50 protein-coding genes and 2 pseudogenes (2 of these 52 only partly in view) are annotated in these 57671 nt (G+C 37.5%); 44 read left to right on the top strand and 8 right to left on the bottom strand.

Features of this window, described 5'->3' with window-relative positions; all coding sequences use genetic code 11:
* Positions 1–1714, top strand: the 3' portion of a protein-coding gene (thrS, locus tag EHW89_RS06220) for a threonine--tRNA ligase (protein WP_126407453.1). The gene continues 239 nt to the left of window position 1, outside the view; only the last 1714 of its 1953 coding nucleotides appear in the window; the start codon falls outside the window, past its left edge; it ends in the stop codon at positions 1712–1714.
* 188 nt (positions 1715–1902) lie between these two features.
* On the opposite strand, the gene EHW89_RS06215 is transcribed toward thrS, so the two are convergent.
* Positions 1903–2457 (bottom strand): TetR/AcrR family transcriptional regulator, encoded by a 555-nt coding sequence (locus tag EHW89_RS06215; RefSeq protein WP_022526291.1) that lies wholly within the window; start codon positions 2455–2457, stop codon positions 1903–1905.
* Positions 2458–2590: 133 nt separating this feature from the next.
* Here EHW89_RS06215 and EHW89_RS06210 point away from each other — a divergent pair, with 133 nt between their 5' ends.
* The 4 genes from EHW89_RS06210 (at position 2591) to EHW89_RS06195 (ending at position 8102) form a co-directional block, all read left to right on the top strand.
* Positions 2591–3292 (top strand): ABC transporter ATP-binding protein, encoded by a 702-nt coding sequence (locus EHW89_RS06210; RefSeq protein WP_049507924.1) that lies wholly within the window; start codon positions 2591–2593, stop codon positions 3290–3292.
* A gap of 14 nt (positions 3293–3306) precedes the next feature.
* Entirely contained in the window at positions 3307–6672 is a 3366-nt protein-coding gene (locus tag EHW89_RS06205; protein ID WP_126467363.1) for an FtsX-like permease family protein, read from the top strand.
* A gap of 90 nt (positions 6673–6762) precedes the next feature.
* Positions 6763–7599: a metallophosphoesterase family protein gene (locus EHW89_RS06200; protein WP_126467361.1), complete on the top strand. Its 837-nt coding sequence runs from the start codon at positions 6763–6765 to the stop codon at positions 7597–7599.
* Between the two features lie 65 nt (positions 7600–7664).
* Positions 7665–8102 carry an Rrf2 family transcriptional regulator gene (locus EHW89_RS06195; protein ID WP_126467360.1) on the top strand — a complete coding sequence of 146 codons (438 nt, stop codon included), beginning with the start codon at positions 7665–7667 and terminating at the stop codon, positions 8100–8102.
* Positions 8103–8146: 44 nt separating this feature from the next.
* Here the strand turns inward: EHW89_RS06195 and EHW89_RS06190 are convergent, their stop codons facing one another.
* Complete coding sequence (locus EHW89_RS06190; protein WP_126467358.1) at positions 8147–8923, bottom strand: glycyl-radical enzyme activating protein; 777 nt, start codon at positions 8921–8923, stop codon at positions 8147–8149.
* A gap of 132 nt (positions 8924–9055) precedes the next feature.
* Here EHW89_RS06190 and EHW89_RS06185 point away from each other — a divergent pair, with 132 nt between their 5' ends.
* The 13 genes and pseudogenes from EHW89_RS06185 to EHW89_RS09630 form a co-directional block, all read left to right on the top strand.
* Positions 9056–9799 carry a DeoR/GlpR family DNA-binding transcription regulator gene (locus EHW89_RS06185; RefSeq protein WP_003028982.1) on the top strand — a complete coding sequence of 248 codons (744 nt, stop codon included), beginning with the start codon at positions 9056–9058 and terminating at the stop codon, positions 9797–9799.
* An 18-nt stretch (positions 9800–9817) separates the two neighbouring features.
* On the top strand, positions 9818–10780 hold the full coding sequence (locus EHW89_RS06180) for a sugar-binding transcriptional regulator (protein WP_126467356.1): 963 nt from the start codon (positions 9818–9820) through the stop codon (positions 10778–10780).
* A 249-nt stretch (positions 10781–11029) separates the two neighbouring features.
* A complete protein-coding gene (locus EHW89_RS06175) occupies positions 11030–11353 on the top strand; it encodes a PTS lactose/cellobiose transporter subunit IIA (protein ID WP_003023891.1) in 324 nt (107 codons plus the stop codon).
* Between the two features lie 20 nt (positions 11354–11373).
* Positions 11374–11694, top strand: a complete 321-nt coding sequence (locus tag EHW89_RS06170) for a PTS sugar transporter subunit IIB (protein ID WP_003023895.1) — start codon at positions 11374–11376, stop codon at positions 11692–11694.
* A 2-nt stretch (positions 11695–11696) separates the two neighbouring features.
* Complete coding sequence (locus tag EHW89_RS06165; protein WP_003032486.1) at positions 11697–12998, top strand: PTS sugar transporter subunit IIC; 1302 nt, start codon at positions 11697–11699, stop codon at positions 12996–12998.
* A gap of 167 nt (positions 12999–13165) precedes the next feature.
* A complete protein-coding gene (locus EHW89_RS06160; RefSeq protein ID WP_126467354.1) occupies positions 13166–15607 on the top strand; it encodes a glycyl radical protein in 2442 nt (813 codons plus the stop codon).
* Between the two features lie 14 nt (positions 15608–15621).
* The gene (locus EHW89_RS06155; protein ID WP_126467352.1) at positions 15622–16290 is read left to right on the top strand and encodes a fructose-6-phosphate aldolase; all 669 of its coding nucleotides are present in this window, start codon (positions 15622–15624) and stop codon (positions 16288–16290) included.
* Between the two features lie 30 nt (positions 16291–16320).
* Positions 16321–17409: a glycerol dehydrogenase gene (locus EHW89_RS06150; protein ID WP_126467350.1), complete on the top strand. Its 1089-nt coding sequence runs from the start codon at positions 16321–16323 to the stop codon at positions 17407–17409.
* A 154-nt stretch (positions 17410–17563) separates the two neighbouring features.
* Positions 17564–18129: pseudogene (locus tag EHW89_RS06145) on the top strand (GrpB family protein).
* 127 nt (positions 18130–18256) lie between these two features.
* Positions 18257–18415 carry a CD1845 family protein gene (locus tag EHW89_RS09635; protein WP_226997593.1) on the top strand — a complete coding sequence of 53 codons (159 nt, stop codon included), beginning with the start codon at positions 18257–18259 and terminating at the stop codon, positions 18413–18415.
* A 31-nt stretch (positions 18416–18446) separates the two neighbouring features.
* The gene (locus EHW89_RS06135) at positions 18447–18761 is read left to right on the top strand and encodes a TfoX/Sxy family protein (protein WP_126467348.1); all 315 of its coding nucleotides are present in this window, start codon (positions 18447–18449) and stop codon (positions 18759–18761) included.
* Positions 18762–18817: 56 nt separating this feature from the next.
* Positions 18818–19246 carry a VOC family protein gene (locus tag EHW89_RS06130; protein ID WP_126467346.1) on the top strand — a complete coding sequence of 143 codons (429 nt, stop codon included), beginning with the start codon at positions 18818–18820 and terminating at the stop codon, positions 19244–19246.
* Positions 19247–19297: 51 nt separating this feature from the next.
* Positions 19298–19482: pseudogene (locus tag EHW89_RS09630) on the top strand (TfoX/Sxy family protein); the annotation flags it as partial.
* Positions 19483–19606: 124 nt separating this feature from the next.
* Here the strand turns inward: EHW89_RS09630 and lysS are convergent.
* The 5 genes from lysS to EHW89_RS06100 form a co-directional block, all read right to left on the bottom strand.
* A complete protein-coding gene (gene lysS, locus EHW89_RS06120) occupies positions 19607–21094 on the bottom strand; it encodes a lysine--tRNA ligase (protein WP_022526282.1) in 1488 nt (495 codons plus the stop codon).
* 82 nt (positions 21095–21176) lie between these two features.
* Positions 21177–21818, bottom strand: a complete 642-nt coding sequence (locus EHW89_RS06115) for a histidine phosphatase family protein (protein ID WP_126467344.1) — start codon at positions 21816–21818, stop codon at positions 21177–21179.
* A 12-nt stretch (positions 21819–21830) separates the two neighbouring features.
* Positions 21831–22313: an aminoacyl-tRNA deacylase gene (locus EHW89_RS06110; RefSeq protein WP_126467342.1), complete on the bottom strand. Its 483-nt coding sequence runs from the start codon at positions 22311–22313 to the stop codon at positions 21831–21833.
* Entirely contained in the window at positions 22313–23155 is an 843-nt protein-coding gene (locus EHW89_RS06105; RefSeq protein ID WP_126467339.1) for a DUF368 domain-containing protein, read from the bottom strand. The genes EHW89_RS06110 and EHW89_RS06105 overlap by 1 nt, the downstream gene beginning before the upstream one ends.
* 126 nt (positions 23156–23281) lie before the next feature.
* Positions 23282–24118 carry a glycoside hydrolase family 25 protein gene (locus tag EHW89_RS06100; protein ID WP_126467337.1) on the bottom strand — a complete coding sequence of 279 codons (837 nt, stop codon included), beginning with the start codon at positions 24116–24118 and terminating at the stop codon, positions 23282–23284.
* Positions 24119–24398: 280 nt separating this feature from the next.
* On the opposite strand from EHW89_RS06100, the gene ftsW reads away from it, so the two are divergent.
* The 16 genes from ftsW to EHW89_RS06025 all read left to right on the top strand — a co-directional run bounded on the left by ftsW (position 24399) and on the right by EHW89_RS06025 (position 42488).
* The gene (ftsW, locus tag EHW89_RS06095) at positions 24399–25631 is read left to right on the top strand and encodes a cell division peptidoglycan polymerase FtsW (protein ID WP_126467335.1); all 1233 of its coding nucleotides are present in this window, start codon (positions 24399–24401) and stop codon (positions 25629–25631) included.
* Between the two features lie 38 nt (positions 25632–25669).
* Positions 25670–28369 (top strand): phosphoenolpyruvate carboxylase, encoded by a 2700-nt coding sequence (gene ppc, locus EHW89_RS06090; protein ID WP_126467333.1) that lies wholly within the window; start codon positions 25670–25672, stop codon positions 28367–28369.
* Between the two features lie 125 nt (positions 28370–28494).
* On the top strand, positions 28495–28965 hold the full coding sequence (locus EHW89_RS06085; RefSeq protein ID WP_126467331.1) for an RNA polymerase sigma factor: 471 nt from the start codon (positions 28495–28497) through the stop codon (positions 28963–28965).
* Positions 28952–30016, top strand: coding sequence for an anti sigma factor C-terminal domain-containing protein (locus EHW89_RS06080; protein ID WP_126467329.1), 1065 nt, complete (start codon positions 28952–28954; stop codon positions 30014–30016). The genes EHW89_RS06085 and EHW89_RS06080 overlap by 14 nt, the downstream gene beginning before the upstream one ends.
* A 113-nt stretch (positions 30017–30129) precedes the next feature.
* A complete protein-coding gene (locus tag EHW89_RS09365; protein ID WP_155589713.1) occupies positions 30130–30297 on the top strand; it encodes a hypothetical protein in 168 nt (55 codons plus the stop codon).
* A 2-nt stretch (positions 30298–30299) separates the two neighbouring features.
* Positions 30300–31235: a replication initiator protein A gene (locus EHW89_RS06075; protein WP_126467327.1), complete on the top strand. Its 936-nt coding sequence runs from the start codon at positions 30300–30302 to the stop codon at positions 31233–31235.
* Between the two features lie 13 nt (positions 31236–31248).
* On the top strand, positions 31249–32040 hold the full coding sequence (locus tag EHW89_RS06070; RefSeq protein ID WP_126467325.1) for a DNA adenine methylase: 792 nt from the start codon (positions 31249–31251) through the stop codon (positions 32038–32040).
* A gap of 82 nt (positions 32041–32122) precedes the next feature.
* Positions 32123–32389, top strand: a complete 267-nt coding sequence (locus EHW89_RS06065) for a hypothetical protein (RefSeq protein WP_059220915.1) — start codon at positions 32123–32125, stop codon at positions 32387–32389.
* A 21-nt stretch (positions 32390–32410) separates the two neighbouring features.
* Positions 32411–32734: a hypothetical protein gene (locus tag EHW89_RS06060; protein WP_126467323.1), complete on the top strand. Its 324-nt coding sequence runs from the start codon at positions 32411–32413 to the stop codon at positions 32732–32734.
* A gap of 315 nt (positions 32735–33049) precedes the next feature.
* Positions 33050–33370, top strand: a complete 321-nt coding sequence (locus EHW89_RS06055; protein WP_003042818.1) for a hypothetical protein — start codon at positions 33050–33052, stop codon at positions 33368–33370.
* Positions 33371–33517: 147 nt separating this feature from the next.
* On the top strand, positions 33518–36076 hold the full coding sequence (locus EHW89_RS06050) for an SEC10/PgrA surface exclusion domain-containing protein (protein ID WP_126467321.1): 2559 nt from the start codon (positions 33518–33520) through the stop codon (positions 36074–36076).
* Between the two features lie 115 nt (positions 36077–36191).
* Complete coding sequence (locus tag EHW89_RS06045; RefSeq protein ID WP_126467319.1) at positions 36192–40001, top strand: SspB-related isopeptide-forming adhesin; 3810 nt, start codon at positions 36192–36194, stop codon at positions 39999–40001.
* A gap of 75 nt (positions 40002–40076) precedes the next feature.
* A complete protein-coding gene (locus tag EHW89_RS06040; protein ID WP_126467317.1) occupies positions 40077–40865 on the top strand; it encodes an LPXTG cell wall anchor domain-containing protein in 789 nt (262 codons plus the stop codon).
* Positions 40866–40935: 70 nt separating this feature from the next.
* Positions 40936–41409 (top strand): hypothetical protein, encoded by a 474-nt coding sequence (locus tag EHW89_RS06035; RefSeq protein ID WP_126467315.1) that lies wholly within the window; start codon positions 40936–40938, stop codon positions 41407–41409.
* 86 nt (positions 41410–41495) lie between these two features.
* The gene (locus tag EHW89_RS06030) at positions 41496–41723 is read left to right on the top strand and encodes a hypothetical protein (RefSeq protein WP_126467313.1); all 228 of its coding nucleotides are present in this window, start codon (positions 41496–41498) and stop codon (positions 41721–41723) included.
* A gap of 18 nt (positions 41724–41741) precedes the next feature.
* The gene (locus EHW89_RS06025) at positions 41742–42488 is read left to right on the top strand and encodes a hypothetical protein (protein WP_126467311.1); all 747 of its coding nucleotides are present in this window, start codon (positions 41742–41744) and stop codon (positions 42486–42488) included.
* A gap of 298 nt (positions 42489–42786) precedes the next feature.
* Here EHW89_RS06025 and EHW89_RS06020 read toward each other — a convergent pair whose 3' ends face one another.
* On the bottom strand, positions 42787–43335 hold the full coding sequence (locus EHW89_RS06020; RefSeq protein WP_126467309.1) for a hypothetical protein: 549 nt from the start codon (positions 43333–43335) through the stop codon (positions 42787–42789).
* A 56-nt stretch (positions 43336–43391) separates the two neighbouring features.
* On the opposite strand from EHW89_RS06020, the gene EHW89_RS06015 reads away from it, so the two are divergent.
* The 10 genes in view from EHW89_RS06015 to EHW89_RS09515 are tightly spaced (at most 50 nt apart) and all read left to right on the top strand, a layout consistent with a single transcriptional unit that may run on beyond the window.
* Positions 43392–43748 carry a PrgI family mobile element protein gene (locus tag EHW89_RS06015; protein ID WP_126467307.1) on the top strand — a complete coding sequence of 119 codons (357 nt, stop codon included), beginning with the start codon at positions 43392–43394 and terminating at the stop codon, positions 43746–43748.
* A complete protein-coding gene (locus EHW89_RS06010; protein WP_126467305.1) occupies positions 43699–46062 on the top strand; it encodes a VirB4-like conjugal transfer ATPase, CD1110 family in 2364 nt (787 codons plus the stop codon). Before EHW89_RS06015 ends, EHW89_RS06010 begins: the two co-directional genes overlap by 50 nt.
* 19 nt (positions 46063–46081) lie before the next feature.
* Positions 46082–48721, top strand: a complete 2640-nt coding sequence (locus EHW89_RS06005; RefSeq protein ID WP_126467303.1) for a phage tail tip lysozyme — start codon at positions 46082–46084, stop codon at positions 48719–48721.
* Positions 48722–48746: 25 nt separating this feature from the next.
* Entirely contained in the window at positions 48747–49385 is a 639-nt protein-coding gene (locus EHW89_RS06000) for a hypothetical protein (protein WP_059220903.1), read from the top strand.
* Positions 49369–49635 carry a hypothetical protein gene (locus EHW89_RS05995; protein WP_126467301.1) on the top strand — a complete coding sequence of 89 codons (267 nt, stop codon included), beginning with the start codon at positions 49369–49371 and terminating at the stop codon, positions 49633–49635. Before EHW89_RS06000 ends, EHW89_RS05995 begins: the two co-directional genes overlap by 17 nt.
* The gene (locus tag EHW89_RS05990) at positions 49598–50428 is read left to right on the top strand and encodes a hypothetical protein (RefSeq protein ID WP_126467299.1); all 831 of its coding nucleotides are present in this window, start codon (positions 49598–49600) and stop codon (positions 50426–50428) included. Before EHW89_RS05995 ends, EHW89_RS05990 begins: the two co-directional genes overlap by 38 nt.
* A 50-nt stretch (positions 50429–50478) precedes the next feature.
* The gene (locus EHW89_RS05985) at positions 50479–50988 is read left to right on the top strand and encodes a hypothetical protein (RefSeq protein WP_059220897.1); all 510 of its coding nucleotides are present in this window, start codon (positions 50479–50481) and stop codon (positions 50986–50988) included.
* Positions 50985–52790, top strand: a complete 1806-nt coding sequence (locus EHW89_RS05980) for a VirD4-like conjugal transfer protein, CD1115 family (RefSeq protein WP_126467297.1) — start codon at positions 50985–50987, stop codon at positions 52788–52790. Before EHW89_RS05985 ends, EHW89_RS05980 begins: the two co-directional genes overlap by 4 nt.
* 21 nt (positions 52791–52811) lie before the next feature.
* Positions 52812–53084, top strand: coding sequence for a hypothetical protein (locus EHW89_RS05975; RefSeq protein WP_125442561.1), 273 nt, complete (start codon positions 52812–52814; stop codon positions 53082–53084).
* Positions 53075–57671, top strand: partial view of a PBECR4 domain-containing protein gene (locus tag EHW89_RS09515; RefSeq protein ID WP_226997561.1) — the 5' portion only. Its footprint extends 1037 nt past the window's final position; only the first 4597 of its 5634 coding nucleotides appear in the window; its start codon is at positions 53075–53077; its stop codon lies beyond the right edge, outside the window. The genes EHW89_RS05975 and EHW89_RS09515 overlap by 10 nt, the downstream gene beginning before the upstream one ends.

Genomic DNA, 57671 nt, shown 5'->3' with positions numbered 1-57671 from the left:
CCAAGCTGCTCGTCGTCTCTTCCCAGACATTCACTTGGGTGTCGGTCCAGCTATTCAGGACGGATTTTACTATGATACAGACAATACCGCAGGACAAATTTCCAACGAAGACTTGCCTCGTATCGAAGAAGAAATGAAGAAGATTGTCAAGGAGAATTTCCCGTCAATTCGTGAAGAAGTGACAAAAGATCAAGCACGAGAAATTTTCAAGAATGATCCTTACAAGTTGGAATTGATTGAGGAGCATTCAGAAGATGAAGGTGGTTTGACAATCTACCGTCAAGGTGAATATGTGGATCTCTGTCGTGGACCTCATGTACCGTCAACTGGACGTATTCAAATTTTCCATTTGTTAAATGTAGCGGGTGCTTACTGGCGTGGGAACAGTGATAATGCTATGATGCAACGGATTTATGGAACAGCTTGGTTTGATAAGAAAGACCTAAAAAACTATCTTCAAATGCGTGAAGAAGCCAAGGAACGTGATCACCGTAAGCTCGGTAAAGAGTTGGATCTTTTCATGATTTCTCCTGAGGTTGGGCAAGGTCTTCCATTCTGGCTTCCAGATGGTGCGACTATTCGTCGTATCGTAGAGCGCTATATTACAGACCGTGAGGTCAATGACGGCTACCAACACGTGTATACGCCACCGCTTGCAAGTGTGGATTTATACAAAACTTCTGGTCACTGGGAACATTACCAAGAAGATATGTTCCCGCCAATGGATATGGGAGACGGTGAACAATTTGTTCTTCGTCCAATGAATTGCCCACACCATATTGAGGTCTATAAAAACCATGTGCATTCTTATCGTGAGCTGCCAATTCGTATTGCAGAACTTGGTATGATGCACCGTTTTGAAAAATCAGGTGCGCTCTCAGGACTCCAACGTGTTCGTGAAATGACGCTGAATGATTCTCACTTATTTGTCATGCCAGAGCAAATTCAAGAAGAATTTAAACATGTGCTGGATTTGATGATTGATGTTTACAAAGACTTTAATATCACAGATTATCGTTTCCGTCTGTCTTATCGTGACCCGAATGACAAGCATAAATATTTTGATAATGATGAAATGTGGGAAAATGCTCAACGCATGCTAAAAGGAGCAATGGATGATTTAGGTTTGGACTATTTTGAGGCAGAAGGCGAAGCTGCTTTCTACGGTCCTAAGTTGGATGTTCAAGTAAAAACAGCTCTTGGAAATGAAGAAACCCTTTCCACTATTCAATTGGACTTCTTGCTACCAGAACGTTTCGACCTTCATTATATCGGAGCAGACGGTGAAGAGCATCGTCCAGTCATGATTCACCGTGGTATTGTGTCTACGATGGAGCGCTTTATTGCTTACTTGATTGAAACTTACAAAGGTGCGTTCCCAACTTGGCTGGCACCTCATCAAGTGACGGTCATTCCAATTTCTAATGAAGCGCATGCTGATTACGCTTGGAAAGTAGCGAAAGAACTGCGCAATCGTGGTGTCCGTGTGGATGTCGATGAGCGTAATGAAAAAATGCAATACAAGATTCGTCAAAGTCAAACCCATAAAGTTCCTTATCAATTGATTGTAGGGGACAAGGAACAAGCAGATGGTACGGTGAATGTCCGTCGTTATGGCAGCAAACAAACTCATACAGAAACAATTGCAGAATTTGTAGACCATATTTTGGCTGATATTGCTAGAAAATCACGCATAGATGATAAGGACAACTAAGCTAAAAAGTAGATGATAGGTTGCAATGATGACATGACTGGTTATAAAGATATGCAATAGAACATCATATCCTGTATGCTGTCGTCTCATTTTACAACCTTTCAATTTTTGAGCTTTAGAAAAAATGTATATCAAAAACTCTATTTCTAATTGAGGAAATCCCTTTTATAGAAATAGAGTTTTTTAGTTTACAATCGCCAAGCATCGTAATCAAAGGTTTGTAAAATCATATTCGTCATTTCTTCAGGCGTTTCTTTAGTACCGCTTGAAATCCAGAGTGAGATAATGCCCTCTATGCTAGATAGAAAAACTTCAAGTGCATATTTTTCAGAAATGGGGAAATTTTCTTTTAAAAAGTGTTCGGTTTGAAGTTTGTGCTGATCGTTCGTTAAAATACTAAGCATAAATTCACGGATTGTTTCACGGAAATTGAGGTAATGACTTTGAGAAACGGCATAAATCAGGTCATGGTTTTGTTGGAGATAGCTTAGATTGGCAATGAGTAGGTCGCGCGTGTTTGTCGTTTCTTCAAAATTTTTACGTAATTGGGTAATAATTTCTTCTTTTAGTGTTTCAATTAGGTCGAATTTATCAAGATAGTGAAGATAAAAAGTTCCACGGTTGATACCTGCTCGTTGACAGAGTTTACTAACGGAAATTGTTTCAAATTTTTCTTCTAACAAGAGCTGAATGAGGGCTTCTCTGATATGCTGCTTGGTTGCTGTTTGTCGATTTTGTACCATAACACTCCTTAAATGAACACTCTGTTGATAATTGATGATTGCCTTTATGTTAAGTCTATTTTATAATAAAGATAGGATCTAATCAACAGCTTGTTTATTTAATTGGACATGGAAACTGAAAGAGGAAAAGACGATGGCTTATATTGAAATGAAGCATAGTTACAAACGATATCAAATGGGAGACACAGAAATTATTGCCAACAATGATATCTCTTTTGACATCGAAAAAGGAGAATTGGTCATCATTCTTGGAGCTTCTGGTGCTGGAAAATCAACGATTCTGAATATTCTTGGTGGAATGGACAGCAATGACGAGGGAGATGTCCTGATTGATGGGCAAAATATAGCACATTACAACGCTCACCAGTTGACGGACTATCGGAGAAATGATGTTGGTTTCGTCTTTCAATTTTATAATTTAGTTCCCAATCTGACGGCGTTAGAAAATGTTGAGCTAGCTTCAGAAATTGTTCAAGATGCACAGGATGCAGCAGAGGCACTAGCAGCAGTTGGTTTGGGAAATCGACTGCATAATTTTCCTGCTCAATTATCTGGCGGCGAGCAGCAACGGGTTTCCATTGCGCGTGCCGTGGCAAAAAATCCTAAAATTTTGCTTTGTGATGAACCAACAGGTGCGCTAGATTATAAAACAGGTAAGCAAGTACTGCAAATCCTTCAAGATATGTCGCGCAAGCAAGGTGCGACAGTGATTATCGTGACTCACAATGGTGCGTTAGCTCCGATTGCAGACCGCGTGATTCGTATGCATGATGCACGGATTCAGTCCGTCACTTTGAATGAACATCCTCAAGATATCGCAAGTCTAGAGTATTAGTGAGGAGTGGTGATATGAAAAAATCCATTCTAAATAAGGATATCTGGCTCTCTTTTCGTCAGTCCAAAGGACGCTTTCTGTCCATTATGTTTTTGATGATGTTAGGTTCTTTTGCGCTAGTAGGACTGAAAGCAGCCAGTCCAGACATTGAAAATTCAGCCAATCGTTATCTTTCACAGATGAAAATGATGGATTTGGCAGTGATGTCAGACTATGGTGTTAGCAAAGCTGACCAAAAAGAACTGAATACAATCCCAAATGCACAGGTAGAATATGGTTATTTTACAGATACGGTGATTGGCGATAGTTCAACTTCTGTTCGAGTTTTTTCTCAGACAACTAATATTTCTAAGTTCAAGCTTGTCTCAGGTCATTTTCCAAGCAAGGAAAATCAAGTGGCTTTGGCTAGTTTTTATCAAGGAAAGTACAAGATTGGCGATAGCATTACTTTAAACGAGGAAGGAACCAATGATTATGCTTTGAAGCAGCATACCTTTACGGTGACAGGGTTCGTCAATTCAAGTGAATTGGCTTCGACGATTTCTCTTGGCAATTCTAACTCAGGGAGTGGGACCTTATCTGCTTATGCAGTGGTGATGCCAAAAACATTTCAAAGTTCAGTCTATACAGTTGCTCGTTTGAAGTATGACGATTTAAAAGCACTTAATTCTTTTGGAGACTCCTATCGAAAAAAGGTAAAACAGTATGAAAATGAGCTGGAAAAGCTAGTGGCTGATAATGGGAAAAATCGTTTATCAGAGATAAAAAAACAAGCACAGACAAAAATTGCGGACGGAGAAGCAAAAATTCAAACTTCTCAACAAGCATTGGCAGATGCCCAGCAGCAACTAAGGAATGCGCAGGATCAAATTGATCAAAAAAGAGCAGATTTAGAGCTTGCTCAAGGTCAACTAACTGAAAAAGAAAGCTTGCTTGCACAGGGCGCAGCTCAAATTGCACAGGCTGAACAAACTTTAGCAAGCTCAAAAGCAAAATTGGATACAGCCGCTGCTCAACTTTCTTCAGGTTGGGGACAATTGAACCAAATGAAAACCCAATTAGATCAGGCAGCTAGTCAGTTGTCTGCTGCAAAAGAAAATGTAACAAATGCTCAAGCTACATTAGCTACAGCGCAGGCAGAATTGGAAAAAGGTCAAATGCAACTTGCAGCTGCAAAAACTGATTTGCAGACCAAAATAGCTGCGCTACAAGCACAAGGAATTGATCCAGCAACAGTGCCTGAAATTGTGGCAGCACAAACTCAACTAGCACAAGAAGAAGCAAAATTAAATCTTGTCCGTACAGAACTGGAGCAAAAGCAGGCTGAATTTCAAACTGGACTGTCGCAGTACAAAAGCCAAGAAGCGCTTTATCAAACAGGACTTGCCCAATACCAATCTGCAGCTGAGGCATTGAATGCGAAACAAGCTGAATATGATGCAGGCTTGGCTCAATATCAAAGTGGTCAGGCAACCTTAAAAAATAAACAAGCTGACTACCAAGCAGGTCAAGTCCGATTAGCACAAGCAAAACAACAAATCGCAGACGGTCAGGCACAATTGGACCAAGCTCAGGCAACATTGAACGATAAAAAAACTGAATACGAAAAGCAAAAGAAAGATGCTGAAACAAAAATAAAAAATGGGCAAGCGGACATTCAAAAGGCAAAAGATGAAGTAGCTGGTTTGTCTGTACCAACCTACCGCGTGTATACACGTCGGACATTTCCAGGAGCTGACGAGTACACAACAACGGGGAATCGTGCTTATGGTATCTCAGCTGTAGGGAATGCTTTCCCGATTGTACTATATCTGGTAGCTGCCCTTGTAACGGTAACGACAATGACGCGTTTTGTCAGCGAAGAACGCACAAATGCAGGTGTTTTAAAAGCTTTGGGTTATCGGAACCAAGATGTCGTTAAGAAATTTGTCGTCTATGGCTTGGTTTCAAGTTTGTTAGGTACAGTAATGGGAAGTTTGTTAGGTACTTATTTCTTACCCTACATCTTAGGGAAAACGATTTTTAAGACATCAACTTATCCAGCTTTGCGATTAGACTTTTATTGGGAAATCAGTCTCATTGCTCTCGTGTGCTCGGTCTTGTGTGGCGTTGTACCAGCCCTTTATATTGCCCACAAAGAGTTGAAAGAAAAGCCGTCTCAATTATTGTTACCCAAGGCGCCTACCAAAGGATCAAAAATTTTGTTAGAGCGGATTGACTTCATCTGGGGTCGGCTTAGCTTTACGCAAAAAGTGACGGCTCGAAATATCTTTCGTTACAAGCAAAGAATGCTGATGACTATTTTTGGTGTGGCAGGCTCCGTCGCCCTCTTATTTGCCGGTCTGGGAATGTCTTCTTCTATGGAAGGTATGGGAAATCGGCAGTATGGAGACATTATCAAATACGATGCGGTCATTTCGCAAAAACATCATCTCAAATCAGACGAGCAAGCAGCAATTAATCATTTATTAGCAGATAAAAAAATAGCTAAAAAATGCAGTATTTATCAAGAAACATTTACCAAAAAAATCAAGGGTGCTAAAGATGAGCAGTCTCTCGCGTTATTTGTGACAACAGGCAAGGATTTTCATCATTTCATAGAGTTATATGATAGTCAAAGCAAAGCGAGCTTGAACTTGTCTTCGCATGGAGCGGTCATTTCTCAGAAATTAGCAACCATTATGCATGTTTCTGTTGGAGATACTTTTGAGGTGACATCCGATGAAGGAAAACGCTATAAAATCAAAGTTTCTGGTATCACTGAAATGTACGCAGGGCATTTTATCTTTATGAATCAGGACTATTATCAAACGGTATTTGCTCGTAAGTTCCAAGAAAATGCTTATCTGATAAAATTGAAAGATTCCTCTAGCAAAAATGTGCAGGATACCGCAGCAGCCTTCATGAAATTAACTGGTGTGCGAGCAGTCGTACAAAATACGGGGATTTTGGAACAAATTGATGTCATTGTCAAATCTCTTGGCTTTGTAATGCAGATTTTAACTGTTGCCTCTATTTTACTAGCCATTGTGATTCTTTATAACTTGATGAATATCAATGTTGCAGAGCGGATTCGAGAATTATCAACAATTAAAGTATTGGGATTTCATAATAAAGAAGTCACGCTTTACATTTATCGAGAAACCATTCTTTTGTCTGTTATTGGCATTATTGTAGGCCTGTTTTTAGGAAATATTTTACATCGTTCTCTTTTAGAAACAATTGCTCCGGATGCCTTTCTGCTCAACCCGACAGTATCGGTGTTTGTGTACCTTATACCAGTCTTTTCTATCATCATGATTTTGATTGTCTTAGGATTTATGGTCAATGCAATATTGAGACGTATTGATATGTTGGAAGCGTTGAAGTCAGTAGATTGATGAGTCAGTAAAACTTTCACTCAAACTTGGGAGTGGAAGTTTTTTCTTGGTTTGTTATAATATTTTATAAAGGACAGATGAAACGGTACAATGAAACGAAAAATTGCTTTATTATCAGATATTCATGGAAATGTAACGGCATTAGAAGCTGTTTTGGCGGACGCTAAAAAGGAACAGGTGACCGATTACTGGTTTTTGGGAGATTTATTGGCACCGGGAACGGGTCGAAGGAAGATTCTCGACTTAATGGCTACTTTACCAATCAGTCTCCAAGTGCGGGGAAATTGGGAGGATAGCATTTGGAATGCCCTTCATGGGAAATTAGATATCAGTCGCCCTAGTCATTTATATATGGTTTGTTTATGCCAGTATCTTTTGGAAGAAGTCACACCTGAAGAACTGAACCGATTGCATGAATTGCCTTTGCAGCTTTTGACAAAAGTTGGCGATTTAGAAATTGCTGTGACTCATCATTTGCCAGATAAAAATTGGGGACGAGAGTTGATTCATATTGGTCAACAAGAGAATTTTGATCGTCTGTTTGAAGGTAACAATTGTGCCATTGCCATTTATGGTCATATTCATCAGCAATTTCTTCGTTATGCGACGGGGGGACAGATGATTATCAATCCGGGATCTATCGGTCAGCCGTTTTTTCTAGATGCTTGTTTGCGAAAGGATCTGCGAGCTCAGTATGCTATTTTAAAAATTGATGAACAGGGATTAGCAGATGTCGATTTTCGACGAGTGGCTTATGATGTAAATAAAGAATTGGAAATGGCTAGAACATTGAAGTTGCCTTATTATGAAGTATATTACGAAAGTCTGGTCAATGGAATTCATCATACGCATAATCATGATTTACTTCGAGCAATTAGCGAGCGAGAAGATTATGTTGCACATCTCAAGGAGTTTTTTGAGAAGTAACACTTGAAGTTACAACGTAAATAAAGTATACTAGTAATAGAATCAGCAAATGAAAGGAGTTTTACATGCAAATTTCGAGTCGTTTTACCATTGCCACGCACATGTTGACTGTTATAGCACTAGAATGTCAAGAACATAAAGTGACTAGTGATTTTTTAGCTGATAGCGTTGGAGTAAATCCTGTCATTATTCGCAAGACTTTATCTCAGTTGAAAAGCGCGGGCTTGATTTCCGTTGCGCGTGGGAGGGGAGGAGCTATCATTAGGAAAGATTTAAAAGACATTACCCTCTTGGATGTCTATCAGGCAGTAGAAAGTCTGGGCAAATCTGGGCAACTCTTTAGCTTTCATGAACATCCAAATCCATCTTGTCCCATTGGCAGAAATATTCACTTCGTTTTAGATGACAAATTAGCAGAAATTCAAGCAGCAATGGAAAAAGAACTGAGCAAGACCAGTCTGGCAGATGTCGTTGCATCTGCCCAAGAAAAGATAAAAAAATAATCCATTTCGTAAGAAATGGATTGTTTTTTGGAGAAAAAGAGGAGCTAAAAATAACAGTTGATTTCATAATCAAGAAAAACTTGCTGATAATCATAGAGGTCTTCCGGATGTAGAGCTTGCACATTTTCCATTTCATAAGAACGTTTTAGTAATTTATATTTATTTTCACCGAATTGATGAAAAGGTAAGAGTTGTACTTGGTCAATAGATAATTTTTTAAATAAAATAGCAAATTGTTCGGCATCTTCTAGAGAGTTATTAAAGCTAGGGATAACAGGAATACGCAGGACAATGGTTTTTTGTTGCGAAAAAGCATAATGAATATTTTTGATAATTAGTTCATTTTTGACCCCTGTGACTTTGCGGTGATTGATGGTGTTATAATGCTTTAAGTCAGTATAGATAAAATCTACATACTGGAGCAAATCAACGAATTTGTTATGATCTACAAAGGCTGTCGTTTCAATTGCTGTATGGATACCTTTTTCTTTGGCAGCTTTAAGGATTGCTTTGGCAAATTCAAACTGAGCAAAGATTTCTCCACCAGACAAGGTCAGGCCCCCACCTGATTCTTCATAAAATTCTCTATCTTTGAGAACTTCTTTGATAATCTCTTCAACGCTTTTTTCCTCTCCCATGGTGATAGTCTTTTTGCTAGAAGCGTCTAACATGGGCTCAGGTTTAAATTTCTGAGATTCTGGATTGGCACACCAAGGACAGCGTAAGGGACAGCCTTTTAGAAAAACAGTTGTCCGAATTCCTGGTCCGTCGTGAATACTAAAATGTTGAATATTAAAGATGATTCCTTTTTCTGCACTCATGATGTACACTCTTTTCTTGCTTATTTTCTTTTATTATATCAAACAAACGAAAGAAAAACAATTACGAATGAAACTATTTTTTATTTTATTTATTCCTTGAATTCTGTTAAAATAAAGAATGAGGTGAATAAAATGGAACGTTTAGATGAAATCGTTAAGCTCGTTTCGGAGTTTGAAAAAATTGATGTTAATACTTTATCTGATAAATTAAAAGTCTCTAAAGTTACGATTCGGAAAGACTTGGATAAGCTGGAAATGAAAGGCTTACTTCATCGGGAGCACGGTTATGCGGTCTTAAATAGTGGTGATGACCTGAATGTCCGGCTTTCTTTTCATTATGATACCAAGCGAAAGATAGCACAAGAAGCAGCAAAAATTGTTGCAGACAATGAAACGATTATCATTGAATCTGGTTCAACTTGTGCTCTGTTAGCTGAAGAAATCTGTCGTACTAAGAAGAATGTGAAAATTATTACAAATTCTTATTTTATCGCAGACTATGTGAGAAAAGTAGATTCTTGCAAGATTATCTTGCTAGGCGGTGAATTTCAGAACGATTCGCAAGTTACGGTCGGTCCTTTGCTTAAGGAAATGATTCAATTTTTCCATGTAGAACATGCTTTTGTAGGGACTGATGGCTATGATGAAGAGCTTGGTTTTACAGGTAAGGATTTAATGCGTAGCGAAGTGGTGCAATATATGTCGGAAGCATCTGATAAAATGATTGTGTTAACAGATTCGAGTAAATTTGATAAAAGAGGGACTGTCAAGCGCTTTGGTTTGAAACAGGTTTCGCAGGTGGTAACGGATCAAGCTATTCCGACAGCCGCGGTTCAACGCCTAAAAGCAGCCAATATCAAATTGACTCTAGTCTGATAAGTAGAGGGAGATAAGATGAAAAGTGAAAGAAAAAGGCTATTAGCTAAGATTGCTTATCTTTATTATGTAGAGGAGAAAAGTCAGGCAGAAATTGCAGCAGAGACAGGGATTTATCGGACAACTGTGAGTCGTATGCTGGCTGAAGCTAAAAAGGAAGGCATTGTCAAAATCGAGATTGAAGCCTTTGATACGCGTTTGTTTCATTTAGAAAATGTAGTGAAAAAGAAGTATGGGTTAAAAGGACTTGAAATCGTAGCAAATCAAGTGGATGATTCACCTTCTGATTTGGAGCAGCGGTTAGCTCAATCAGCGGCAGGAATGCTTCGGGGGATGATTGATGACAATGCTAAAGTTGGATTTTCATGGGGAAAGAGTCTTAGTCTCTTGGTAGAACACTCGGGCAGTCGGCACTTGAATAATGTGCATTTTTTTCCATTGGCTGGCGGACCTAGCCATATTCATGCTCGTTATCATGTTAATACCCTCATTTACAGTATGGCTAATAAATACCATGGGGATTGTCGCTTTATGAATGCGACGATTATACAGGAAGACGAGATCTTAGCAAAAGGAATTTTGTCTTCTAAATATTTTGAGGACTTAAAAAGAAGTTGGCAAGAACTAGATGTGGTTGTTGTTGGTATTGGCGGACAAGTGGATGAAAAGAATCGGCAGTGGTTGGATATGCTGACGGCTGAAGATTTTCGTACAGTGGAAAATGAAGGAGCTGTCGGAGAAATTTGTTGCCGCTTTTTTGATGAAAATGGTGAGTTGGTTGATGAACAGTTGCAAAATCGAACAGTTGCTATTTCTTTAGATTATTTAAAAACAGTTCCTCACAGTCTGGCTTTCGCCTATGGTCGTCAAAAAGCTGCCGCTATTTTGGCGGTTTTACGTGCTGGGTATATCAACCATTTAGTTACAGATGAAGCAACTATTTTAAAAGTGTTGGAATTGGATAATAGTGCAGTTAATTAATTAGTAGTTTATAACAATTCTCCTTTTCCTCATTATTTCATTTTCAAAAGGTCAAGAATAATGATTCTGACCCTTTTTATTTTACTTGATAAGCACAAATGTGCGATAAATATAAAAAAAGAGAATTTGTTCAGTGATATATTGACGGAATAAGAGAAAGATGATAAATTTGAGTTACAAACAAAAATAAAACGCTTTCAAATAAAAGAAAGATATATTTTGTAAATAAAAATAGGAGTAACGTTAAATATGGAAGTGATTGTAGCTGATCAAATCATTATGGGGTTAATCTTGCATGCTGGGGATGCCAAACAGCATATTTACCAAGCTTTGTCATTAGCAAAAAATGGTGAGTTTGAAAAGTGTAATGAGTATCTAGAATTGGCAGATCAGGCATTATTAGAAGCTCATAATCTTCAAACGGAGTTTTTGGCACAGGAAGCGGGGGGAACAAAGACAGAAATTACAGCTTTGTTTGTCCACTCTCAGGATCATTTGATGACCAGTATTACAGAAATTAATCTTATCAAGGAAATCATTGACTTGAGAAAAGAATTACAAGTGAAAAAATAAATCATCAGGAGGATGAAGATATGATTAAAATTGGGTTGTTTTGTGCAGCAGGTTTTTCAACAGGAATGTTGGTCAATAATATGAAAATAGCTGCGAAAGAAGCTGGTTTAGAGGTTGAGATTGATGCTTATTCTCAGGCCAAGTTAGCAGATTATGCACCAAACTTGGATGTTGCTTTGTTAGGACCACAAGTAGCTTATACTTTGGATAAGTCAGCTGCCATTTGCGAAGAGAACCATATTCCAATTGCGGTCATTCCAATGGCGGACTATGGCATGCTAGATGGTAAAAAAGTATTGAATCTCGCTTTGGGGCTTTTGGAACAAAAACAAGGAGCTTAGTTATGGCTAAAATAGATACTCAAAAAATTATTGCGCCGATTATGAAATTTGTCAATATGCGCGGTATTATTGCCTTAAAGGATGGCATGTTGGCAATTCTGCCCTTGACAGTTGTTGGAAGTATCTTTCTGATTGTAGGACAGTTACCATTTGAAGGCCTTAATCAAGCGATTGCAGGCATTTTCGGGAAAAATTGGACCGAGCCATTTATGCAGGTTTACTCAGGAACTTTTGCGATTATGGGTTTGATTTCCTGTTTTTCTATAGGATATTCTTATGCTAAAAATAGTGGTGTAGAGCCTCTGCCGGCAGGTGTGTTATCTGTGTCTTCTTTCTTCATTCTTTTAAAATCTTCTTATATTCCAGAAAAAGGTGAAGAAATTACAGACGCGATTGCCAAGATTTGGTTTGGCGGTCAGGGGATTATTGGAGCCATTATTATTGGTTTGGTTGTCGGTAGTATCTATACCATGTTTATTCAAAAACATATTGTTATTAAGATGCCAGAGCAAGTTCCTCAAGCGATCGCCAAGCAATTTGAGGCTATGATTCCAGCTTTTGTGATATTCTTCCTTTCCATGGTAGTCTATATTCTTGCTAAAATGCTGACAAAGGGTGGTACTTTTATCGAAATGATTTATGGTGTGATTCAAGTACCGCTGCAAGGATTGACTGGTTCCCTTTACGGTGCAATCGGTATTGCCTTTTTCATCTCTTTCCTATGGTGGTTTGGTGTACACGGACAATCTGTTGTCAATGGTGTAGTGACCGCTCTCTTACTTTCAAATCTGGATGCTAATAAAGCCTTGCTTGCTGCTGGAAAGTTATCTGTTGGAAAAGGTGCTCACATTGTCACTCAGCAATTCTTGGATAGTTTCCTTATTTTGTCTGGTTCTGGTATTACTTTTGGTTTGGTGGTAGCCATGCTCTTTGCAGCTAAGTCTAAACAATACAAAGCACTAGGAAAGGTTGCTGCTTTTCCAGCAATCTTTAATGTCAATGAACCAGTTGTGTTTGGGTTTCCAATTGTTATGAATCCCGTCATGTTCTTGCCTTTTATTCTTGTACCTGTTTTAGCGGCTGTAATTGTTTATGGTTCTATAGCAATTGGCTTTATGCAGCCATTTTCAGGGGTGACCTTGCCATGGAGTACACCAGCTATTATTTCTGGTTTCTTAGTGGCAGGATGGCAAGGTGCTCTCATCCAAGTTGTCATTTTAGCTATGTCCACTCTCATCTATTTCCCATTCTTTAAATTCCAAGACAATCTTGCTTACAGTAATGAACTGAAAGCGGAAGGATAAACTACATTGTATCACTGTAAAGAAATTATTTTAACGTTGATTGAGCACAAATGTGCAAAAAATCTTTAATTCGATAATTGATTATAGATGATTGAATTTTTGCATCTTGCATGCTACAATAGTTACGAAAGAAATAAAAATAATTTCATAAGAAAGGTTGTGCTGTGATGCCTAATGTAAAAGAAATAGAAAAAACGACTATACAAACAAGTTATTTTGGTAGTTTAACGGACCGAATGAACAAGTATCGGGAAGATGTGCTGGACAAGAAACCTTATATTGATGCTGAACGTGCTGTTCTTGCAACAAGAGCTTATCAAGAGCATAAAGAAAAGCCAAATGTTCTGAAGCGTGCTTATATGCTTAAGGAAATTTTGGAAAATATGACGCTTTATATTGAAGATGAGACCATGATTGTTGGAAATCAGGCTTCATCTAATAAAGATGCACCTATTTTCCCAGAGTATACTTTAGAATTTGTACTCAATGAATTAGATCTTTTTGAAAAGCGCGACGGTGATGTTTTCTATATTACAGAGGAAACCAAAGAACAAATCCGGGACATCGCTCCCTTCTGGGAAAACAATAACCTCCGTGCTAGAGCTGGGGCTTTACTTCCAGAAGAAGTTCAGGTTTATATGGAAACTGGCTTCTTTGGCATGGAAGGAAAGATGAACTCTGGTGATGCTCACTTGGCAGTCAACTATCAAAAATTGCTTCAATATGGTTTGAAAGGTTTTGAGGAAAAAGCTCGGGCAGCTAAGGAGGCCTTGGATTTAACAGATCCGGCTAGTATTGATAAATATCATTTCTATGATTCAATTTTCATTGTAGTGGATGCTGTGAAAGCTTATGCGGATCGTTTTGTCAAATTAGCTCAAGATATGGCAGAGTCTGCAAGCCCAGAGCGCCGTCAGGAATTATTGGAAATTGCTCGAATTTGCTCCAAAGTGCCTTACGAACCAGCGGAAACGTTTGCTGAAGCTATTCAGTCTGTCTGGTTTATCCAGTGTATTTTACAGATTGAGTCTAATGGTCACTCCCTCTCTTATGGGCGCTTTGACCAATACATGTATCCTTATGTTAAGTCGGACTTGGAAGCTGGTCGCGAGACGGAAGAAAGCATTGTCGAACGCTTAACCAATCTTTGGATTAAGACGATTACGATCAATAAAGTACGCAGTCAGGCTCATACTTTCTCATCTGCTGGTAGTCCTTTGTATCAAAATGTGACAATTGGTGGACAAACACGTGATAAGAAAGATGCTGTAAATCCCCTTTCATATCTGGTTTTGAGATCTGTTGCACAGACGCATTTGCCACAGCCGAACTTAACAGTTCGCTACCATGCTGGTCTAGATGCTCGTTTTATGAACGAATGCATAGAAGTTATGAAACTAGGTTTTGGAATGCCTGCTTTCAATAATGACGAGATTATCATCCCATCCTTTATCGCAAAAGGCGTTTTGGAAGAAGATGCATACGACTATAGTGCCATCGGTTGTGTGGAAACTGCCGTGCCTGGTAAATGGGGCTACCGTTGTACGGGTATGAGCTACATGAACTTCCCTAAAGTACTTCTCATCACTATGAACGATGGAATTGATCCCGCATCTGGCAAGCGTTTTGCACCAAGCTTCGGTCATTTTAAAGACATGAAGAGTTTTGCTGAGCTGCAAACGGCTTGGGACAAGACTTTGCGCCACTTGACTCGTATGAGTGTCATCGTGGAAAATTCTATCGACCTGTCTCTTGAAAGAGAAGTGCCGGATATCCTCTGCTCAGCTTTGACAGATGATTGTATCGGACGCGGTAAGCATTTGAAAGAGGGGGGAGCTGTCTATGACTATATTTCTGGTCTCCAAGTCGGTATTGCCAATCTATCAGACTCACTAGCAGCAATCAAGAAGTTAGTCTTTGAAGAAGGCAAATTGACTCCAGCTGAACTCTGGCATGCGCTTGAAACGGACTATGCAGGTGAGCGTGGCAAGGAGATTCAAGAGATGTTGATTTCTGATGCACCGAAATATGGTAATGATGATGATTACGCTGATAAGCTGGTGACTGATGCTTATGATATTTATGTGGATGAAATTGCTAAATATCCAAATACCCGTTATGGACGCGGTCCAATTGGCGGTATCCGCTATTCAGGAACATCTTCTATTTCAGCCAATGTTGGTCAAGGTCGTGGTACTTTGGCGACACCAGATGGCCGCAATGCAGGAACACCGCTCGCTGAAGGCTGTTCTCCATCTCACAATATGGACAAGAATGGTCCGACTTCTGTATTGAAATCTGTTTCTAAATTGCCGACAGATGAAATCGTTGGGGGGGTTCTGCTCAATCAAAAAGTGAATCCTCAGACCTTGTCTAAGGAAGAAGATAAAATTAAATTGATTGCTTTACTTCGTACGTTCTTTAACCGTTTGCACGGTTATCATATTCAATACAATGTTGTTTCTAGAGAAACCTTGATTGATGCGCAAAAACATCCTGAAAAACACCGTGATTTGATTGTGCGTGTTGCAGGATATTCGGCATTCTTCAATGTACTCTCCAAAGCAACACAAGATGATATTATCGGACGTACAGAACACACATTATAAAAGAGGTCCAGTTTATGGAATTCATGCTTGATACATTAAATGTAGAAGAAATAAAAAAATGGTCGCAAGTTCTCCCCTTGGCAGGAGTGACTTCTAACCCGACCATCGCTAAAAAAGAGGGAGAGATTGATTTCTTTAAACGCATCCAAGAAGTTAGAGAAATTATTGGGAAAGCTCCTTCCATTCATATTCAGGTTGTTGCCAAAGATTATCAGGGAATTTTAAAAGATGCAGCTGAAATTCGCAAGCATTGTAGTGGAAATGTGTTTGTCAAAGTACCTGTAACCCCTGAAGGTTTAGCCGCTATAAAGGTTTTAAAAGCAGAAGGTTACAAGATTACGGCAACTGCTATTTATACCATTTTCCAAGGTTTATTAGCCATTCAAGCAGGCGCAGATTATTTAGCTCCTTATTATAACCGTATGGAAAATTTGAACATTGATTCAGATGTAGTTATTGGCCAATTGGCAGATGCGATTGCAGTAGAAGGTTCATCTAGCAAAATTTTAGCAGCTTCCTTTAAAAATGTAGGACAAGTCAACAAGGCTTTTGCTGATGGTGCCCATGCTATTACAGCAGGTGCGGATGTCTTTGAAGCAGCTTTTGCTATGCCGTCTATTTCAAAGGCAGTAAATGATTTTGCAGCAGATTGGTCATTCATTCATGGTCAAAAGTACATCTAATCTCCATTTTTGCGTAGGAAGAGGTATTTTATGAGAACTTTTGCAAGCCCTTCTCGCTATATTCAAGGTGAAGATGCCTTATTTGAAAATGCAAAACAGATTTTGAACTTAGGAAACCATCCAGTTTTGCTTTGTGACAACACTGTTTATCAAATTGTAGGAAAGAAGTTCCAATCCTGTCTTACTCGCTATGGACTTCATGTATTGCATGTCAGTTTTAATGGTGAAGCTTCGGATAATGAAATCAATCGGGTAGCTGCTTTAGCTGAAAAAGATGGAGCAGATCTAGTGATTGGTCTTGGTGGTGGAAAAACAATTGACAGTGCTAAGGCAATCGCAGATTTATTGGGAAATCCCGTCGTGATTGCACCGACTATTGCTTCGACAGATGCACCAACATCAGCTCTTTCAGTAATTTATACCGAGGAAGGAGCATTTGAAAAATATATTTTTTACACCAAGAACCCAGATCTTGTTCTAGTAGATTCAAAGGTCATTGCTCAAGCTCCAAAGCGCTTGTTGGCTTCTGGAATTGCAGATGGTTTAGCGACTTGGGTTGAAGCGCGTGCGGTTATGCAGGCAAATGGAGAGACCATGCTAGGACAAAGACAGACTTTAGCAGGCGCAGCTATTGCTCAAAAATGTGAAGAAACTCTTTTTGCAGATGGTTTACAAGCACTGGCTTCTTGTGAGGCGCAGGTGGTAACACCAGCTCTTGAGCATATCATTGAGGCTAATACGCTTCTCAGCGGTGTTGGTTTTGAAAGTGGTGGATTGGCTGCTGCTCATGCCATTCACAATGGATTTACAGCTCTGACTGGTGATATTCATCATCTGACTCATGGAGAAAAAGTAGCTTATGGAACGCTAACACAGCTCTTTCTTGAAAAACGTCCAAAAGAGGAGTTGGAAAAATATATTCGTTTCTATCAGAAAATTGGTATGCCTACGACCTTGGCAGAAATGCATTTAGAAAATGCCAGCTATGATGATTTGCTCAAGGTTGGTAAGCAAGCTACTATTGAAGGTGAAACCATTCATCAAATGCCTTTTAAAATCTCTGCTTCAGATGTTGCTGCTGCCATTTTGGCAGTTGATCGTTATGTAAACTCCTTATAAAAATAAAAAGAAACAAGTCCGATTAGATTGGACTTGTTTTTTCGTGTAGTGATAGCTAAAAGTTTTAATCAGAAATAATAAACGCCTGATGCACATTGAAAATGTCATAATGATAATAAATGTGAGAAATAAATGCAAACTAGTGGAGGACAGATTGAGTAAAAAATTAGAAGACAGAGTTTAGAAAAATTATGGCAGTTGTTTCCCATATTTCTTGTAAAACATAATAAAGAATGGGCGGATTGGTATGATGAGGAAGCAACTGCTATTTTGTCCCTGATACCAGCTAAATATATAGTAAGAATATCTCATATTGGTAGTACTGCGGTTCAAAATATATGGGCAAAGAATATAGTAGATATATTATTTGAGGTTCGATTAGCAGAAGAACTAGAAATAGTGAAAAATATTCTTGTTGAAAATAATTGGTTATGCATGAGTCAAAGTACACGATGAATCTCATTAAATAAAGGATACACGGAGCAAGGTTTTGCAGAAAAAGTCTTTCATCTTCACATTAGAGTTGTCGGAGATAACGATGAACTGTACTTCAGAGATTACTTACGTGAGAATCATAATGTAGCGAAAGAATATGAACATTTAAAGATGAACTTATGGAAGAAATTTGAACATGATAGAGACGGCTACACTGATGCAAAGTGTAAGTTTATTAAACGATATACTAAAATTGCAAAAGAAAAATTTATAGGAAGATATTAAAATAGATACGAGAACTGTGATCGTGCTTTTTAACTTACTTTAAATATGGTAAATTAGTCTTATCTTATCAATTTTGACAACTTTTCTGACATAGGAACGGCGTTGTTGTATATCGTTATGATGTTGCATATTTGGAACATTAGCTTCTTTCAATCAAGGAAAAGTCGGAATAGGTATATCAGGATTGATTATCGGCTTCCTATTTAGTCCTTACGGGCTTCCGATGATAGGAGAAACAGTGATAGCGTTTATCAAATTGATAAATGATAAGATTAGGGCGATATAGATAAATTGGAATTTGGAGGGGGATAATCAAAGTGAATGAAATTAATGAATATGTTCGCGATAGTTTTTCTAAATCCGGCGATATTGTCATAAAATCTATGATGGGCGGATACCTTATATATTTTAATGGTAAGCTGATAGGTGACATTTGCAATAATGAACTGTTTTTAAAGAGAACGCCGACATCGGACAGACTGCTTGCAGATTCCGAACTGCGTTATCCGTATGAAGGTTCAAAAACCTTGATGCATGTATTTGATAGTTTTGATGATAAGGTTCTAATTCTGGAACTTCTGGATGGTATGTATGCTGAACTTCCGGAAAAGAAACCTGCGAAAGCCAGATGAGAAAGACAAATCTTAATTTATTAGATGAAAGTTAATTAGAAATTATGGAGGTAGTAATGAATAAGATTACTTGTATTTGTTTAGGTGTTAGCAATATGGAAAAGTCAATAAAGTTTTACAGAGATGGTTTAGGATATAAGACTGACTGTAAAGAAAATAATCCGCCAGTATGTTTTTTCAATACTCCAGGAACAAAATTTGAACTATTTCCTTTAGAACAATTGGCAAAAGATATTGATGAACATAACCCACCAAAGAGAAATGGATTTTCTGGAATTACATTAGCGTACAATGTTGAACAAAAAGAAGATGTTGATAGTGTAATTGAATTAGTACGAAATGCTGGTGGAAGAATTGTAAAAGAACCACAAGACACCTTTTGGGGTGGATATCACGCCTATTTTTCTGATTTAGATGGATATTATTTGGAAGTTGCATGGGGACCAAATTTTAAGTTTGACAAAAATGGACTATTGAAATTTTAGTAATTAAAAGAGATATAAAAAAAGGTATCAAGCAAAGAATACTTAGACTTTATTTTAGAACAAGTATCTGAATTAGATAATATTAGTTATAGAGCTATGATGGGAGAATTTATTATCTATTATAATGGAAAAATTATTGGCGGAATACATGATGGTAGATTACTTGTTAAACCTGTGCAGATATGCCAAATGTAGTGTATGACTTGCCGTATGATGGAGCAAAAGAAATAATTCTTGATTATAGTAGAATTTTGAACGAAAAAATTCAATTATGATAGAGTTAAAAAATGACCTTGTCCCTCTTGAACGAGGGAGCAAGGTCATTTTTGTTATCTCAGTATTCATTTGATAAGAAATTGTTTATTTCATCGTAGGGAAGAGCAATACGTCACGAATAGAAGTGACATCTGTCAACAGCATAATTAAGCGGTCAATTCCAATTCCGAGGCCGCCAGTTGGTGGCATACCGTATTCAAGAGCTTCTACATAGTCGTAGTCGATACCAGTCGCTTCATCATCTCCGAGTTCCTTAGCTTTGGCTTGCGCTTCAAAACGCGATAATTGGTCAATTGGGTCGTTCAACTCTGTAAAGGCGTTGGCAAATTCGCGTCCAACGATAAAGAGTTCAAAGCGGTCGGTAAAGCGAGGATCATCTGCATTTTTCTTAGCAAGAGGTGAGACTTCAACTGGATGCCCATAGATAAATGTAGGTTGAATCAAGGTATCCTCAACAAAATCTTCAAAGAAAGCATTGATAATATGACCGACTGTAAAATGCTTTTCAACCGTCACATGATGTTCCTTAGCTAGTGCAGTGGCTTCTTCGAGAGTCATTTCTTTCCAGAAATCAATGCCCGTTTGCTCTTTAATGGCTTCTAGCATATGTTTACGTGCAAATTTGCGACCGATAAAGATTTCAGTACCTTGATAAGGGACACTTTCGGCATCTGTAACAGCTTTAGCTGCACTTTGGATAATCCCTTCTGTCAAGTCCATGATATCCTCAAAGTCTGCATAAGCCTGATAAGCTTCAATTGTAGTAAATTCAGGATTGTGAGTGGCATCCATTCCTTCGTTACGGAAAATGCGTCCCATTTCATAAACACGTTCCATACCACCAACAATCAGACGTTTTAAGTGCAATTCAGTTGCGATACGAAGTACCATATCAATATTTTGTGCATTGTGATGAGTAATAAATGGACGAGCAGCAGCACCACCAGCTTCATTATGTAGTACAGGTGTTTCAACTTCAAGGAATCCTTGGTTATCAAGATAACGGCGGATTTCTGAAACGATACGACTGCGAGTTACGAAGCGTTCAAAGCTTTCCCGATTGGAAATCAAATCCAAATAACGTTTACGATAAATCGTTTCAACGTCTGTTAGTCCATGGAATTTTTCAGGCAATGGACGAAGTGCTTTAGAGAGGTGTGTGATGTGAGTTGCTTTGATTGACAGCTCTCCCATATCTGTGCGCATAACCTCACCTTCAATACCAAGGAAGTCCCCAATATCCGCTTTTTTAAAAATTTGATAATTTTCTTCACCAACAGTATCTTTTCTAACATAGATTTGAATTTGACCTTCACGGTCTTGGATATGAGCAAAACCGACTTTGCCTTTCCCGCGCTTGGTCATAAGTCGTCCCGCAATGGTAGCAGTTTCAGCTAATTCGTGCAACTCTTCTTTTGTTTTATCACTATATTTTTCTTTTAATTGGGCAGAATCTGCGGTGCGTTCAAAACGTTTACCAAATGGGTCAATGCCTTGTTCTGCTAAAGCAGCCATTTTTTCACGACGAATCAGTTGCTGGTCATTTAATTCTTCAATATGTTCAGTAGTCATATTCTTCCTCCTAAAGTTTACCTTCCTCATTCTATCATAAATAAGGCAGAAATTCATCTATAAATAAAGAAAAACCGTGATTTTATACGCTCACAGTTTTAATTGTTTCTAAGTGGTCAACATTGTTCCAATCAAGAAGTGTAAAATGCTCAAAATCTTGTGTTTCAAGAATGGTGACACTTCCATTTGTAAGACCGCCCTGCTGGCGAAGTTGAGCAAAGTCATAACCTAATAACAAACGTAAAGAAGCGGTTAAATTCGCTCCATGACCAACAAAAAGAAGATTTTCATAAGATTGTCCTTTTTGTGATTTAATGAAGTCTATTGTACGTCGTGTAGTATTGTAGACTGATTCCGCACCAAAAATAGAGTTGTTAAATTTCGCTAGATTGTGACGGAAAGCTTCCATTTGATGAGGATAGATAGCCGTAATCGTAGAAATTTTCTGTCCTTCTAGGGAGCCTAATTGCCATTCACGTAGCTCGGCATGTGGCTCAACGACTTGTGAAAAATGATTTTCACTATTGATAATCTGTGCAGTTGCCATTGCGCGTGGTAAATCACTTGAAAAAATTTTGTCAAATTTAATGTGAGCTATGTGTTTTCCAAGCAAGTGCAATTCTTCAATAGAAGTCTCAAGCAGCGGTGAATCACCATTGGCTCCTTGAAAGCGTCCTTCTAAATTCCATTGAGTTTTCCCGTGTCGAACGAAGTAGAGTTTCATACAGGTTCCTTTCTATTTTGAATCCTCTTTTAAATCTGCAAAGGTCGCCTCGACAAAATGGGCTAAATCCTCTGCGTTAATTTCAATACTGTGTCCTAATTCTCCAGCCGATACGATAATAGTCTCGTCTGTTAAAGCTGAATTGTCAATGTAAATAGGAAAGTGGTGTTTTTGACGAATGCCGACAGGATTATTTGCTCCGTGAATGTAGCCAGTCGTCTTTTCTAAATCTTTTTGTGGAATCATGCTGACTTTTTTGTTACCAGATATTTTGGCCAGCTTTTTTTCAGCTAGATGTTCTGTTATGGGCAAAATCCCAATAATTGTCCCTGTTTTATCGCCTGTTAGAGCCAATGTTTTGTAAATCTGTGAGCGCTCTATTCCTTTGGGCAATTGTCCTTCTAAAGCATTGATTTGGATGCCTTTGTGAGGAATTTTTGCTTTTGTCAAAATTTGTTCTACTAAGGTTTTCTTAATTTTTGTTTTTTTAGCCATTATTTATACTCTTCCTCCAATTGGCTCATCCAAGCGCCCAGCCAAGTTCCTAATCCAAAGAAGAACGCAGCCGTAACAAAGGTGATGATAGAAGTATTAGCATAATGAATACTTTCGCTATTTCCAGGGTTTGGTACCAAGATGAGAACAGTACTAGATAAGACAATCCCAATGATAAAATGGTACACTTGAGAATGATAATTTTCCAAAGCATAGTGCATAGACTTGGAAAAAATCACAAGTGCGAGGAGACAGCCGATTCCGATTGGTAAAAAGGTTCCCAAAATATCTAAAGATTTAAAACCAATTAGCATCGGGGAATACAGACCCAAAATCAAGAGCAAATTTGAAGGACTTAATCCTGGAACGAGAATTCCCAGTGCGATAAGGGCGCCAGCTAAAATAAAAGTCAAGAAATTTGCTGGCAATGTTCCGACTAAACTATTGAGGAAATAAAGGCAAATCCCAGAGATGAAAAAAGTGGCTACGAACCAAATAACATCAGTTCGGTCGCGATCAGATTCTCTGGTAGATTCCTTTAGTAAACTTGGAATTGTACCGATAATCGCTCCTGCAAATCCCCATAAAACAATGATTTTATAATGCTCTAAGAGATATTCAACTGGCAGGGAAAATAGTGCAATCCCTAAAACCATTCCAATACCAACAGGTAAAAAATAAAGTACATTTTCACGAAAATTCTCTTTTATATGCGCTAAAAAATAAATCATCCGCTCGTAAATCCCCAAAATAGTGGCTAAAACTCCACCAGATACCCCAGGGAGAATAAATCCTAGCGCGATGACAATTCCCTTAAAAATTCTGATTAACCAAGAAATCATTCATTACTCCCTAAACTTTTCTTTGTTAGTCATTATAACATATTTAGAAACAAGAAAGTAGTGATAACTAGACGAGAAGAAAAGAAAAACTCTGCAAAGTTTTCGATTCAAACTATTACAGAGTTATTATTTTCCATTACCAAATAATTTTTTAAATGTTTTTGTCTGATTTTTTAAAGGAGATAGCTGATTAAGATCGACATCATGTGCAAAACCACCAATTGAGCCTTGTGATGTGTATTGATGTAAATCGTATTTTAAGTCTGTCTTAGGGGCAGTGTTGTAATAACCGTCATTATAGCCGTAAGTTGGAATCCAAATAGCTGTGAATTTCTTAGTTGAGATACTGTGTTCTTCAAGGAAATAGGTTCCGACATAAATCCCGATGTTCTTAGCACCCAATGATGCTAACTTAGCGCGAAAAGCTTCAACACCAGCATTCATGTTCTCCATAGTTTTTTCTTCAACATCTAGCCAGTAGTAGGTCGGTTTGTATTTTGAAGCAGCTTTATAAAAACTTTCGGCAGCTTTTTGCATTTCTTTCTTGTTGCTACCTGCCACATAAGCATAGACAGCGACAGGAATATTTCGTTTTTGAAATTCTTCTATGTGGCGTTGATAGGATTTATCAATTCCGTTTAAGTGTGTAGCTGCATTTTCTTTTTTTGCTTGTGCTCCGCTATGCACGCGTATAATGGCGCCAGAAACATTTTTTGCTAGTACGTCATAGTTAATATCACTTGGCAATTGCCAGCCGGACAAGTCAATGATTGGTTTATAGGCTTTGTCTGCTTCATCGGAATCTGAAGTATCAGTTGACTGAGAAGCAGCTGATGTTTGTGTAATAGCGTCCTTTTGCTGTTTAGTTTCCTTGTTTTCTGAATAATGCTTCGCTCCTAAAATAATCGCAATGAAGCTAACAAAGAAAACAAAGACAACAAGCGGTTTAATCCTCTTTCTCATATAATTTCATTTTAACGTAAAGTCAGATAAAAAGCAAAATAAACTAGTAGAAAATAAGTATTTGTCATCAAATTGAAATATTAAAGAAAGCGGTTTATTGGACATAATGGTGAAGAATGCTTATAAATCCTATTCATAAACTCAGCTTATTGTTCTTTTTTTAGTTAAAGTTTAGCCTAGATACTGCAAGGATTTAAAAAATACCGTTCGTCAAATACTTTTTTTTTACCCTGAAAAGTGGTATAATGTTCGGTGAAAATTTAATAATATTAGGTGAACTATGAAAATTGATAAACGCCACCTGCTGAATTATTCCATTTTGATTCCTTATTTGATTTTATCTATTTTGGGATTGATAGTTGTTTATTCAACGTCAAGTGCCACTTTAGTACAGGTAGGAGCAAATTCGCTCAGATCTGTTTTAAATCAAGGAATTTTCTGGGTAATCAGCTTACTTGCCATTGCTTTAATTTACAAAATAAAGTTAGATTTCTTAAAAGACAATCGACTGATTGTCATTGTTATTTTTGTGGAAATCTTGCTTTTAATTTTATCTCGCTTCCTTGGTGCCCGAATCAATGGTGCACATGGTTGGTTACGATTTGGTCCGATTAGTCTCCAGCCGGCTGAGTATTTAAAAATTATTCTGATTTGGTTTTTAGCACAGCGGTTTTCTCATCAGCAAGATGAAATCGCAACGTATGACTATCAGGCTTTAACACGAAATCAACTGATTCCACGCGCACTGAACGACTGGCGAATCCTAGTCGTTGTGCTAATTGGAATCGTAGCAGCGCTGCCTGACTTGGGGAATGCGACCATTCTTTTGCTGACGACCTTAATCATGGTAACGGTTAGTGGGATCGGTTATCGCTGGTTTTCAACTCTTCTTGGGATATTGGTCACTCTTTCCACAGCGGTTTTAGCAGGCATCTGGTTGATTGGTGTGGAAAAAGTTGCTAAGGTTCCTGTGTTTGGCTATGTAGCAAAACGATTTAGTGCCTTTTTTAATCCTTTTAAAGATTTATCAGGCGCAGGTCACCAGCTAGCTAATTCCTATTACGCCATGAGCAATGGCGGTTGGTTTGGCTTAGGATTAGGAAATTCTATCGAAAAACGTGGTTATTTGCCAGAAGCACAGACAGACTTCGTCTTTTCCATTGTTATTGAAGAATTTGGATTTATCGGTGCCAGCTTGATTTTAGCCCTCTTGTTTTTCCTTATTTTGCGGATTATCCTTGTGGGAATTCGAGCGAAAGATCCATTTAATTCTATGATGGCTCTTGGTGTCGGTGGAATGTTACTGACACAAACGTTTGTCAATATTGGAGGAATTTCCGGTTTGATTCCTTCGACGGGTGTCACCTTCCCATTCTTATCACAAGGTGGAAATAGTTTGTTAGTATTATCCGTAGCGATTGCTTTTGTTTTAAACATTGATGCCAATGAAAAACGAGAAAGTTTGTATAGAGAAATCGAAGAAACCAATCACGGTTTAAGAATTATTCGCTAACGTTAGATTGAGCAAAAGCTTATTGAAAGGTGTAGATTATGTCACTTCAAAAATTAGAAAATTACAACAATAAAGAAGTTATCAAAGAAGAAGTTACGATTCTGACGGACTTATTAGAAGAAGTTACAAAAAATATGCTGAGTCCTGAAACCTTTGAAAAAATCATTGCTTTAAAAGAATTAGCAGCAGCTGGAAATTATGAAGGGTTAAATGAGATTGTTCAAAGTCTATCGAACAAGGAAATGTCTTATATTTCTCGTTATTTTTCAATCCTGCCTCTTTTAATCAATATTTCAGAAGATGTGGATTTGGCTTTTGAGATTAACTATCAAAATAATGTGGGGCAAGATTATCTTGGGAAATTATCCACAACGATTGATTTGGTTGCTGAAAAGGAAAACGCTGCTGAAATTTTGGAGCATTTGAATGTGGTCCCTGTTTTAACAGCTCATCCAACTCAAGTGCAACGAACGACTATGCTGGATTTGACCAATCATATTCACGTCTTGTTGCGTAAATACCGCGATGTGCGAATGGGCTTGCTCAATGAGCAAAAATGGCACAATAATCTTCGTCGATATATCGAAATTATCATGCGAACAGATATGATTCGTGAGAAGAAATTAAAAGTGACCAATGAAATCACCAATGTGATGGAATACTACAATAGCTCTTTCTTGCAGGCGGTGACTAATTTAACAGAAGAATACAAGCGCTTAGCCAAACAGCACGGGATTGACCTGAAAAATCCTACCCCTATTACAATGGGAATGTGGATTGGTGGCGACCGAGATGGAAATCCGTATGTCACATCTGAAACGTTGAAAAAATCCGCTTTGACCCAATGTGAAGTGATTATGAACTATTACGATACGAAAGTTGCTAATTTGTACCGTGAATTTTCTTTGTCAACAGGTATCGTAAAAGTCAGTGAAGCGGTGCAGGAAATGGCTTATCTGTCAGAAGATAATTCTATTTACCGCGAAAAAGAATTGTATCGCCGTGCTTTCTACTACATTCAAACAAAACTAAAAAATACAAAGACTTACTTTATTGATCAGATAAAAACAGAGCCACATTACCACAAAATTGAGGAATTTAAACATGATTTACTAGCTATCAAGCAGTCTCTTCTTGAAAATAAAGGCGAAGCAATGATTTCTGGTGAGTTTACTGAGTTGCTTCAAGCGGTAGAAGTATTCGGTTTTTACCTTGCTTCCATTGATATGCGTCAAGATTCCAGTGTTCATGAAGCCTGCGTTGCGGAGTTATTAGCGAGCGCAGGAATTGTGGAGCATTATAGCGAGCTTTCTGAAGACGAAAAATGTCACGTTCTGCTAAATGAACTTCTCTATGACCCGCGGATTCTCTCTGCAACACACACTAAAAAATCAGCCCTTTTACAAAAAGAATTAGAGATTTTTCAAACGGCGCGTGAGTTGAAAGATAAGCTAGGAGATGCTGTCATTAAACAAACCATTATTTCTCATGCTACGAGCGTGTCTGACCTTTTAGAGTTGGCTGTTATGCACAAGGAAGTTGGTCTCATTGATAAAGAATTTGCGCGTGTACAGATTGTGCCACTCTTTGAAACCATTGAAGACTTGGATAATTCCTATGACACGATGAAGAAATACTTATCTCTTCCAATCGCTCAGAAATGGATTGCCTCCAATAACAACTATCAAGAAATCATGCTGGGCTATTCAGACAGCAATAAAGACGGTGGTTACTTATCATCTTGCTGGACTCTTTATAAAGCTCAACAGCAATTGACTGCTATCGGAGATGAATTTGGTGTGAAAATCACCTTTTTCCACGGTCGTGGTGGAACGGTTGGTCGTGGTGGCGGACCTACTTATGAAGCCATTACCTCTCAGCCTCTCCGTAGTATCAATGACCGGATTCGCTTGACAGAGCAAGGAGAAGTCATTGGCAATAAATACGGAAATAAAGACGCTGCTTATTACAATTTAGAAATGCTGGTTTCGGCAACGATTAACCGTATGATTACTAAGAAAAAAAGTGATACCAACACTTCAAATCGTTATGAATATATTATGGATCAAGTAGTAAAACGGAGTTATCAAATTTATCGTGACCTGGTTTTTGGCAATGAGCATTTTTATGATTATTTCTTTGAATCAAGCCCGATTAAAGCTATTTCTAGTTTTAATATTGGTTCAAGACCGGCTGCGCGTAAAACAATTACCGAAATCGGTGGCTTGCGTGCCATTCCGTGGGTCTTTTCATGGTCGCAAAGTCGGGTAATGTTCCCTGGTTGGTATGGTGTTGGATCTAGCTTTAAAGAATTTATTGATGAAAATCCAGAAGAAAATCTTGCTTTCTTGAGAAAGATGTATAAAAATTGGCCTTTCTTCCAATCGCTTTTGTCCAATGTAGACATGGTGTTATCAAAGTCGAATATGAATATCGCCTTTGAATATGCTCAATTGTGTGAAGATAAAGAAGTACAAGAAATTTATTATTCAATTTTGGATGAGTGGCAATTAACCAAGAATGTTATTCTTGCTATTGAAGATTATGATGACCTGTTAGAGGAAAATCCCTATTTGCGAGACAGTTTAGAGTACCGCATGCGTTACTTTAACATTTTGAATTACATTCAGCTAGAACTCATCAAACGCCAACGCCGTGGGGAGTTATCTCCTGACGAAGAAAGGTTGATTCACATCACAATCAACGGAATTGCGACAGGACTGAGAAACTCAGGCTGATGAAGAATGAAAGATCGGATTATTTCCGATTTTTTTATATTTTTGTAACCCAAAACGCTTCCAATTCGTTATACTGGTGAAAGAAGGGGGATGATGATATCAAACTAGATGATTATGAAAAAGTCTTGATTACCTTTGCGAAAGAAATCGTCTATTATCTGCAAGGCTCAGGCGTTCTAAAAGAGCAAGCAGAAGATGTTGTTCAAGATGTTTTTATCAAAATGCTAGAGTCTGATTTTGTCATCCCTGCTCAAAAAATGCGAGCTTGGATGTATCGTGTGTCTATTCGCCGCTATATTGATAAATACCGGCGCGATAAGCATTATATGGAAATCCTGCGACGAGATTTTTTTACAAAGGAAAATCAATTGATTGTTGAAGGAGCAGATTATGACTTTCTCATGGAGGAAGTAGAAAAGTTGCCCACACAGGATAAAATCATGTTGGATCTTTATTATTTTCAAGGATTCTCAATAGGCGAAATAGCAGAAGTACTCCATTATTCTAAGAGCAAAGTCAAAGTTCAGCTCATGCGCAGTCGAAAGAAACTTCGACAGGTTTTGGAAAAGAAAGGATATCATCATGGAAACATTTGAAATCGTTGCGAAGAAGAGCAAAAAGCGAAATACCAAGCGGATTATCCTCTGGTCAACAACAGTAGTGGTAGTATTTTTGGGAATATATATTGGTGTTCGTATGATTACGGGAAAACTCATCAGCAACCAAGCTTGGAAGGTAGTCAATGAGGTACAACTAGTTGAAAGCGTTGCCTTTCCTAATATTGAAACGTATACCTGGTCTGCTAATGGTGGAGATATGTTTCACGGTGGTATTAAAGGTAGACAAGCTAAAGATATTTATGGGATTCCGCTAGACTATGGTGAATACAAGACAGATTTTGGAATTTTTAATATTGATCGAGGAACTCTTTTTCATGCAAATTCTGGCAGATATACGGAATCTGGAGCAACTATTCAAATAGAAAACAATCAAAAAGTGCCACAATTCTACAATAAAAAAGCTAAAGAAGAGAAAGGAGAACCTGTCCATGAACCAACCCAAGAACTTCCTTATATCAAAGAAATGAAAAATCAACTGGTAGAAGTGGCTCTGACTTTTGATAAACCATATAGTTTAAAAGAAATTCGAGCAATGATTCCTAAGAATCTTAAAACCAATTGGTATTGGATTGGTACAAATTCAATAGGTGATCCAAGTTGGTGGCAACCAAGCAATCTATATGGCACAAGTCCAGATTATCTAACGCAAAAAGAATATGTTCACAAGAAGGAAGCAGAAGAAGCTATTAAAAATCTCAAAGAAGGAGAGAAACTGAATGATAGACTTTCTGAAATGAAGGATGTAGATGGATTCTTGGATAATCTGAAGAAATATATTAAAAGTGGATTTGGAAAAAGTAGCTACAATAATGCAACTCCGTCAGATGACATTAAAACCTACTTGAAAAAATTTGGTAAGCTAGACTTGTCTAAGAAAGAAGATTTAGAAAAATTAGAATTCTCAGGCGTTATCCTAACAGGAAAAGCTAAAAATTTTGCACAGTTGGAGGGTAAGGAGTGGATTTATGCATCAAGCATTGGAGCTTCTATACCAAATCAACCATACTACAAGTTGGACAAAGAATAAATTGATAAAAAAGGCGTGTAAGTGTCTAGAGTTTTGAGAATTTGAAAAATTGAATATCTTATAAATCAAGAGAACAAGAAATTGTTCTCTTTTTTATGTTATTGGAGGTTGATATGAAGAAAAATAGATCATACTCAGTTACTAAACAGTTACTTGTAAAAAATTTAGTTCAAGAGACTGGATTAACAAATTTAGAAATAGAAAAAGCATTACAAGAGTTATCAGATTATGGGTTGATTAAAATTTCAAGTCAAGGCATGGCTATTAAAGTTGTGGGGTAAATATGGAAAGAATAACGGTTGAACAAGTAGAGAATAGTGAACGTTTTTATCGTCTACCTAAAGCATTATTTGAATTGGATAGATATAAGAAGATGAGTTCAGATTCAAAGTTTCTTTATGCAATTTTAAAAGATAGAGCAGAATTATCTATCAAAAATAAGTGGATTGATTCAGAGGGTTGTGTATATTTCATCTTTACGATTGATGAGTTAAAAGAAATGACTGGTTGGGGTAAAGATAAAATTATCAAACTAAAGAAAGAATTAGCCAAGTTTGAACTCTTAGAAGAAGAACGGAAAGGACTAAATAAACCTAATCGTTTATATCTAGGAAAGATTAAAATTGAGTTATCCACAGGCTTTAAGCCAGTAAAATCAACGGAAGTCGGAAAATCAGAAGTCCGGAAGTCGGAAAAACCGAACTCCAGAAGTCGGAAAATCAGAAGTCTTGAAGTCGATTTTCCAGAACCTAATGATACTGATAATAGTGATACTGATTATAATGGAAATTCTATGTCTAGAAAGGCGAATCCAATTTCAAAAGAAATTTCCTCGCCTGCTGGAGCTATGGATTTATCTACACCAGAAGAATCTGTGAAATATATCCAACCAGAATATTATTCTCTCCTGCAAGTGATTGCTGATAGGTATAATGGGAAATTTACGCAATTAGATCTTTTTACAGGTGAATTTCAAAATTATAAATTAACCCACTATCAAAAAATGATGATTGGACAATATCTTTCAGATGGGTATGTGACGAGTGGTGAAGTGTTAGATATAATCGAGCGGATTCCAATTGATTCGGAAAGTCCCCTAGCTTATTTGCTGAAATGTTTGGAAAATCTTAAAGAGGAACGCAGGTTAGAGGCGAAAATGATTGCTCATAGGAATGCTGAAATGAAATATGAGGATTCGGGAAAGGCCGCCCTAGTTTAAGAGGTAATGAAAAATGAAAACTATTCTTCGTTATCCAGGTAGTAAATGGAATCTAGCTAAGAGAATTGTTGATTTCTTTCCTAAACATAAAAGTTATCTTGAACCGTATTTTGGAAGTGGCGCAGTATTATTTACGAAAGAGTTGAGCAGTATTGAAACGGTAAATGATTTGAATGATGATGTTGTCAATCTTTTTCAGGTAATTAAAGCAACTCCTAAAGAGCTAAGCGAAAAACTCTTTCTGACACCTTATAGTCGGACTGTTTATAACAGGGCTTGGGAAACTAATCCTAATAATAAAGTTGATAAAGCAGCTAATTTTATTATTCGTTCTTTGATGTCTCATGGCTTCCGCAATTTTGAAAAGTCTGGTTGGAAGCGTGATGTGAACGGTCGAGAAAGAGCTTATGCGGTGAAGCATTGGAATGAACTTCCTGAAATTATCCAAGAAGCAGCTATCCGCTTAAAACAAGTACAGATTGAGAACCGGCCGGCTTTGGATTTAATTTCAGAATATAATCGTGAGAATGTCTGTATGTATATTGATCCACCTTATGTTTTGAGTACGAGGACAAGAAAACAATATACAGTAGAGATGGAAGATCAGGATCATCAAGAGTTATTAGAAATATTGAATCAATCGAAAGCTAAAATTTTGGTGAGTGGTTATGACAGTGATTTATACAATAAGCAGCTGAAAAACTGGGAAAGAGTAGAGTTTCCGGCAACTGCAGAACATGGCTTGCCACGTACAGAAGTTCTTTGGATGAATTTTCAACAGAAGAAGCAATTGGAGTTGTTTTAAAAGAGAATGTAGATGGGATACCGTGAACAAGAACTTGAGAGAAATAAAGATAGTCCATTTTATTAAGAAAAAGGAGAAAACAATGGTGCTTTTTGGAAATGATAGAAAATCAGAAAGAATGGCTGCAATGCGAGAAGCCCCTAAACCAGTAGAAGAACTAGAGATGTTGATTGAGTATTATGATAAAACAACAGAAACAATTTCAATTATATCCAACCTAGAAGAATTACAACAATTGGTTGGTAATTCCTTATCAACTGGAGCCAGTATGAATTTTTCCTCTGCTAACCCTCCATTTGCCATCAATCCAAGGTGGGTTAAAAAAGTGACTTTTACAAAAAGACAGTAGATTTACAAGGAGTTAGTTGATATGTTTAAAAATTTTAAAGATATTAGGTTTGAAAGAACTAATGAAAACGGAGAAACAGTCTATTTTGTAAAATCTGATGGAATGCAAGCTAACTTATTTGAAAGAATTTGTTTAATTACAATCAGTCTAACTTTAGGTCTCCTTTATGTAGCATTTCGAATGTTAATTGGTGCCCTATTCTTAGCGATTCTTGCAGCGATTCTCAATCGTTTCTTAAAAGGCGATACTTCGTTTTTAAGTTACTTTTTACTAGCGCTAACTGACGTTCACATTATTCTCTTTGGCTGTATCATTGGCTTAGGGCTTTGGTTTTCAGATATGTAAATAGTATTACTAGATTTTGACCTGAGCATGTCAAAAAACTGCTTAATGTTCTTTGACAATTGAATACTCCCACTGTCCTGATTAGCGCAGTCTAAGCATAAAAAGAAGAATAGGGGCGGTGTGTAGCTAGAAAGAAATATCTAGCGCTGACTGCATCACGTAAAGCCACGGTTGACTTGTCCCGTAAGGCTAAGGGGTTTCTGGGATTTTCTAGACCACAATTTTAATCCTGCATAAAAAACACAGTAGAAATGCTACGGCATTAACTCGGCATGGCTGTAAATCAGCCTTTGATTCACACTAAAGGAGGACGAGATGAATCAAATTAAAATATCATCTAGTGAGGTTACACTCACAGATTTAAGACGATTAGGTCGTGAAGGTGATGCAACAGCACGCCTTGATACTGGTGAAGAAGTCAAGTTGACTAGTAAATACGGCTTGATTCCTCGTAAGGGTTATATAAATGGCAAACTCGAACTAGTAGAAATGATTGTGGAGTATGCAAGTATTTATCAGGCTATCCGTACAATCAAGCGAGGAAATATTCTTGTTGCTAGACGAATTAAACGAGGAAAAAAGTCTGTTTTACAATTAACTGGCAAAGGTTATCATCGACCTATCGTTAAACCTTAACAGATAGAGTCCTCATCTATCTGTTTTGAAGAATGAAGAAATGTATTCTTTGTTGTTGAAAGCAGATAGGTGTAAAGGAAAGAGAAGTAGATGAGTAGATTGAACTCATAATAAAAAATAAAGAAATAAAAATAGGAGTAACACATTATGAAACAAGTTTCTAAAACAATTTTAACAACTATTGCAACAATTGCTGCTTTTAATGCAGGACAACAAGCAGTTCAAGCAGAAGAATTATCAAAAGCAGATTCTCAAAAGACTGAAGTTGATCAGGTTCAAAAAGAAGTAACTCAAGCAGATGTGACGGTAAGTCAAACAAAAGTAGTTGCCGCAAATGGAGCGGTAAAAGCCCAAGAAACAACTGTTGCAGCAGCTAAGCAAGAAGTGGTGGTAGCTGAAAAGAAAGCAAGTACTGCACAAACTAATCTTTCTCAAGCAGAGAAAGTAGCTGCTGAAGCAACACCAGGAAATATTTCTAAAGCAGAACAGACGGTGAAAAATACGCAAACGGCTGTAGAAAATGCTGAGAAAGCTGTGACGGCAAGTCAAGCAGCTCAAACACAAGCTCAATTGTCTGTTTCAAATCAAGAAAAGATTACAAAACAGGCACAAGAAGCGGTGAAGGCAAAACAGGGTGAAGTAAGTAAAGCCAAAGAAAAGGTTGCAGAAAAACAAGCGATCTTAGACGGAACAGGTACAAAAGAAATCATTGAAAAAGCTGAACAAACACAAGCTAAGGTGAATATAGATAAAGCGGCTGTTCAAAAGGCACAGGCAGATTTAGTTGAAGCGAAACAAGTTGATCAAAAACGTGCTAGTGATTTGGCAAATGTTGATAAGGAAGTGCTTCAAGCTCAAATAACTACAGGTGCTTCTAAGTCTGATTTAGATAAAAAGGTTGCTATGGCAAGTAAAACAGCAGAAGCTTTAGAAAAGGCGACAGTTGATTTAACAAAAGCCAATCATAAAGCTGAAGCGATCAATACGATTACGCTTTCGCAAGATTACATTACAGCTTTACGAGAGTATAATCAAAACTTTACTAAATACAGCAAAGCAGAGTTAAAAGCTCAAACAGATAAATTAGTTGCTATGGGAAAGGCACTCGCTAAACAGAATCAATTTAAAGCGAATCAAGATGATAGTGATCTTGATACCTTAGATTTGAATCATCTCCCAGCCGAAGTTCGAGAAGAGATGTCTCTCTTTGCGGCTGATTTACTCAATCAAATTCGTGCAGCCTTTGGGACAGCGAAAGTTGAAGTGTCTAAAGGTGCAACTGAAGCAGTTAATGAACATGTTTCTACTTCTGCAACGAATGGTGTGAAAGGTCATGATCGGGCAAATTTGGATCGAGTACTGGCTAAAGTAGGTATCACTAGTGGAACAGAAGAAAGCATTGGCTTAATGGGTGGTTCTGGTTCGGCTCGAAAACAACAGAAAATCAGTCAACGAGAGTTAAAACGACTGATTTATAATAACATCTTGAACTTGATGTTTAATGCTTTTGAAGGTGTAGAGGATAATGAAAACAATGAATTTCTCCACGCTGGAACACTAGCTGGACTATCTGAAAGCGGTGTGAAGAAGGCTTATTTAGGGGTTGGTACTTCTTATAAAGATGATTTCTGGCAAGTAGTCAACTTCCTCTTTGTGTATGATAAGGCTCTTACACAACCAAATACCTTTGACGCCAAAGCATTGTCTAATCCATTTGATAGTAAGGAAGTCTTAGTCCGTCAAAAAGCGGCGCAAAGCGCTTATGATTTAGCTAAGAAGGCTGATGAACAAGCCAAAGCGAACAAAGCCAAAGCTGAAACAGACTATCAAAAAGCGAAGGCTAAGCTAGCGCTTGTGACAGTTAAACGAGATAGCTTGAAAGCTGAAAGTCCTTTAACTCCTGCGGCAGAAGCAACTCTCACAAAAGCACAGGCAACGTTGAAAGCAGATGAAGCAGAAAACAAAGCGGCGCAAGAAGCGGTGAAGCAATTAAATGCAGATGTTAAGGCGAAACAAGCAGCTCTATCACAAGCCAAAGCTGAATTAGCTCAAAAACAAATGGAGTTAAAAGCTCTTGAAGCGATTCTTTCTACTGATGAAACCACTTTAGTTGCTAAACAAGCAACTCTTATGAAAACAAAAAGTTTTGTTAAACAACGGATTGCTGAATTAGTACAAGCAAAAGAAAATGTTGTGAAAGCACAAGCAGTTGTTGCTCAGTTGAAAGCAGCTCCAGCTATATTGAAACAAGCACAAATGGATTATCGCTCTGCTAAACAAGTTCTTTTTGAGAAGCAGGCAGTTTTAAAGCAGGCAGAAGCTAAATTGACTGTACTTAAAGTTGAACAAGCAGAGGTGACAAACCAATATCAAGTTCTTGTGAAGACTTATCAAGCTCAATTGGAAGCACAACGTCAAGCAAAATTAGCGGAACAAAAAGTAGCCATTGAAAAAGCAGGCGGTCAAGCTATTCCTGTTTTTGATGAAACTGGTAAATTGGTTTCTTATGAAAATATGCATAAACAAGCTACACAATCACCAGTGGGAAGTCAATCAACTGTTCAGCCAGTTCAGGTAAATTATTCAACTCGTTTTGAAAAAGCACTTCCATCTACTGGCGAAAAAGGCTCAATCTTGAGTGCGATTGGTGGATTACTTTTAGTTGGTCTTAGTTTTATGGGAACGAAGCGAAAAGAAGTGAAATAAGGAGAAAGCATGAATTTAATGTATTTTCGGATGGCACGTGCACCATCTCTGTGATTTAGTGTATCAAATGGGAAATGTTAATTATTAGTTTAAAATACAAGGAGAAAATTAAAACATGAAATCAAATGAAACAAAAACGTATGGATCAATTCGGAAAATCAAGGCTTATGGTGCTTGTGGAGTTATTTTGGGACTTGCTGCTTTAGCTGTGGCAACAGCGCAAACAAGCTATGCAGATGAAGCAACAACTACTCCGAATACGGCTACAAATTTGCAAGCTAGTCAGCCTGCGCAAACCCAAGCAGCTAAACAAACGATTGCTCAGGCGAATCAAGCACAAGGAACTGTAAATGTTACAGTAGATAATTCACAAGTTAATCAAGCAGCTAACCAAGCCCAACAAGCTGGTGTGAAAGTTGTACAAGATACAACTGTTGATAAGGGTACAACAAATACATTAGCTGAAACGCAAAAGGCACAAGCTGAAATTGCAGCAGATCAAGCAAAACAAAAAGCTGCGGTTGAACAAACAACGGCGGATTATCAAAAAGCGAAAGCCGATCATGCTAAAGCAGTTGAAGAAACGAAACAAAAGAATGCGCAAATTGAAGCAGAAAATAAAGCTTTGAAAGAAGCACATGACAAGGCTAGCCAACAAGCAGCGCAAACCAATCAAGCAGTGGAACAAGCGAAAGCTAAGATTAAAGCTGAGTTTCCAGATGCCAAAGTGACGGAAACGACTAAAGAAGTAAAAGTGGATGCCAATAAAACTTCTTATGATGCCTATACCAAAGCTGTTGAACAAGTAAAAGCTGAAAATAAAAAAGCTACTGAAACCTATCAAGCTGAAAAAATAAAGGAAGATAAGGAAATCGCAGCTGCGAAAGCGTACAATGAAACCGTTCGTAAGCAAAATGCGGCAAATAAGGCTAAGGTGGATGCTGAAAACGCTGAAATTACGAAGCGCAATCAAGCTCAGTTAGCGAATAAAAAGTCTGTTGAAGCAGAAAATGAAGCAATCAAAAAACGCAATGCAGCCGGTCAAGCCAAAGTAGATGCTGAAAACAAGGAAATTGATAAATTTAACAAGGAAGTTGCAGAACATAATCAAGCTGAAGATGCTCGTGTTGCAAAAGAAAAAGCCCAAGCTCAAGCTAATAGCACCAAAGAGGGTTATACAAAAGAGATTGTAAGTAAGTATTTAATTTTTGGTAAGGAAAATACCAAGCGAGCAAAATTGGTTTCAATTACTGGTGTGGAATTGATAAGTCAAAAGAAGTATTGGGACAAAGTAAAAGCTGCTAACGGGAATGTCTTTGATGTTTTGTCAAAAAATTGGGATGATATGGTAGTTCATAAGAAAGAAGAAGCTACATCTGAAAATGGCAGTGTATTAGGTCGATTAACAGTCGGGAAAACTGCAGTCGTTCGTTATGAAAATTTGGATGCTTTTTATAATGGTAAGAAGATTACAGCAGTTGAGTATCATTATACGGTAAAATCAGCTAATTCGACTTATGGTAAAGTAAATGCGAATTTTGATGGCTCGCCAACTTCTACAATTTTAGCAGGTACTTTAAAAGGAGCAGAAGGTTTTGAAATGGAATTAGAAGCTCGTTTCTTTGGTGAAGATGGAAAAGAAATCTTACCAGAAGCTAATAAACCATTTCTCTACTCAGTTGCTTCTATGAATAGTTATGGCGAAGGAACTAGTCACGTAGAATTTGTTCGTCTTTCTAAAAATGATAAGTTTGTTCAAATTAATGGGTCTAAGGTTGGTCGTCATGGCGATTTAGTTTATTCAAAATCAAATTTAGAAGACTTAGATGCTTTAGGGTTGGATCAGCCTTGGGATCGTGAAGATAGTCCTTACGCCTATAAAGGTGCTGGACTAGTTTCAACAGATAAACGAGTCAAGTTTACTTTCGGAGTAAATACTAATGGTCAATATAGTGGTATAACTTCTGAATGGTTTGCTTTTAATTCGGATTTTAAAGCGACTGGTGTGCCAACTGCACCTCGTTATAAAGAAATTAAACCTCGTAAAACTTTTGCACCTGAGAAGTTGAAAGAAGTTCCAACACCTAAATTAGAAGAGTTGAAGAAGTTTGCTCCTGAAAAGGAAAAAACAGTTCCAACTCCAAAAGTTAAATTAACGTTGGTAAAAGTGAATGGTGTACCAACTCCAATCTATAAGCCAAAAGAAAAAGAACCAACTGCTCCCGTAGTGCCAACGGTACACGTTCATGATTATAAATTATCTACTCGTCCGCAAATTGCAAAAGCGGTTGAAAATGCGGATAAGGTGAATATTAACGGTCAATACGTTGCTAAAAACTCGCTTAATCGTTTTGCTTTGCAGACAGAAACGTTACCTGTAGGGCGCAAGCCAATCACTCAATTAGTCTTTAATGACCACTTACCACAAGGATTTAAAGTGGATTTGGAAAAGACAAAAGAAGCGAATAAAGGCTATGAGGTTGTTTATAATGAAAAAACGAATTTCTTGAGCTTTACAGCTAAAAAAGAAATTCTTGATGCAGTTAATAAAAACCGTGCGAAGGAATATCAATTAGGTGCATTGTCTGTATGGGGTCGTCCTCAGAATGACGCTGCAGATTACGAAAATGTCTTTGAAATGGTTGTAAACGAAGGACATAGTAAGGGTGGTTATACACGTAAATCAAATAAAGTGTTAATCCACACTCCAGGTAAACAAGATCCAAACAAGCCAAATGATCCGAAAAATCCAAATCGGGATCCATTGAAGCCAGAGAAGCATAATTACAATGCTGCTGGAAAACTGGTGGATGGCAAAGAAATGCTTCCAGAAGGTGTCAATTACTATGTATCAAAATGGACGAATCGTCCAAACAAGAACGACAAATCTGGCAAAGAAGCGATTGCCAAAGGCTTTGCTTATATCGAGGATTATCAAGATGATGCTGTCACACCGCTTGAAAGTCGTTTCCAAGTGAAAGATGCTGAAGGCAAAGCTGTGAATGGATTGAAGATGTATCATGTTTTAGATCGTAAGACACTCTCTAAAGCCTTAAATGATATGATTGATCGTTCAGGTATTTCTCCAAAGGGTGCGTTCTACATGTGGGTTGCCGAAAAACCAGAAGAATTTTACAAGGCTTATGTGCAAACTGGTATGGATCTATACTTCCATACACCAATGCAAAACAAGAAAGGCTTTACTGGAAAATATACCAACCAAACTTTCCAAGTGCAATTCGGCAATGGTTACTATTCAAATGTGGTAGTTAATCATGTACCAGAATTGAAGGTACAAAAACGAGTTTATAACAAACTTGGTGATGGTCAAAATCTTGATGGTAAATTGATTAAGTTGGGTGATAAATTCTATTACTATTTAGATGGAGCTAAATTGCCATCTGACCGTGGAGAAGCCCTCAAAGAATATCGTTTCTATGATGACTTTGACGAAAAAGGTGATGAATTTACAGGTGAGTATAAGGCAATGGCTGCTGTTGACATCAAATTGAAAGACGGTACAGTGATTAAAGCTGGTACAGACTTGTCACAATATGCAGAGCTGAAATATGATAAAGCTAAAGGAATTGTTGAAATTTCAATGAAACAAGATTTCTTGGATAAGGTAGATAATGCGTCTGAATTTGATGTAGATGCTGCGATTCAAATGAAACGAATTTCAGCTGGAACATTTGAAAACACCTACAAAAATGTGGTGAATGGTCATGAGCTTGTTTCTAACACCGTTAAGACTAGCACTCCAGAGCCAGAAAAACCACAACCTAAGAAACCAACTCCAGCTCCAAAAACACCAGCCCCAGCTTTACCACAAACAGGTACAGCTTCTAGTATTGGATTGTCTGTTTTGGGAATGATCCTTGCAGGCTTTGGTCTATTTGGTTTGAAAAAACATAAAGAAAATTAATAAGATTATTCTTACAAGGCAATAAGAAAGGTCTTGTTGCCTTGTGTTTATCTAAAAAGAGAAAGAGGATCTTTTATGACAAAGAAACAATTATTTACGCTGCTTGTACTCTCTACAATGGTGCTAACCCAAGCAGGAAGCATTTTAGCGGACGATGTGACGCCACCGGTTGACTCAACTACTCCAGGTGTGGTTACACCTAAACCAAGCACTCCAGTTGAACCTAGTCAACCGACCCCAGAAACACCAGTTGATCCGACTGTGCCATCAACACCGCCAGAAAAACCAAGTACCCCGGATACTCCGGCGCCAACTCCTTCTGATCCAACAGTTCCTGAAAAACCAAGTACCCCTTCAACGGAACCGTCAACGGATTCTGGATCAACGACACCTGGTGGAAAAACAGATCCAACAACTCCATCCACAAAAGATGGGAAAAAGGACGAGCCAAAACCGGATACACCAACTCCAAGTCCAAAACCTACGGAAGAACAACCGAAAACAACGGATGAAGCGAATAAGGCAGGCAAGAGTCAAGTTGGAACGACTTCTACTTCAACAGGACAAAAAGTTGTTAATCCTGTGACGAATCCCGTCCAAACCAATACGGGTTATACGATTGTCGGAACTAACAATAGTCATGTACTGGTTTCAAATGGAGACGGTCAGGTAGTAGAATTAGCTGCTGAAACAGTAGGAGGCGTAGTGAATCCTGATAAAACTGTGTCTGTTAAAAAAGCAGACGGTACAATGGAAACATTGCCACAAACAGGTGACAAGGCAGCCGCAGGCTTAACATTGATTGGGCTAGCCCTGCTAGCAGTCGTGAGCTTTATGAAGTTGAAACAGCGAAAAGCTTCGTAATTTATAAAAAAGTCTAGTTCACCTCTGATATTTTTGGTATAATGAAACCAGAAAGATTGGAGGAGTGGTTATGGGAAAGGAAAAGCAGATGGAAACAAGAATCAGTCCAAGTGGCTATAGATATTATGTGCCTACAAAACAGAAACTCAAAATTCAAATGCCTAAAAAGTCGTGGAAAAATCGCTTGAAACAAGTGCTCCCCTTTTTAGGAACCGTTTTAAAACACTTTCCTCATTTCTTGATGAGAGGAGTTGCTTTGATGATTATGACTCCAGTTGTCATTCTTCTGTTTATTCTTAACTTATTTAAGAGTTTAATTAGTATGGCATTGGTTTGGATAATATTCAAAGGAATTTTAGTCTTTGTTGCTTTGATAATATCTGCATTTTTAGAAAATATTTTATCACATGGAAATTTTGAGAAGTTTCAGGGTTTTCTTTTTCCAGGACAACCGATTACTTATTGGTGGGAAATAGTTTTCATTATTGTATTCGGTATTTTAATGGCTTATACCTTGACCTTTAAACCTGAAGAACTAGACTAACAACTAATTGAATAGAAAAATTATAACGTTGACATCAAGTATTCTTGGTGTCTTTTTTATTGACAAAAGAAAGTGAGAAAAAATTTATGGAGACAGCAGTAAGAGTAGTGAATGCAATTGGAACAATTGGCGGTTTAGTCGGTTTAGGATGGGCTGCCTGGGGAATTTGGGATTTGGCAATTGGTATCAGACGTGAAGATGACATTAAGAAAGATAGAGGGATTACAAGTGTTCTTTTAGGAGCTGTTCTAGGCGTTGCGTTAAAAGCGATTTTTTCAGCGGTTGCCGCAGGGATTCAATCCTTTAATTTTTAAAGAAAGAAGGTGGTGTCTGTGAATCAGTCAACCCTTAATCAATTAACCACGAGTCTCAAGGATTATAGTCCAACCGCTTATAAAATCATGGGAGATATTTCCCATTCTATGCAACATGTCGCAGTTATCTTGTTGTTGCTTTTTATGGGACTAGAGATGTTTAATTGGTACCAACATTTGAAAAGTAACGGTGGTGAATTGACCCTGCAGCTCTTCTTTGAATTAGCGATTAAATACGTACTGGCTTATTTTTTAGTACTCTCTATCGATCAGATTTTTGATGTCTTTGGTTGGATGTTCAACGGGATGATTAAACTAGCTGCGAAGAATGGTGTCTCTCCTTATAAAGTTAAGACACCTGATTTTAAAGGATTGAATTTTGTAGCGAAAGGAATATTACAAACAGTCTATTGGGTGATAGATTTTATCGGTCAGATTGCGACAAAATTATTGATTTTGTTGCGTTCTTCTACCTTATACGTGTACAAAGGAATCGCAAAAATCGTTGTTGCTTGTTTTATGATGGATGCTCTGCGCCCGATTTGCTTCAATTTCTTCAAGCTATACCTAGCCGCTATTCTACAAGGTGTTATTCTTGTCATCATCATTCTTCTTTATCCAGCTATTGTGACAGATGATTTATTAAAAGTAGCGACAACAGGAGCTTGGACGAGTGCTCTGACAGCGATTGCCAAAGGGATTATTTATATTCTTCTCTTGTTTGGTAGCCAGCGTATGGCGAAAAGCATATTACAAGTGAATTAGAAAGGAGAAATCAATCCTTGAAAAAGAATCAACTTCTCCAAAAAGAAAAAAAGAAACAACCTCATCATTGCAATATGAGTCAGGCAAGTTCAGATGATTTTAAGTGGCTAGTTGGTGAGTTTACACTTATGGATGGTTACCTTCCTTTTTTTAAACTAGGAATGTTTCCACATATCTGCTTACTAATAGGATTCTTATTATCCTTTAGAAAATTATATCTCTTTTTAGTTATTGTCATGATATTCTATTTTCTAGCTCTTATTTTACTAATCGTAAGCTCGCTGAGATTTAAAAAATATCATTCATTTTCAGATGACTTAGATGAGTTTTCAGCTTCATCCAGGAAGTAATGTGAGATGATCTTAACTTGAAGTAATTTAGAATGTTTTCTTGATTCAATTAAAATAGCAGCGATAGATATTAAAATTGTAAAATAATTAAATAAAAGTTCCGGCAAAGAAACAAGAGACCAGGTTGTTAGTGCAATAATTGAAAACCATCGATTGATTGTGTCTGTTCCTTTGAGGTAAAACACTCTCAACTTGGATGAAGGATTAGTTAATAACATTAACCAATCGAAAATCAGTCCGATTACATAAAGACTTCCTGATAAAACGATAATGATACCCGTTCCTAAAAACATTTGTAAAATAGTATGAAGGGATAGAGCAGGTTTTATCTTGATTAAAATGGTATCTTGCCCTGGAGCTAAGCTGATGAGTGCAACATTTACAATTTGAATTAACACAAGAATAAACATAGCAATCATCAAAAGAGATGTAAACATCTTGATAAGAAAGTGTAGAGATTGAAAAGAGGGGATATTTTTGGTACTTCTTTTTTGCATAAGATATTCTCCTTTATAAAAATTTATTTTATTATATCATACGAGAAAGGAGCGTTATGAATCGCTTAGGTAGTGAATTTTTAAAAGAGTTGGATTCTTATGAGCGTCCGGTGATTGGATTAGTCACCTTTCGGCAGCTAATCCTTCTAGTTGGGATTGGGCTTGTAAGTGTCCTAGCAACTATTCTGGTCTATTTTCAAGCACCAGATATAATTGTGTATAGTGTGATTGGAGGGATTTTACCTCCTTTTGTTATTTTTGGTCTCAAATTTGATGAAATTATTCGAGATCATGTTCGATTTGCTTTCACAAAGCAAGAACGAGCTTATCAAACAGAATTTGAAAGAGAGGAGTTTTCAAAAGATGCATTTCTTCCAGAAAAAGGGGTCACAAAATACAGTGACTCTTTCTAAAGCAGAAAAGGAGAGGGCAAAGCGATTGCGGCGAACCATGAAAGCCAGTACTCAAAATTCCCTCAATTATCGTTATTTACTTCCTGATGGGTTAATGAAAATCACCAAGGATTGTTATTCTAAAACGTATCACTTAGGGGACGTCAGCTATATCACGGCAACTGAACAGGAACGGATTGATATTATTGAAACCAATGCAGATATTTATAATTCTCTGGATATTGAGAATGAATATCAACTCTTGATTTTGAATCGGCGTGTAGAGAATAATGTCCTAGAAAATATCCGTTATGAACTACAAGGCGATGTTAGTGACTGTTATCGGAAAGAATACAATGAGATGATTGCGGATTGTTTTTCAGAAGATCAGAATTCATTTAAAGTTGAAAAATATATCACTCTAACAGCTCAAGCAGATCATAAAGGACAAGCAGACCGAATTTTAGATGATACAGCAGCTTCTATTGAAGCACAGTATGGCGGGATGGGGATTTCCTTTAAAGAATGTGATGGATTAGATCGATTGACAATTTTTCGGAAAATCCTTAGAAATGAAGCGTTTTTGGATTTCGATTATCAGGATATTGCCATCAGTGGACTTTCCACAAAAGACTTTATTTCGCCGAATTATCTTAAGTTTGAAAAAGATTACATGCGGATTGATGATCGGTTCGCCCGTGTATTATACGTTCGCCAGTATCCTACGTTTTTAAATGATAAATTGATTAAAAACATTTTGGATACAGGGATTGAACTCGCTATTGCAGTATATTGTAAACCTTATGAAACAGCTTCTGCTCTTAAAAAAATCAACACAATCGGATCTAGTGCAAGGCGAGAGATGATTAAAGGACAAAAAACGGGCTTTAAAGAAGGCATTTCAGAGGATTTAGCTGTAGGAGGTAAAGCCAAAGAAACTTCAAGGGAAACAGAAAAATGGACGGCTGAATTACAAGACAATGATCAGAAAATGTTTTCTGGCGTGATTGCTATTTTCTTTATGGCTGATAGTCTAGAAGAATTAAACAATTATACAGAAAGAGTCAAACGTTCTGTCCGGAAGAACACGGTTGACTTAGAGAAATTGTATCTCTATCAGGAAGAAGCCTTAAATACCATTCTTCCAATTGGAAAAGCCTTTATCGATGTCAAAAAACGTTTTATGAGGGATATGACGACTGCTAATCTAGCTACACAAGTTCCCTTTACCAACATTGATTTACAATCTACTAGCCCTAGGGCTATTTTTTATGGTCAAAATCAGTTGTCAAAAAATCCAATTAAATTGGATCGCAAACGGGATCTAAACACAGGTTCTGGAGCTATCTTTGGTATCTCAGGTTCAGGGAAATCTGTTCTTGCTAAAGGCGGAGAAATTATTCCAACGCTCTTACGCCATACAGAAGACCAAATTATTATTGTAGACCCGGAAGCAGAATATGTAGATATTGGGCGTGAATTTGGAGCAGAAATTATTAACGTTGCCCCTGGCTCTTCCAATCATTTTAATTTGCTGGATTTACCGGAACAAGATAAATTACAGGCAGAAGATAGTGACCCTATTGGTCAAAAGGCAAATTTATTGACAACCTTGTTTGAAAATATCTTTTCTGAAGTATCCGATGAAGAATTTGCCATGATTGACCGGGTTACCCGTTTAACCTATGAGCAGTTTCCAAAACCAACCTTGAGAGAGTGGCAAAAGGGCATGGAAGCCCAACCGGAAGAAGTGGCAAAAGCCTTAGCTCTTAAGGCTGAACCGTACACGATGGGTTCAAATGATATTTTTGCTCATCCAACCAATGTCAATATGAACAATCGCTTTGTTATTTTTAATTTAAAGCAGCTATCTGGGAAATTGAAACCTTTTGCGTTATTGGTAATTCAGGATTACATCTGGAATCAGGTTGTCAATCATCAAGGGAAAACGACTACTTGGCTTTATTTTGATGAATTACAGCTCTACTTTAAGAATAAAATCCAAGCAACTTTCTTTACAGAACTCTATTCTCGAATTCGGAAATATGGCGCTATTCCTACAGGAATTACGCAAAATCCAGAAACGGTTCTTTCGATGGAAGAAGGACGAAAATTGGTCGCAAACTGTGAATTTTTAGTCTTGTTAAAGCTAAAATTGACAGATTTAGAAGCTCTTTCGCAAGTCTTTACCCTAACCCCATCCCTTGAACGATTTGTACTGCGTCCAAAAGCAAAAGGAACTGGATTGATTGTAGCAGGAGATACGATTGTACCATTTGAAAATCCCATTCCGAAAAATACCAAGCTTTATCAATTAGTTGCTACGGATAGTTAAGCAGAGAGAAGGTGAGTAAGTGGATCAAAAAAAATGGAGACACGATTTTCAAGAGCGCAGAGTTCGAGTAAAAAAGGGAGTCGAAGAAAATCTCCAGCTTTCTTCTAAAGAAGCTCGTCTCAAATCTCGTGTAACGTATAAAGCTGCGAAAAAAGATTATCATCTGGCAAAAAAGCAATATAAACTCTATCGCAGACCTCAACCAACGGCAAGAGGGAAATTTTTAAAAGAAAAATTAGAGGAAGCTAAACAGAATCAAAAAGTTACAAAAAAGCTTTATCGGAAGGCGCAAGATCGGGATGGCGGATCACTTCCTAAAAGAACACGTCGGCGTGCTGTTCAATCTGGGAAATTCAAAATACGACAAGATGGGGAGCGAATGGTTCAAGACAATGATATTCTAGGTGATTGGGTATCAGCTCGTCAAAATATTCGTCAAGTTCACTACCAACAAGAAGGTACAAAGCAAACCGTCAAAATTTTGGGGAAAGCCGGAAAATTTGCCATTTCTCAAAACTATAGTACGGTAAATCGTACCTATAACTTTGTCCGCGGGAATGGCTTTACGAGGACACCGAAAGAATTGTCTTGGGAAGGAAAGTTGAGTCAGAAACTACGTCAGGCAAGAATCAAATTTAGAAATTCTAAAGTAGGTAAAATCGCCAGTAAAACTGGCAAAACAGCTCGATTTATTTCTAAGCCTTTCAAACCCATCTTTAGAAATCCACTTTCTATCAAATCCTACTTTCTTTATTTTCTTATTTTTGGAGTCTTAGGACTCTTTATAGGTGTATTTGGCGGTGCAAGTCCTGTCCAACAAAATGAATTTGACTTGAATCAGTCGTGGCTCCATCTTTCAAAAGTAGATCGGGAAAAGTCGAATGATAAGGTTGAATACTGGACGAATATTGATGATATTCTCCATTATATGAATTATCGTTATGGGAATGAGTGGAATCCGTCGACGTCCTGGAAAGAGGGGACAGGAGGAAAGGTGGCAGCTTTTTTAGGTTTGAATCACTTTTCCGATGCGTTAAATGATATTTGGAAAAACCTCAATCAGGATCCACAGAATCTAAAAACAATGCCTGAACTCTACAATCAAAAATCTTCTATAAAATGGATGCGGCTGACTAAAAATGAACTCAAAGAATATCAAGAATTGCAGGAATTGATAAAAGAAATTGGTCGCTATCCCAATTATCAAGAATTGGATAATCCATTTTATCTGGCAACAGATGAAGCTCACTATAAAGCTCCTTTGGTGGTACTTAAACGATATGGTTATGTTTCTCAAACAAAGATTTATGAGAATACGCAGCTAAAAGCGACTACTGGTCAAGCTTTGCGAGCTGTTTTATCTGGCAAAGTGGTTGTTTCTGGTGAAAATATTACGATTGAAACAGATGAAGCCCGCTTTACCTACAAGCAAGTAGGCGGAATCCGAGTCAAAAATGGCGACAAGGTTCAGACTGGAGTTGAGCTAGGAACGGTTAAAACGAATGGGTATCAGGAAATCCAATATCAGAAATTGGAAGAAAAAGCAACAAAAGAGAAGAAAGCGAAATGGACAGCGGTCAATCCGGGTTTTTACTTTGCAAGCGTCACTTATAATCAAACGACTTCTGTTTTAACAGATTTGAATTTGTCTGGAGATTTAGCTCAACGCTCTAGAGCTGTAAGGGATCACATTAAAAATAAAATTCCGAATGCGACAGACAATGGGATCGCTGCTGTGCTTGGAAATTTTGCGACAGAAAGTAACATCAAGGCTAAACGAGCAGAAAGCGATTATTTAAGTCCACCGATTGGGGCAACTGCTTCTTCCTGGGATGATGAAAATTGGCTCAATATGGGCTTTGCCCAAGGAGCCAGTGTCGGCTCTTTAGTCATTCACCGTGGCTTAGGATTAGGAATGTGGACGGATACTTCAGATGGAGCCATTCGGAATACACTTCTTAGAAACTATGCAAAATCAAAAGGAAAGAAGTGGTATGACCTAGAGCTGCAGATTGACTTCATGCTAGAGGGAGATAATCCTTATTATATCCGCATTTTAAAATCTATTTTAACGAGTAATGAGAATGTCGCGACCCTGACGCAGCGCTTTCTGGTACATTGGGAAGGCAATGCTGGGGATAAGCTGGCACAACGTCAAAATAATGCTAAACAAATGCTGATGTATTTCAAACAAACCATTAAGGGAAGTGGAACTCTAGCTTCTTCTTGGAATTTTCCGGAAGAGTATCGAAGCCGAATCAAACAGCCGCCATCAACGGCAGCCATGACAACTCAAGCTGGTAGTGGTTATCCAGTTGGACAATGTACCTGGTACGCTTATAATCGTTTAGTAGAATTAGGGAAAATAACAGATCTCTCTGGTAGTTATGGCTACTTAGGAAATGGACAAAATTGGGTTTTCTCTCTTGTCGGAAAAGGCTGGAAACTTTCGGCTAACCCAGTTGAAGGAGCAGTCGTCTCTACTGCTGGGGGATTTGATGGTACGTTGCCACAATATGGACATGTTGGCATAGTGGAGGTCGTGAATGCTGATGGTAGTTTCTTAGTCAGCGAACTCAATTATGCAGGTAATCAATCGCAAATCCATTGGCGAGTATGTCGTCCAGCAGCGTACTATAGCTTTGCAATACCACGTTAATTAAAAAGGAAAGGAAACTTCATTTATGAAAATGTTGGATATGGAAAAATTGAAACAATTAAAAGTAGTTGGGATCATTGTTGGTTCAGTTCTACTTTTAATGATAGCTTTCGGCTTAGGGAACTCTATGAACCATAAGCCAAAAAGTGTGAAGCCAAAAGTAACGCATGTTACGAAGAAAAAAGGAGGAACAGAATTAACTCAGTCATATGTCAAGGACTTTCTGATTGCTTATTTTACTAAAAAGGATTTAGGGGAAAATCGCAATCGCTATCTACCTTTTATGACGGAAGGAGCTTATCATCAGGAAGTGAATAAAGAAAATGATCCAGCTAATCAGGCTTATAAAGGGTATGTAGTCGATGCTAAATTAAAAACGGCAACAATCTATATTGATACAGAAAATAAGGTTGCCCTTGTAAAAGTATCTTATACTAATACATTGTTACAAAAGAAAAAAGATTATTCTAAAGCTCAAACGGATGTAGGGAATCAATCTACTCTGCGTTTGACTTATACAAAAATCGATGGACGCTATCTGATTACCACGATTGAACCTATTTTAATTGTGGATACGTTAAATGCTGAACAGGCTGCAGCGGTACAAAATCAGACAACGATGCCATCAGGAGACAATAAAGGAGAAAATGATGACAAGCATTGAAAAGAAGAAAAAAGAATTAGTAACTATTCAGAAAAAACTGGCCGCTTTGAAACAAAAAGAGAAGCACTTAGAAAGTAAAGAAAAGGATTTAACTACGCAGATACGCTTGTTAGAGTGGGAAGAGACTTCTAATTTTTTAGTTGAACACCACATGACAATGGAAGAAATGAAGCGACTGGTTGAAGACAATCGTAGAAATGAGGTGATAGATAATGTATCGAATGACCGATCAATTCAAGGAGAAGAGTAAAGATTATCGTAATAAAGATTTAGTACTTCAAGCGTTGGAGAGAGAAAACGCACGATGTCAATTTGAAGCGGTTAGGGAAGCTTTTCTAATCGAGGAATTGGATAAAAAAGGAGTGGTCGTATTCCAGGAAGAAGTCAGTCTCCCCTTTGAAGGGGTGGCTGAAGATCTCTTCTTGCAACCGAAAGAGCCAAAGAAAGAGAAGTCAAAAAAGTCTTCTTTTTTTAATCGCTCTTCTAAGCCATCGTTTGATGAAATACCCAGCCACCAATCGCAAGAAGATCCTAAAACGGCAACCTCAGCACCCATTAAAGAGAAGAAAAGAGACAAGTCTTTAAATTTTGGAAAAGTCTTTTTGAAGTTTATTTTTGGAATATTACTTACGATTAGTTTTGTCTTTTCATTGCTGACGGTTCAACTCTTTTTCGCCAGTCAACGACAAATCCGACCACTTGAACGCCAAGTGAGAATTTTAAAAGAAACGCAAGAAAAATCAGGAAGTTTAGATACCTTTAGCCGTTATTTCCTGCCTTACTATTTTTCTTCTGACGGCGCTCGCTTAAAGCCATTTTTAAAAAAAGGATTGACAATTGAAGCTAAACAAGGACAGTTACAATCGGTTATTTTAGAGAAAATCTCAAAAATAGAAAATAATTATCACCTAACCTATGTGGTGGCTTTAAAAACAGGTGAAGAGCGCAAACAAATGCGCTTAACACTAGAGATGAAGGAAGAAAGAAGCAGTTCTTACGGCTTTGTGATGACAAAAAAGCCACTAGAAACTCAATATCCATAAACACTGATCTAAAAAGATAAGTGTTTTTTGTATATAGAAAGGAGTCGAAAATGGATCAAGAAAGAGCAACTCATACAATGACGCTAAAAGGAAAGATGACCGCAGAAGTAATTTTAAAAGCCTTGTATGTTCTTTCAAAGGAGCTATATGATCGACATGAATACAAGCAAAAACATCAGACTTTTACCGGTGAAACAAATTTTAATCGATTTATGGCAACTAGCTCTTATAAAGATAGTTTTGAATTTAAAAATAGTGAGTCTCATTTAGAAAAGCTAAAGCATTACCTCAATGAGAAGGGAGTTGGCTTTACTTATCAGATTCAAAAAGATGAAACACAGCTGATTTTTGAAGCAAAAAATAAAGCGCTCGTAAGAGCTGCTTTGGATCAGATAATTGAAGAGATTACCAAAAAACCGGAAGAATTTGTTAAAAGGGTGTTAAAAAAGCCACATGAAATGAAACCACAGGAGAAAATTGCCTATTATAAGAAACACATTCAGTATAAGGGAATGATGCCTGCAGTTACGAAAGATATTGGAAAGGAGCGAGAAAAATGAAATCATCTAGAAATATACTTCCTTATCTAATTGCAGGGATATTCTTCTTTTACTTTTTTCATACAGCGGAACATTATTACGCTTTATCAAAAGAAGCTGTTCCGTTTCTAAGTTTGGAACAACTTGATTGGCTGTTATCCAATATGGATCAGTATTCTTTCATCAATTTTTCGTTTACCTCATCTTCCTTGTTATGGGGGAGTATAGGTTTTCTTCTTCCTCTATTTTTATATGTGTATAAGGGAGATAGAGGAACATATCGGCAAGGGGAAGAACAAGGGAGTGCTCGCTTTGCTTTTCTGAAAGAGATGAAGCGGTTTGAAGATAAGGATCCAGATAAGAACATGATTTTCAGTAAGCAAGTCCGAATGGGGCTGTTTAACTTTCGTTTAGCTTACAATGTACAACTCAATAAAAATGTCTTAATTATTGGACTTCCTGGAGACGGAAAAACCTTCACCTTTGTATTACCTAACATCATGCAGCTGAACTCTAGCTTTGTGATTACAGATCCTAAAGGAAACCTAGTACATGAAACTGGGAAAATGTTGGAAAGACATAGTTATGCTGTTAAGATCTTTGATTTGATTCGTTTGAAAAATTCAGATCGATTTAATGTATTTCATTATATGCATTCTGAATTAGATATAGATCGAATTTCTGAAGCTATTACAGAAGGAACAAAAAAATCAGAATACCAGGGAGAAGATTTTTGGGTTCAGGCTGAATTGATGTTACAACGTGCTTTATTAGGTTATCTATATTTTGATTCATTAGATGATGAAACGGGAGAACGTCTTTATCTACCCAATTTATCAGATGTATCCGATTTATTGAGAAATATTGGGCGAGAAGATCCAGAAATTCCTAGCCCAGTAGAACAAATGTTTGAAGAGTTAGAAGAGCGTAAGCCTGGTAATTATGCTTGTAAACAATGGCAACTGTTTAAAAATGCGAAGGGAGAAACAAAGGCAAGCGTAATTTATATTTTATCTGCTCGCTATTCTTTATTTGATCATGATGATGTCAAGCGATTGATTAGTGAAGATACGATGGAAATAGATACATGGAATACGAAGAAGACGGCGGTTTTTATTGCCATTCCTGAAACGAATAATGCTTATAACTTTTTATCGTCTATTCTTTTTGCGGTTGGCTTTGAAGTCCTAACTCACAAAGCAGATGATATTTTACAAGGAAAAGTGAAAGGATTGAGTCGAAAAGATTTGGTTCATATTCAATGGATCTTTGATGAGTTTGCTCAAATTGGGAAAATCCCTAACTTTTCACAAGTGTTAGCTTCTATAAGAAGCCGGGAAATGTCTGCCAAGATTATTTTGCAGGCGGTCAATCAATTGCAATCACTTTATAAGAGCGAGTGGAAAACGATTTTTAATAACTGTGCAACACATGTCTTCTTAGGAACGAATGATAAGGATACGATGGAATACTATTCTACTCGATCAGGGAAACAAACGATTCGGATTCGGAATTATTCAAAATCCTATGGCGCTCGCAATGGTTCCTCTAGTGAAAATCGGCAAATTCAGGGACGACCATTGATGACGCCGGATGAAATTGCCCGTATAGGAGTTGATGAAGCCTTGGTCTTTATCAGTAAGCAGCACGTTTTTAGGGATAAAAAAGCGAGTGTTTTAGAACATCCAAGAGCGGCTCAAATTGCTCATTCGCCAGAAGATGATACCTGGTATGAGTACGAAAAGAAGGGAACGGATATTGATGAATTTATTTTAAATGCGATAGATTTAACAGAAGAATTTAAAGCACAACTAGCTGCTTGATTGATTAGAAAAGAGGAACAAATGAATCAGAAAACAATTAGAATTGGATATTTTGAGGAGATTAAAACGGTATTTTCTTTAGCAGAAGGAAACCTAGAACAAGAATATCCAAATGTGATGAAATCACTCCAAAACGCAGATTATACAATGTATCAAAAACTAGCACCTTATTTATTTTATTATTTTCTACCACGACAAGATAACCTTGTCTATCCTTTGACAGCCTCAGAAAAACATTTTGAGTTGGTAAAAGAAACACTAAATGCGAAAGGAGAAGAAACAACATGGTCTTAACAAAAGCACAAGCAAAGTCTCTAGCTATTTTGGATGTTGCAAGAAGCCTAGGGATGGAAATGAAACGTAAATCTCATAGAGAATACTATTGGGCGGAACATGATTCCTTTAAAATTGATACTATTAAAAATACTTGGCATTGGTATTCTCGAACAGGCAAGTATGGAGACCCTATTAATTTGGTTCAAGAGATAAAAAATGTGAGTTATAAAGAGGCAATGCATTATCTAGATACGGGAGAATTTTCAGAAGTAGATATAAAGGCTTTAGAAGCTAAATCAGAACCGTTTAAGTACACTTTGGAAAAATATGAGCATTTAGATTTTGAACTTGCTAAAAGCTATCTGAAAGATGAAAGAGAACTTTCAGATGAGACGATTGACTTCTTTTTGAGTCAAGGCAGTATAGCTGAAGCGACTCGGAAAAAAGGCGATTATTTGGAACCCGTCATTGTTTTTAAATATAAGGATCATACAGGATTTTTAGCTGGGGCTAGCCTGCAAGGGATTATAGAAAATCGAGTTCAACATCCTGAACGTGGTCGATTAAAACAGATTATGAAAAATTCAGATGGACTATTAGGCTTTTCTGTAGACGTTGGAACTCCCAAACGTCTTGTCTTTGCGGAAAGCCCGATCGATCTGATGAGTTATTATGAACTTCATAAGGATACACTTCAAAACGTGCGACTAGTTGCCATGGATGGGGTGAAAGAGGGAATCATTAGTCGCCGCTTTATGGAGCTTTATGCGGAAATGAATGGAAAAGAGTATAAGGCAGATAAAACGAGTTCAAAGGCTTTGGAAGCAGTTGTTCGGACGACTGATTTCTTTAAAGAGGACAATCATCAAAATATGATTACTCTTGCCGTAGATAATGATCCAGCAGGTCACAATTTTATTACGCACTTTTTGAAAAAAGAAATCCCAGTCCAAATTGATATTCCACCAATTCTCTATCGCAATCAAGATAAAGCAGATTGGAATGACTATCTTAGCCGACTGGTTACTCCTGGAACAAACTTATCACATATTTATAGTTTTGATGGAGAAGAATATCATTATCAAGGGTATTATCCGGAAGAACTAGCTGATTTTAAGCAAAAAGAATTAGCGACTGATGAGAGTCAAGTTTTGATTTCTAAAGAAACTTTAACGAAAGAAAAATTAGAACATCTATTTGATAATCTTCCAATATCTCCAGAAAAGAAAGTTCAGGAAGTGCAAGAAGCTGGTGCAGAATATCACGTTTCAAAACCACAAGAACTTGCTGAGCCTGAAGAAAAGAAGGTAGATAATAGCCGTCTAGGTCAGTCTAGACGTAAATTGGATCGCCTTCATAATGAGTTTTCAGAAGCAACTAATGCTGTCTATCGTCATTTTGCCATGACGAACGGGCAACCAATGAATGATAAGCGAAATGGAGCTAGTTTTTTTAGAAAGGCAGATCAGCTAGAAAATCGAGTATTTAATAAGCTACATGAAATTAAAGAACAAGAAGAACGGGTAGAAAGGCTAGAAGCGAGAGAAGAGAGGAAGGCAGCTGGTTTGAATCGTAGTGGCAATGGTCTTGAAATGAGTGTACAAAACATTCCTAGAATTCGTGAGGAACTGGAGAAAGCGAAACGTGGAGAGTCGTTCTATACAAATCAAACTCTGAAGCGGTATCGTGAAGAATTGACACGGTTAGAAAGGATTTCTGAACAAATGGCAAAGACAGCCATTCAGCCAGGCACTCAATCCTTGATTGATGAAGGAGTGGTAAATCAATGGGCGAAACAGCCTAATTTGTATTTTGTAAAAGGACTCAGGCGTGTAGCAGTTGAATTATCTGAAGAGGGGATCTTCAAAGAATCTGCTAAATACCGTCCTCAAACTCCTGAAGAAAGAGAAAAACTAAATCAGATTTTAGAAGTACAACTCACCAATACAAAACTGAATAACGATGTTAAAGCAGATAATGAAGAAGAACTGTCTGAAATTATCCAAGAAGCGACCAATTCTTCACTTGGGACAATACCAGGTAAAATATCTGAGGAACCATCTTCTCAACTAAGTGAACAAGGTGTTCTTTTTGAAAATCTTGTAGATGTGACCTCGAATCAGGAGCAGCTAACAGAGCCACAATTGCAGGTTGTATTTGATTTTACCGAAAACAAAAAACTCTCAAGACAATATTCATCTGGGGATATTATTCCATACAAGGACTTTATTTCTAAACTTTATGAAGAAAACGAATGGCAGATGATAGGTTTCAAGCTAGGTTATGATAAGACTTACTTTGCTTTAGCCGATGAAAAAGGGAATCGTTTAACCAATAATTTTCGCTATGATATTGGCACGGAAAAGCAAGACCTATCCGAGCAACTCGCTCAAAACCTCCCAACTCCTTATCTAGAATTGGCTCAAAAAGCAGATCATGATTATCATGCACAAGTATCTTATGAAACTTTTAAATCAAATTTAAAGAATTTAACACAAGCCGTTCAAAGTCAAATTCAGGCTGGTGTCCTAAGTGTTACTCTTTCAGATGAAGCTTATTTCTATACTTTAGTCAATTATACAGGCTGGAGCCATCCGATGCAGCAGCTGAAGCCAGAGGTGTTAGAAAAATTAAAAGAACACCGTCCATTCTTTGAATCCATCAATGATACCAATATTGAGCGCTTTAAAGAAAAAGGGACACCTGAACAAAATCAGATGTACGAACTTTTAAAAGGCATTCAAAAAGAGTTGGGACGTTCTAATACTTCAACTGTATTTTCAGAAGAAGTAGCGATCAGTACGTATAATCTCAATCGCAGATTAAACAGTTTGACAGCTGAGAATTGGGGACAATCTTATAGTGACCCATTAGGAAACTTAGGACAAGATACATGGAAGATTCTTAGTTATCCAGCGAATGAGATTGAGACTTACAATCATGACTATGATTTTCAACTTGTGTCTTATCATTTGATGGAGTATCTTAATGGTAAAACAGGAACGGTTGAGATTTCACCAAAGACTTATGAAACTATTCTCAAGCAGTTAAGAGAGGAGGCGGTTATCATAATGCCTGAGGTTGCAGAAGAAGCAACTATTAGTATAGAGAAAGCTTCTAAACAAGCTAAAAACGTACAAAAAGATATTGAATTGGTAGAACTGAATGATAAGGGGGAATACGTCGATACGATAGCATTATTAAAACCGGCATCCTATCAAGAAAAGTCTCGGATAGTAGACTATATTCGTGAAAATCACCCTGATAAATATATTAGAGTCGATTCTGCAGATATTGATGAGTTAAATTTCTATGTTCGTGATGGAAAAGTTAGTTCAAACAAACTAGATGATTCAAATCAAAAAGCCCCTGAAGAAAATCAGGAGCAAAACAAAAAAGTTGAGACAAATCTCGGGGATTTTCCTGAAGAATCTCAGGTGGCAGCACCTCTACCAGAAGCGAATGAATCGCAACCTTTGAATGACTTGTCACCAAGTCAAACTCGTTCTCAACCTTTACTTCATTTTAGCATAAATGAGGATAGAAAGTCAATTCATAAGGATAACTATCATCCTGTATCAGATAAAGATTTACGAAAACTAAATCGTTATACTCCACATCTTCAAAATGCGGCTGCATGGTATCTAGAAAATATTGCAGATTCACAAGTAACTTATTTTTATCAAGAAGGAGCAAATATAAATAGTGTTACCATTTCTTATAATAAAGAAAGCTTTATGCACTTAACTGGAATCTTCCCTTATAAAGAAGGACAAACTGCAGAGCAGACTTTATCAGATTTTGCGGCTGGAAATGGACAATTTGATAATATTTTAATTGTGAATAGAGGTGCTGCTTTCGATAAGTTAAAAGTTCTTCCTGAACTTCCTGTTATAGTTGATTCAGAATCGTTCTACTTTGGAGATTTATCAGATGTAGAAAAGTTTCATACGTTAAATCTAGATAAGGCGATTCGTTCCAGTGATCAAGACGTTTTACTTGCATTTCGTACAATAGACGGAGCAACTTTCCCGGCTAGCCTTATGCGCTTGAGGCAAGGACTCAATATTCAATTGGATCAATCAAACCAGGAGAAAATCATTTTGGGAGTCTACCGTGAAAGAAACGGGAAGATTGAGCAATTATCTATCAATGAAGATTATATCAAGGATGGTGGTCGGGAGCTTCAGTCTATCATGGAGAATTGCCTATTTGAAGAAGACATATCCAAAGAAGAACCTCCTTTAAAGATAGATTCTGGCAAACCTCTTCAAAGTGCGGACGAAAAAATTCGTCAGCGCAATCGAAAAGATGAGATGGATCGTGATTTGGATGGTTTGCCTAATCGAGTAGAGAAAGCAAGTACAACTCTTTTAGATAGTCCAGATAGTGATGGAGATGGTATTTCAGATTATGATGAATTGACCCAAGGAACAGATCCGAATAACTTCAATTCTAATATTTATCGGACAGCTGAAAAAGAGCTTAACGATGCAGAAAAACAAACTGAAATGATGGAAGTACAAGAAGAAGTAGAGGAGAAAAAGACCAAATCAAAAAACAGTTTTGCTAAGGTCAACTCTTCAAATAAGAAAAAAGAAACAT

Origin of the sequence: Streptococcus periodonticum (genome assembly GCF_003963555.1) — a bacterium.
Lineage (GTDB): Bacteria > Bacillota > Bacilli > Lactobacillales > Streptococcaceae > Streptococcus > Streptococcus anginosus.
Note: the sequence above shows the minus strand (reverse complement) of the source record. Positions and strands in the feature narration are given on the sequence as shown.

Excerpts from the sequence above, each read along its gene's own strand:
- EHW89_RS06100 (WP_126467337.1), bottom strand. The coding sequence starts at position 24,118 with ATGAGAAAGAGGATTAAACCGCTTGTTGTCTTTGTTTTCTTTGTTAGC.
- EHW89_RS06190 (WP_126467358.1), bottom strand. The coding sequence starts at position 8,923 with ATGAGTGCAGAAAAAGGAATCATCTTTAATATTCAACATTTTAGTATT.
- EHW89_RS06040 (WP_126467317.1), top strand. The coding sequence starts at position 40,077 with ATGACAAAGAAACAATTATTTACGCTGCTTGTACTCTCTACAATGGTG.
- EHW89_RS06010 (WP_126467305.1), top strand. The coding sequence starts at position 43,699 with ATGCATTTCTTCCAGAAAAAGGGGTCACAAAATACAGTGACTCTTTCT.
- EHW89_RS06065 (WP_059220915.1), top strand. The coding sequence starts at position 32,123 with ATGGTGCTTTTTGGAAATGATAGAAAATCAGAAAGAATGGCTGCAATG.
- EHW89_RS06020 (WP_126467309.1), bottom strand. The coding sequence starts at position 43,335 with ATGCAAAAAAGAAGTACCAAAAATATCCCCTCTTTTCAATCTCTACAC.
- EHW89_RS05980 (WP_126467297.1), top strand. The coding sequence starts at position 50,985 with ATGAAATCATCTAGAAATATACTTCCTTATCTAATTGCAGGGATATTC.
- EHW89_RS06075 (WP_126467327.1), top strand. The coding sequence starts at position 30,300 with ATGGAAAGAATAACGGTTGAACAAGTAGAGAATAGTGAACGTTTTTAT.
- EHW89_RS06105 (WP_126467339.1), bottom strand. The coding sequence starts at position 23,155 with ATGATTTCTTGGTTAATCAGAATTTTTAAGGGAATTGTCATCGCGCTA.
- EHW89_RS05985 (WP_059220897.1), top strand. The coding sequence starts at position 50,479 with ATGGATCAAGAAAGAGCAACTCATACAATGACGCTAAAAGGAAAGATG.
- EHW89_RS06110 (WP_126467342.1), bottom strand. The coding sequence starts at position 22,313 with ATGGCTAAAAAAACAAAAATTAAGAAAACCTTAGTAGAACAAATTTTG.
- EHW89_RS06155 (WP_126467352.1), top strand. The coding sequence starts at position 15,622 with ATGGAATTCATGCTTGATACATTAAATGTAGAAGAAATAAAAAAATGG.
- EHW89_RS06050 (WP_126467321.1), top strand. The coding sequence starts at position 33,518 with ATGAAACAAGTTTCTAAAACAATTTTAACAACTATTGCAACAATTGCT.
- EHW89_RS06055 (WP_003042818.1), top strand. The coding sequence starts at position 33,050 with ATGAATCAAATTAAAATATCATCTAGTGAGGTTACACTCACAGATTTA.
- EHW89_RS09365 (WP_155589713.1), top strand. The coding sequence starts at position 30,130 with ATGAAGAAAAATAGATCATACTCAGTTACTAAACAGTTACTTGTAAAA.
- ftsW (WP_126467335.1), top strand. The coding sequence starts at position 24,399 with ATGAAAATTGATAAACGCCACCTGCTGAATTATTCCATTTTGATTCCT.
- EHW89_RS06180 (WP_126467356.1), top strand. The coding sequence starts at position 9,818 with ATGAAAAGTGAAAGAAAAAGGCTATTAGCTAAGATTGCTTATCTTTAT.
- EHW89_RS06215 (WP_022526291.1), bottom strand. The coding sequence starts at position 2,457 with ATGGTACAAAATCGACAAACAGCAACCAAGCAGCATATCAGAGAAGCC.
- EHW89_RS06030 (WP_126467313.1), top strand. The coding sequence starts at position 41,496 with ATGGAGACAGCAGTAAGAGTAGTGAATGCAATTGGAACAATTGGCGGT.
- EHW89_RS06170 (WP_003023895.1), top strand. The coding sequence starts at position 11,374 with ATGATTAAAATTGGGTTGTTTTGTGCAGCAGGTTTTTCAACAGGAATG.
- EHW89_RS06150 (WP_126467350.1), top strand. The coding sequence starts at position 16,321 with ATGAGAACTTTTGCAAGCCCTTCTCGCTATATTCAAGGTGAAGATGCC.
- EHW89_RS06130 (WP_126467346.1), top strand. The coding sequence starts at position 18,818 with ATGAATAAGATTACTTGTATTTGTTTAGGTGTTAGCAATATGGAAAAG.
- EHW89_RS06185 (WP_003028982.1), top strand. The coding sequence starts at position 9,056 with ATGGAACGTTTAGATGAAATCGTTAAGCTCGTTTCGGAGTTTGAAAAA.
- lysS (WP_022526282.1), bottom strand. The coding sequence starts at position 21,094 with ATGACTACTGAACATATTGAAGAATTAAATGACCAGCAACTGATTCGT.
- EHW89_RS06175 (WP_003023891.1), top strand. The coding sequence starts at position 11,030 with ATGGAAGTGATTGTAGCTGATCAAATCATTATGGGGTTAATCTTGCAT.
- EHW89_RS06160 (WP_126467354.1), top strand. The coding sequence starts at position 13,166 with ATGCCTAATGTAAAAGAAATAGAAAAAACGACTATACAAACAAGTTAT.
- EHW89_RS05995 (WP_126467301.1), top strand. The coding sequence starts at position 49,369 with ATGATGACAAGCATTGAAAAGAAGAAAAAAGAATTAGTAACTATTCAG.
- EHW89_RS05975 (WP_125442561.1), top strand. The coding sequence starts at position 52,812 with ATGAATCAGAAAACAATTAGAATTGGATATTTTGAGGAGATTAAAACG.
- EHW89_RS06015 (WP_126467307.1), top strand. The coding sequence starts at position 43,392 with ATGAATCGCTTAGGTAGTGAATTTTTAAAAGAGTTGGATTCTTATGAG.
- EHW89_RS06205 (WP_126467363.1), top strand. The coding sequence starts at position 3,307 with ATGAAAAAATCCATTCTAAATAAGGATATCTGGCTCTCTTTTCGTCAG.
- EHW89_RS06200 (WP_126467361.1), top strand. The coding sequence starts at position 6,763 with ATGAAACGAAAAATTGCTTTATTATCAGATATTCATGGAAATGTAACG.
- EHW89_RS06045 (WP_126467319.1), top strand. The coding sequence starts at position 36,192 with ATGAAATCAAATGAAACAAAAACGTATGGATCAATTCGGAAAATCAAG.
- EHW89_RS06165 (WP_003032486.1), top strand. The coding sequence starts at position 11,697 with ATGGCTAAAATAGATACTCAAAAAATTATTGCGCCGATTATGAAATTT.
- EHW89_RS05990 (WP_126467299.1), top strand. The coding sequence starts at position 49,598 with ATGTATCGAATGACCGATCAATTCAAGGAGAAGAGTAAAGATTATCGT.
- EHW89_RS06080 (WP_126467329.1), top strand. The coding sequence starts at position 28,952 with ATGGAAACATTTGAAATCGTTGCGAAGAAGAGCAAAAAGCGAAATACC.
- ppc (WP_126467333.1), top strand. The coding sequence starts at position 25,670 with ATGTCACTTCAAAAATTAGAAAATTACAACAATAAAGAAGTTATCAAA.
- EHW89_RS06210 (WP_049507924.1), top strand. The coding sequence starts at position 2,591 with ATGGCTTATATTGAAATGAAGCATAGTTACAAACGATATCAAATGGGA.
- EHW89_RS06035 (WP_126467315.1), top strand. The coding sequence starts at position 40,936 with ATGGGAAAGGAAAAGCAGATGGAAACAAGAATCAGTCCAAGTGGCTAT.
- EHW89_RS06195 (WP_126467360.1), top strand. The coding sequence starts at position 7,665 with ATGCAAATTTCGAGTCGTTTTACCATTGCCACGCACATGTTGACTGTT.
- EHW89_RS06060 (WP_126467323.1), top strand. The coding sequence starts at position 32,411 with ATGTTTAAAAATTTTAAAGATATTAGGTTTGAAAGAACTAATGAAAAC.
- EHW89_RS06000 (WP_059220903.1), top strand. The coding sequence starts at position 48,747 with ATGAAAATGTTGGATATGGAAAAATTGAAACAATTAAAAGTAGTTGGG.
- EHW89_RS06115 (WP_126467344.1), bottom strand. The coding sequence starts at position 21,818 with ATGAAACTCTACTTCGTTCGACACGGGAAAACTCAATGGAATTTAGAA.
- EHW89_RS06070 (WP_126467325.1), top strand. The coding sequence starts at position 31,249 with ATGAAAACTATTCTTCGTTATCCAGGTAGTAAATGGAATCTAGCTAAG.